We start from the raw sequence: 45278 nt of genomic DNA, 5'->3' as shown, positions 1-45278 counted from the left end.
GGCCCCGGCGACATGGTCGTCTTCCGGGGGCCCGAGCCCTACACCGTCAGCGGCGCGGCCTTCTCCGTATGCCCTGGTTACGGGGTCGGACAGGTGACGTGGGGCTCGATCTCGGCCGCGGCGTCGTCGCCGTAGGCGGCCGCGAACCGGTCGAGGAACGCGCGGCGGCCGAGCGTGTACTCCTGCGGCCCGGCGGCTTCGAGGGCGTGCGCGGCGATGGCGTTGCCGACCTGGGCGGCGCGTTCGAGCGGCAGCCCCCAGGCGGTCGCCGACAGGAAGCCGGCACGGAACGCGTCGCCGACGCCGGTCGGGTCGACGACCGAGTCGACCTGGACGCAGGGGACGTGCACGCCCTCCTCGCCCTGGCGGTCGATGACGACGCCCTTGGCGCCGAGGGTGGTGACGCGGACGCCGACGCGGGAGAGGATCTCCTCCCCCGACCAGCCCGTCTTCTCCTCGGCCAGGGCCTTCTCGTACTCGTTGCTGAACAGGTAGGCGGCGCCGTCGATGAGGCGGCGGACGTCGGCGCCGTCCATCCGGGCGAGCTGCTGGGAGGGGTCGGCGGCGAACGGGATGCCGCGGTCGCGGCACTCGTCGGTGTGCCGCAGCATCGCCTCCGGGTCGTTCGGGCTGACGACGACGAGGTCGAGGCCGCCGACGCGGTCGGCCACGGGCCGCAGCTCGATGGAGCGGGCCTCGCTCATCGCGCCGGCGTAGAACGTGGCGATCTGGTTCTGGTCCTGGTCGGTGGTGCACAGGAACCGCGCCGTGTGGTGGATCTCGGACACGTGCACCGAGGCGGTGTCGACCGTGTGCCGTTCGAGCCAGGAGCGGTAGTCGGCGAAGTCGTCGCCGACGGAGCCGACGAGGATGGACTCCTTGCCGAGGCTGCCCATGCCGAAGCAGATGTTGGCGGCGATGCCGCCGCGGCGGATCTCCAGCTCGTCCACCAGGAAGGACAGCGACACCCGGTCGAGCTGGTCGGGCAGGAGCTGGTCGGTGAACCTTCCGGGGAAGGTCATCAGATGGTCGGTCGCAATGGAACCGGTCACGGCGATGCGCACGGCGTCGCTCTCCTCGTCGTGGTCGTCCGGCTGTTTCACCGGCTGTTCGAACCCGTCAGGCTACTCACCATCGCACCACAGATCGCCGCCGCACGACACTTCGCCGCGATACCGCCGGGCAGCCTTGAGGGGCGGGCCGGACCCGTGGGTCCGGCCCGCCCCTCCGGGCCTTGCGCTCGACCGGCGCCGGCGTGCTCGCCGCGCATCAGTTGAAGGAGTCGCCGCAGGCGCAGGAACCCGACGCGTTCGGGTTGTCGATCGTGAAGCCCTGCTTCTCGATCGAGTCGACGAAGTCGATGGTGGCGCCCGTGAGGTAGGGCGCGCTCATCCGGTCGACGCGCACCGACAGGCCGTCGAAGTCCTGGATCTGGTCCCCGTCCATCTCCCGCTCGTCGAAGAAGAGCTGGTAGATCAGACCGGAGCAGCCGCCCGGCTGCACGGCGACACGCAGCGCAAGGTCATCGCGGCCCTCCTGCTCAAGCAGGCCCTTGGCCTTCTCGGCGGCGGCGTCGGTGAGGACGACGCCCTGCTGCGTGGTCTCCTGCGTGGTCTCGCCTGAAACCGTCATGTGTTCAGCTCCCGGGTCTCGCTGCGCCGCGCTAGCGGCGGACTGTCGCTTGTCCTCGAAGACGTCTATGCCTCTTCCCGTAGGACAACGTACCTCGCTACATGGCCATTCCGCTTATCGGCGGTCTTTAACGCCCCGGACGGGTGCGGTCTACGTCACACCGCCGATCCCCCGTTGGATATGCCATCATTAGTCGTCAAAGCGACGATAAGTCCCGTCGCGAAGGGAGACCGCCGTGACCACCCCAGTGCGCGACCTACCGCTGCTCCTGCTCGGCAGCGGCGCCGACCCCGCGAGCGAGCGCGGCGTGGACTGCCCCGGCGAACTGCCGGCGGCGTCCGACCCCGCCCTCGTCGAGCGTGCCCGCGCCGCCAAGGCGGCGCTCGGCGACCGCGTGTTCGTGCTCGGCCACCACTACCAGCGCGACGAGGTCATCCGGTTCGCGGACGTGACCGGCGACTCGTTCAAGCTGGCCCAGCAGGCCGCCGCCCGCCCCGAGGCGCCCTACATCGTGTTCTGCGGCGTCCACTTCATGGCCGAGTCGGCCGACATCCTCACCGCCGCCCACCAGCGGGTGATCCTCCCCGACCTCGGCGCGGGCTGCTCGATGGCCGACATGGCGACCTTCGACCAGGTCGAGGAGTGCTGGGACGTCCTGGAGGACGCCGGGATCGCCGACGACGTCGTCCCCGTCACCTACATGAACTCCTCGGCCGACATCAAGGGCTTCGTCGGGCGGCACGGCGGCGTGGTCTGCACCTCGTCCAACGCCAGGCGCGCCCTCGACTGGGCCTACGGCAAGGGCAAGAAGGTCCTGTTCCTGCCCGACCAGCACCTCGGCCGCAACACGGCCGTGCTGGAGATGGGCCTCTCGCTGGACGACTGCGTCGTCTACAGCCCGCACCGCCGCGAGGGCGGCCTCACGCACCGGCAGCTGCGGGACGCCAAGATGATCCTGTGGCGGGGCCACTGCTCGGTGCACGGCCGGTTCAGCAAGGAGTCGGTGGACGACGTCCGCGCTCGGGTGCCGGGGGTGAACGTCCTCGTCCACCCCGAGTGCCGGCACGAGGTCGTCACGGCCGCCGACCGGATCGGCTCGACCGAGTACATCATCAAGGCGATCGAGGCCGCCGAGCCCGGGTCGTCCTGGGCCGTCGGGACGGAGCTGAACCTCGTGCGGCGGCTGGCGAACGCCCACCCGGACAAGAACGTCATGTTCCTCGACAAGACCGTCTGCTACTGCTCGACGATGAACCGGATCGACCTGCCGCACCTGGTGCTGTCGCTGGAGACGCTGGCCGCCGGGAAGGTCGAGAACGTCATCGAGGTGGACGAGGAGACCGCGCACTACGCCCGCGTGGCCCTCGACCAGATGCTCGCCCTGCCCTGACCGGGCGCGGGCAGGCGCCGCAGGAGGGGATCAGAGGCCGGGGGCGCCCCAGACGGGGAACCACCGGCCGAGGTCCTGCTCGAACCGCAGGTCCGCGCCGATCGCCCCCCGCACCTGGAGTTCGAGCGCGTTGTCGCGCTTGTCTCCGGGGAGCGGGGCGAACGGGTAGAACGTTCCGCGCTTGTAGAGGTAGACGAGCGCGAGGGGGCGGCCGTCCGGCCCTCTGAAGCCGGCCAGAGAGCACAGCAGGTGCGGGCCGAACCCGCCCGCCTCCAGCGTCGCGTTCACCGCGTGCAGGTCGGTGACGAGGTCGGGCAGCTGGTCCGGCCGCTGCTCGGCGAGCAGCCACGTGTAGCCGTAGCCGTCGGTGCTGATCTGGACCTTGGGCCCCTCGTCGGCGTCCAGGAGTTCCTGGACGTCGCTCTGGAGCCGCGCGAACGCGCCGCCCTCGGCCGCGCGGAAGCACACCGAGCCGAGCCCGGTCGGGGTGAAGCCCGTCGCCGCCTCCAGGGTGACGGCCGCCGTCGACAGTCCGAAGATCTGGTCGAGGTCGGGTTTGGCCGGCTTGGACCGGCCGAGCAGGGTGTCCAGGAACCCCACGGATCACACTCCCCTGCTGAGCTGGTCGGAGATCTTCGACAGCTGCGCGAGCCGCCGGTCCAGCGACGGGTGGGTGGAGAACAGCGCGGAGACGCTGACCCCCCTGCCGAGCGCCGGGGTGAAGAAGAACGCGTTGAACGCCTGCGAGGACCGCAGGTCCTCGGTCGGGATCCGCGCGATCTCGCCGCTGACCTTCGTCAGCGCGCTGGCCAGGGCGGAGGGGCGGCCGGTCAGCAGCGCGGCGGCGCGGTCGGCCGACAGCTCGCGGTAGCGCGACAGGGCCCGGGTGAGCAGGAAGCTGACCGCGTAGGCGAGCGCGCTCGCCGCGACCACCGCCAGCAGGATCAGCCCGGTGTTCTGGTCGTTGCTGCGGCGCCCGAACCCGCCCCACAGACCCCACTGGAGCCCGAACCGGGTGATCAGGCCCGCGAGGATGCCGAGGAACGAGGCGATCGTCATGACCGCGACGTCCTTGTGCGCGACGTGCGCCATCTCGTGCGCGAGCACGCCCTCCAGTTCGACCGGGTCGAGCCGGCGCAGCAGGCCCGTGGTCACGCAGACGACGGCCTTCTTCTGGTTGCGGCCGGTGGCGAAGGCGTTCGGCACGTCGGTGTCGGCGATCGCGACCCGCGGCTTCGGCGCGTCCGACATCGCGCAGATGCGGTCGATGACGCCGTGCAGTTCGGGCGCCTCCTGCGGGGAGACGACCCGGCCGTGCATGGCGAACAGCGTCATCCGGTCGGAGAAGAAGTACTGGGCGATGAGGAACAGCACCGCGAAGACCAGCGCGACGCCGGCCCACTTCGGCACGAAGACGAAAAAAGCCCCCACGAAGACGACGTACACCAGCCCCAGCAGGAACATCGTCACGAGCATCCGCGATGTCAGCCCCCGGTCGGAGGCGTAACGCGTCCTGGCCATCCGGCCACCCCCAGTCCTTGCTCCTCTTCACTTGTACGAACGCACAGGCCACGGGTTTTGTGCCCGAATGTCCATAACGTGCACCGGGCCCCCGCGCGGCGCCCGGGGACGGCCCGAGGCCGCGCCGTCAGTCCGGGATGAGGCCCTCGTCCCCCAGCATGGAGCGCACCTCGTCGATGTGCGCGTCAGCCGGGGGCAGGATCAGCTCGGACGGCTCCAGGCTGTCGGCCGGCAGCGCCTTGCCCACCTTGCGGACGTTGTCCAGCAGGGCGTGCAGGGCGGCGCGGAACGCCGTCTCGTCGCCCGACTCGATCGCCGCCTCCAGCTCGGCGTCGAGCGCGTTGAGCGAGGACAGGTCCTCCTCTGCCACGTCCAGCTGGCCCTCGCCCATCAGGCGGACGATCACTGGGCACCCCCGGGGTTCTGCGGCCACGGGGCCTGCTGGGGGGTGTCCTGCTGCTGGTGCGGCGCGGCGGTCGGCGAGCCCTGGTTCAGCTCCTTGGGCGCGGGGCCCTGGCCGAGTTCGGCCTTGAGGCGCTCCAGCTCCATGTCGACGCCGGGGCCGGAGCCCATCCGGTCGAGCTCGGCCTGGATGTCGTCCTTGGGACCGGAGAAGTCCTCCAGGGCGCCGGAGGCCAGCAGCTCGTCGATCGCGCCGGCGCGGGCCTTCATCGTGTCGGTCTTCTCCTCGGCGCGCTGGATCGCCAGGCCGACGTCGCCCATCTCCTCGGAGATGCCGGAGAACGCCTCGTTGATCTTGGTCTGCGCCTCGGCGGCCGTGTAGGTCGCCTTGATCGTCTCCTTGCGGGTGCGGAAGGAGTCGACCTTGGCCTGCAGCCGCTGGGAGGCGAGCGTCAGCTTCTCCTCCTCGCCCTGCAACTGCTGGTACTGCCCACGGAGGTCGCCCAGCTGGCTCTCCAGGCCGGACCGCCGGGTCAGCGCCTCGCGAGCCAGATCCTCGCGGCCCACCTGCAGCGCCTTCTTGCCCTGGTCGGTCAGCTTGCTCTGCTGCTGTTCGAGCTGGTTGATCTGCAGCTCGAGACGCTTGCGCGAGGTGGCGACGTCGGCGACCCCGCGACGGACCTTCTGCAGCATCTCCAGCTGGCGCTGGTAGGAGTAATCGAGGGTCTCCCGAGGGTCTTCCATCCGGTCCAGGGCCTTGTTCGCCTTGGACTTGAAGATCATCGACATTCGCTTCATCACGCTCATCGCGCGGCGCCGGTCCCTTCGTGCTGTCGCCTCAGTCGTGAACTGGGCTCAATGACCACTGCTGGGGTTCTTATCACCCTACGCGTTAACGCGCGAGGCAGCCACGATGTTCGCAGCCGGTAGGCTGATCCCTGTGTTCAAGCGTCGTACCCCGGAGGCCCCGCCGGATCCTCCTCAGGTAGTAAAGCCCGGCGGCAAGGGCCGTCCCACGCCCAAGCGGAGCGAGGCCGAGAAGCGCCGCCGGCAGCCGATCACGGCTCCGGCGACCCGCAAGGAGGCCTACAAGAAGGTGCGGGAGCGGCAGGCCACCGAGCGTGCCAGGGCCCGCCAGGGCATGGCCAAGGGCGACGAGAAGCACCTGCTCAAGCGGGATCGGGGCCCGGTGCGCCGGATGGCCCGCGACTACGTCGACTCGCGCCGCACGGTCGGCTCCTACCTGATGTACGCGATGTTCGCGATCGTGCTGCTCAGCCTGCTGCCGATCCCGGCGGCCCGGCTGCTGGTCCTGTTCGCGCCGCCGGTGCTGCTCGTCGTGGTGTTCGCGGAGGGCTTCCTGCTGAGCCGCGGCATCAAGCGGCTGGCCGCCGAGCGCTTCCCCGGCGAGGACGCCAAGGGCGTCGGCATGTACGCCGCGATGCGCGCGATGCAGATCCGCCGGCTGCGGATCCCGAACCCGCAGGTTCGCCTCGGCGAGAAGGACAAGGTCTGAGAAGGACCGTGCCCCGAAGGGCCGGAGTCTGAGGGCCGTGCCCTGAGGCCCGTGTCGGTCGCGGTGTCCGGCGGGAGCGTCCGCCGCGCGTCGCACGATCGACGCGGGGCTAGGGTCGGGGCCATGGAGTTCCGAAACCTGGGCCGGAGCGGTCTGAAGATCAGCGAGATCGCGTACGGCAACTGGCTCACCCACGGTTCGCAGGTCGAGGAGGACGCGGCGCGCGCCTGCGTGCGGGCGGCCCTCGACGAGGGCGTGACCACGTTCGACACCGCCGACGTCTACGCCGGCACGCGCGCCGAGGAGGTCCTCGGGCGGGCGCTGAAGGGGCAGCGCCGCGAGGGGCTGGAGATCTTCACCAAGGTCTACTGGCCGACGGGTCCCGGGGTGAACGACCGGGGCCTGTCCCGCAAGCACGTCTTCGAGTCGATCCACGGCTCCCTGCGCCGCCTCGGGACCGACTACGTGGACCTCTACCAGGCCCACCGGTTCGACTACGAGACCCCGCTGGAGGAGACCCTGCGGGCCTTCGACGACCTCGTCCGGCAGGGCAAGGTCCTGTACGTCGGGGTGTCGGAGTGGCGGGCCGAGGAGATCGAGCGCGCCCTGAAGATCGCCGACGAGATGGGCTTCGACCGGATCGTCTCCAGCCAGCCGCAGTACTCGATGCTGTGGCGGGTCATCGAGGAGGAGGTCGTCCCGCTCTGCGAGCGCGAGGGCGTCGGCCAGATCGTCTGGTCGCCGATCGCGCAGGGCGTCCTGACCGGCAAGTACAAGCCGGGGCAGCCCCTGCCCGAGGGGTCGCGCGCCACCGACGACAAGGGCGGCGCCGACATGATCAAGCGCTACCTGGACGACGACCTGCTGACCCGCGTGCAGAACCTGCGGCCGGTCGCGGACGACCTCGGCCTGTCGATGGCGCAGCTCGCGATCGCCTGGACGCTGCAGAACCCGAACGTCTCGGCGGCGATCGTGGGCGCGTCCCGCCCCGAGCAGGTCGCCGACAACGTGAAGGCGGCCGGGGTGAAGCTGGACGCCGGCGTGATGGAGCGGATCGACGAGATCCTCGGCGGGACCGTCATCCGCGACCCGGCCAAGACCGTCAGCCCGCGCAGGCGCCCCTGAGCCCGGCGAGCGCCCGGGGGCCGCGGAGCTCGGCGCTTCGCGGCCCCCGCTCTCGCCGGCCGGTCACTCCGGGTCGTGCAGGCTCATCGCGTACACGACGGTGTCGCCGTCCAGCAGGGTCACCTTGTCGACGTCCTCGGTGCGCAGCCCCCGCCAGTTCTCCCCCAGCCAGCTCTCCGCGTCCGCCTGGGTGGAGAAGGTCTCCTCAGACATGCCGATCGTCCGCCCGTCGGCCTTCTCCAGCCGCCAGCTCCACGCCATAGCCCTCGACCTCCCTCGTCGCGGTGAGACTAGCCGGTCAGGCGGCGGCCTCTATCGCGCGGCGCAGCGCGTCGGGGCTCTCGGTGTCGGACTGGGTGAGCGTCCGCCCGTTGACCCGCACGCTCGGCGTCCCCTGGATCCCGGACGAAACGTAGCCCCGGCTGACGGTCTTCACGCTGGCGGCATGGCGCTGGCTCTTCACGCACGACGTGAAATCGTCGCTCGTGAGCCCCAGCGGCTCCGCGTAGGAGAGCAGGTCCCGGGTCACGTAGCCGGTGGCGCTCTCGTTCGCGGGCTGATGCGCGTAGAGGGCGTCCTGGTAGGACAGCCAGTGGGCGCCGTCGGTGACGCAGCGCAGCGCCGCCGCGGCCCGCAGCGAGTTGTCGTGGGCCGGCTGCGTGGCCTCACCGAAGATCAGCATCGGGTGGAAGACGACCTTGGCGCGGCCCTCGACGGCCAGCTGCTTGAGCATCGGGTCGTGCCTGCGGTCGAAGGCGCCGCAGGGCGGGCAGGCGAAGTCCTCGTAGATGTCGACGACCGGGGCGGTGACGCCCGGCCGGGCCATGGCGAGGCTCCCGTCCGCGAGGGGCGTGGCCTCCGCACCGCCGGCGATCTTGCCGACCGTCAGCCGCTGGGCGCCGCCGTCTCCCCCGTCGTCGCCTCCCCGGACCAGGAGGACGACGACCGCGGCCACCACCAGCACCAGGACGAGCCCGCCCCCGACCAGCGCGATCACCATGCCGCCGCCGCGGCGCCCGGGCGGGGGCGCCGGGGGCATGCCGTGCGGCGGCCCCGGCCGCCATCCGGGGCCCGGAGGCGGACCCGGTGCGGGCCCGCCCGGCGGGACGGGGGGCGGGCCGTAGGGCGGCTGCTGCCCGCCCCGGCCCGGTTGCGGGGGCCAGGGCGCGTTCGGGGGGTTGCCCACCGGAACTCCTCCAGAAGGGGCGTCGTGATCCTTCCAGCCGAGGGTAACCGTAGAGTTCGCGGCGGGATGGACATCGAGCTTCGCGGCGTCGCCGCCGCACAGGGCTGGCCCGCTCCGGGGTGCCGGTGCGCGTCGTGCGGCCGGCTGCGCGCGGCCGGAGTGCGGCACGAGCCGTTCGCCGCAGCGATCGACGGCGTCGCGCTGGAGGACCTGCCGCGCACGGACGTCCCCGGCGGGTACGAGGTCCTCGCGCCCGGCGGAGGGCGCGCGCTGGTGGCGGCGGGCCCGGGGGCCAGGCCCGAGCCGTCCGCGGGCGTCGAGTACGAGGCCGTGCTGCTGGACATGGCCGGGTCCCCGGACCATCTGGGATACCTGCGCCACACCGGTTCCGTGACGCCGCTGACGCAGGTCGTGGCCGTTCACCTCGACCACCGCTTGCCCTCGCCGTCCGAGCTGGAGCGGCGCACGGGCTTCTGGAAGCGCTCCGAGCAGGGCCCGTTCCGGACGCTGCTCCTCGGCGGGAGCAGGTCGGGCAAGTCGGCCGAGGCCGAGCTGCGCCTGGCCGCGTGCTCGGACGTCCTCTACATCGCGACGGGCCCCGTCCGGGACGACGACCCCGAATGGGCGGAACGCGTCGCCGCGCACCGGCTGCGCCGTCCGGCATGGTGGCGCACCACCGAGACGACCGAGCTCGCCGGCGCGCTCGCTTCGGCCAGCGGCCCGGTGCTGGTGGACGGCGTCGGCACCTGGCTCGCGGCCGCGATGTCCGAGACGGACGCCTGGGAGGAGCCGTCGCGGGTGCTGCCGCTCGTGGACGGCCTCGTCGCCGCCTGGCGGGGCACGGCGGCGCGGGTGGTCGCGGTGAGCGACGAGGTCGGGCTGTCGCTGGTGCCGGCCACCGTGTCCGGGCGCGCGTTCCGCGACGTCCTCGGCCAGGTCAACCAGCGGCTCGCGGCCGAGTCGGAGGAGGCGGCGCTGGTGGTCGCGGGCCGCGTCGTGGAACTCCGGTGACCGTCAGGAACGTCCCGATGCCCGACGGCCTGCGGCTGGCGGTCACGCTGCTCACCGTCGTCCCGCTGGGCACCGGCCCGGTCGACCGGGGCACCGCGCGCTCGGCGATGCTGCTCGCCCCCGCCGCCGGCCTGATCCCGGGCGGGGCCGCCGCGCTGGTCCTGCTGGCGGGCGGCCCGCTCGGCCTGTCCGGCCTGCTCGCGGCGGCGCTCGCGGTGGCCGCCTCGGCCGCGGTCACCCGCGCCCTGCATCTGGACGGTCTCGCCGACCTCGCCGACGGCCTCGGGAGCGGGCGCCCCGCCGCCGGGGCCCTGGAGATCATGAAGCGGTCCGACATCGGGCCGTTCGGCGTCGTCACGCTGCTGCTGACGCTGCTGGTCCAGGTGGCCGCCCTGGCGTCGGCGCCGCATCCCGCCCTCGCCGCGATCACCGCCGCGGTCACCGGCCGGCTGGCGCTCGCCTGGGCCTGCCGCGCGGGCGTGCCGTCCGCGCGGCCCGGCGGCCTCGGCGCGCTGGTCGCGGGCACCGTGCCGGCGCGCGCGGCGGTCGCCGCCACGGCCGCCGTCCTGGCCGCCGCGGCGGCCGCGGGCCTGGCCGCCGGCGGCCCCGGCGGCGCCCTGCACGGCGCGGCGGCGGTGGCCGCCGGGACCGCCGCGGCCCTGGCGGTGCTCCGCCGCGCCGTCCGCCGCCTCGGCGGCGTGACCGGCGACGTGTTCGGCGCCCTCGTCGAGGTCGCCGCGACGGCCGCGCTGATCGCCCTCGCGGCGCTGCCCTGAGGGCGCGGCGGCCGCCGGGAGGGCAATGCTTGATCCAAAAGGGCGAAAGCGGTCACCAGGAGGACTAACATCGGGCTACGTGACGAGCATCAGCCTTGACAGCGCAGACCTGGCCGGCCTCGACGTCGACGCGATCGTGATCGGCGTCGCCCCCGCCGGGGCGGGTGCCGCACCGGCCGACGGCGCGGAGGCGATCGACCGCGCCATGGACGGCAGGCTCGCGGACGCGCTGGGCGCGCTCGGCGCCACCGGCAAGGCCGGCGAGGTGACCCGGCTGCCCTCGCTCGGCGCCGTCCCCGCCAAGGTCATCGTGGCCGCCGGGCTCGGCGAGGACCCCTCCGCCGAGGACCTGCGCCGCGCCGCCGGGGCCGCCGTCCGCTCCCTCGCGGGCACCGCCCGGATCGCGGTCGCGCTCCCCGCCTCCGGCGCCGAGGGCGTCGAGGCCGTCGCGCTGGGCTCGCTGCTCGGCGCCTACTCCTTCGACGCCTTCCGCACCGGCGACGGCCACAAGAGCCCCGTCGAGGAGATCCGCCTGATCGCGCCCGCGTCCGAGGAGGCCGCCCTCGGGCGCGCCCGCACCCTCGCCGCGTCGGTCACGCTCGTCCGCGACCTGGTGAACACCCCGCCCTCCCACCTGTCCCCCGAGGACTTCGCCGGCGAGGCCGAGCGGGTCGCCGCCGAGACCGGCCTCGCCATCGAGGTGCTGGACGAGAAGGCCCTCGTCGAGGGCGGGTACGGCGGCATCGCGGGCGTCGGGCAGGGGTCGGTGAACCCGCCGCGGCTCGTCCGGCTCGCCTACACCCACCCGGAGGCCGGCAGGACGCTCGCCCTCGTCGGCAAGGGCATCACGTTCGACTCCGGCGGCCTGTCCCTCAAGCCGACCGACGCGATGGACTGGATGAAGTCCGACATGGGCGGCGCGGCCGCGGTGCTCGGCGCGCTCGCCGCCATCGCCGAGCTGCGCCCCGCGGTCAACGTCGTCGGCTACCTCGCCCTCGCCGAGAACATGCCGAGCGGCACCGCGCAGCGCCCGTCCGACGTGCTGCGCATCTACGGCGGCAAGACCGTGGAGGTCCTCAACACCGACGCCGAGGGCCGGCTCGTCATGGCCGACGCCCTCGTCCGCGCGGGCGAGGACTCCCCCGACCTCATCGTGGACGTCGCCACCCTGACCGGCGCGCAGCTCGTCGCGCTCGGCACCCGGACCACCGGCGTCATGGCCAACGACGACGACGTGCGCGAGAAGGTGGTCGCGGCCGCCGGGCGCGCGGGCGAGCCCTCCTGGGGCATGCCGCTGCCCCCGGAGCTGCGCAAGGGCCTCGACTCGGCGGTCGCCGACATCGCCAACATCAGCGGCGAGCGCTGGGGCGGCATGCTGGTCGCCGGGACGTTCCTCAAGGAGTTCGTGCCGGACGGCGTCAAGTGGGCGCACCTCGACATCGCGGGCCCCGCCTTCCACAAGGGCGAGCCGTACGGGTACACGCCGAAGGGCGGCACCGGCGCCGCCGCGCGCACCCTGGTCCAGATCGCCGAGGACGTCGCCGCGGGCGTCCTCTAGGAGGACACCGGGGCCCCGCCCGCTGTGAGCGGGCGGAGAACAGAATAGGTTTTCTTGTGGCGGTGGGGGCCCGGTCTGCCGGTGCGCCCCGCCCCGCCCAGGGCGCCGCGATCCACGCGGCGCCACAACCGGGGAAAGGGAGCGTCCAGTGGCCAACAACGGCCCCTTCGACATCGTCGTCCTGGGTGCCGGCAGCGGCGGCTATGCGTGCGCGCTGCGCGCCGCCGAGCTCGGCATGTCGGTCGCGCTCATCGAGCGGGACGAGTCGCTCGGCGGAACGTGCCTCAACCGCGGCTGCATCCCCACCAAGGCGCTGCTGCACGCGGCCGAGGTGGCGGACCAGTCCCGCGAGGCGGCGAAGTTCGGCGTGCGGGCCACCTTCGAGGGCATCGACGTCGCCGGAGTGAACGCCTACAAGGACAAGGTCGTCTCGACGACCGTCAAGGGCCTCACCGGGCTGATCAAGTCCCGGGGCATCGAGGTCGTGCACGGCACCGGGCGGCTGGCCGGCCCCACCGCGGTCGAGGTCGAGACCGCCGAGGGCACCCGCCGCATCGAGGGCGGGCACATCGTGCTCGGCACCGGGTCGGCGCCGAAGTCGCTGCCCGGCCTGGACATCGACGGCGAGCGGGTCATCTCCAGCGACCACGCGCTGCGGCTGGAGCACGTCCCCGGCTCGGTCGTCATCCTCGGCGGCGGCGTCATCGGCGTGGAGTTCGCCAGCGTGTGGCGCTCGTTCGGCGCCGAGGTCACGATCGTCGAGGCGCTGCCGCACCTGCTCCCGCTGGAGGAGGAGACCAGCTCCAAGCGGCTGGAGCGCGCCTTCCGCAAGCGCGGCATCAAGTTCGAGCTCGGCACCCGGTTCCAGAGCGCCAAGACGACGCAGGGCGGCGTCTCGGTCACCCTGGAGGACGGCAAGACCATCGACGCGGAGCTGCTGCTCGTGGCGGTGGGCCGCGGACCGGTCTCCGACGGCATCGGCCTGGCCGAGGCCGGCGTCGAGACCGAGCGCGGGTTCGTCAAGGTCGACGAGTACTGCCGGACGAGCGTCCCCACGATCTCCGCGGTCGGCGACCTCGTCCCCACCCCCCAGCTGGCCCACGTCGGCTTCGCCGAGGGCATCCTCGTCGCCGAGCGGCTGAGCGGGCTGACCCCGCCGCCGATCGACTACGACGGCGTCCCTCGCATCACCTACTCCGACCCCGAGGTGGCCTCGGTCGGCATCACGTCCGCCGTGGCCCGTGAGCGCGGGTACGAGATCAAGGAGGTCACCTACGACCTGGCCGGCAACCCCAAGAGCAAGATCCTGGGGACGCAGGGCGAGGTCAAGGTGATCGCGGCCGTGGACGGCCCCGTCCTCGGCCTCCACATGGTCGGCGCACGCGTCGGCGAGCTCATCGCGGAGGGGCAGCTCATCTACAACTGGGAGGCCCTGCCCGGCGAGGTCGCCCAGCTGATCCACCCCCACCCGACCCAGTCCGAGGCGGTCGGCGAGGCGCACCTCGCCCTCGCCGGCAAACCATTGCACGTGCACGGCTGAGAAGCCGCACAAGTATTCCGAAGGAGTGCGCTGAGACATGCCGGTCTCCGTCACCATGCCCCAGCTCGGCGAGAGCGTCACCGAGGGCACCGTCACCCGCTGGCTCAAGAAGGAGGGCGAGCGCGTCGAGACCGACGAGCCGCTCCTGGAGGTGTCGACCGACAAGGTCGACACCGAGATCCCCTCCCCCGCCTCGGGCATCCTCACCAGCATCACCGTCGCCGAGGACGAGACCGTCGAGGTCGGCGCCGAGCTGGCCGTCATCGGCGATGAGGGCGAGGCTCCGTCCGGCGGCGCCCCGGCCGCCGAGGAGCAGGAGCCCGAGCCGCAGCCGAAGGCGGAGCCCCAGCAGGAGGCCCCGCAGCAGGCGCAGCCCCAGGCGCAGCAGGCACCGCCGCCCGCCGCGTGGCCGCCGCCCGCGCAGCAGCAGCCCGCCGCCCCGCCGTCCCCGGCGCCGGCGGCGCAGCCGCAGGCCCAGCAGCAGCCCGCGCCGGCCCCGGCGGCCCAGCCCGCCCAGCAGCCTTCGGAGCCGGGCGAGGGCCCGTACGTCACGCCGCTGGTCCGCAAGCTGGCCGCCGAGCACAGCGTCGACCTCGGCACGGTCAAGGGCACCGGCGTCGGCGGCCGCATCCGCAAGCAGGACGTCCTGGAGGCGGCCCGCGCCGCCCAGCAGCAGGCCGCCCAGCAGCAGGCCGCGCCCGCCGCCCCGCCCGCGCCCGCACCGGCCCCGGCCCAGGCCCCCGCCGGACGGCACGCCGCCCCGGCGCCCGCCGGCGCCCCCGCCGAGCAGATGGCGCTGCGCGGCCGGACCGAGAAGATGTCGCGCATGCGGCAGACGATCGCCCGCCGCATGGTCGAGTCGCTGCAGGTGTCCGCGCAGCTCACCACCGTGGTCGAGGTGGACATCACCAAGATCGCGCGGCTGCGGGAGCAGGCCAAGGCCGACTTCCAGGCCCGCGAGGGCGTCAAGCTGTCGTTCATGCCGTTCTTCGCGATGGCGACGGTCGAGGCCCTCAAGGCCCACCCGAAGCTGAACGCGGTCATCAACGGCGAGACCAACGAGGTCACCTACCACGAGGTCGAGAACCTCTCCATCGCGGTGGACGTGCCCGAGCGCGGCCTGATGGTCCCGGTCGTGCACAACGCGGGGCAGCTCAACCTCGGCGGCCTCGCGCAGCGGATCGCCGACATCGCCGAGCGCACCCGCACCAACAAGGTGAGCCCGGACGAGCTGGCCGGCGGCACGTTCACGCTGACCAACACCGGCAGCCGCGGCGCCCTGTTCGACACGCCGATCCTCAACCAGCCGCAGGTCGGCATGCTCGGCACCGGCGCCGTCGTCAAGCGCCCGGCCGTCATCGACGACCCGGAGCTGGGCGAGGTCATCGCGGTCCGGTCGATGGTCTACCTGGCGCTGACCTACGACCACCGCCTGATCGACGGCGCGGACGCGGCCCGCTTCCTCGCCACGGTCAAGCACCGCCTGGAGGAGGGCAACTTCGAGGCCGAGCTCGGCCTCTGACCCCTCCCGCACGTCCGCGGGACCCCGCCGCGCCCGCACGGGCGGCGGGGTCCCGCGCGTCCGGGGAAACGCGGGACCCGCCGGGGAGACCCGGCGTCCGGCGGCCCCGTCCCTCTACGCTGGGGATATGAGGATCACCGTCACGGGCTCGTCGGGCCTCATCGGCTCGGCGCTGGTGGAGTCGCTCCGGCGGGACGGCCACGACGTCGTCCGGCTGGTGCGCAGGGAGCCGTCCCGGCCCGACGAGGCGCGCTGGTCGCCGGCCGACGGCTGCGTCGACAAGCAGTCGCTGGAGGGCGCCGACGCCGTCGTGCACCTGGCGGGCGCCGGGGTCGGCGACCGGCCGTGGACCAAGGCGTACAAGCAGAAGATCCGCGACAGCCGCCTGGTCGGCACCCGCACGCTCGCCGAGGCGATCGCGGCGGCCTCGCCCCGGCCCCGCGTGCTGGTCTGCGGGTCGGCGATCGGCTACTACGGCGACACCGGCGACCGGGAGGTCGACGAGGACTCCCCCGCCGGGGAGGGCTTCCTCGCCGACGTCGTCCGCGATTGGGAGGCCGCGGCCGCGCCCGCGCGCGAGGCCGGGGTCCGGGTCGTGCACCCGCGGACGGGCGTCGTGCTGGCCCGCGAGGGCGGCGTCCTCGGGCGCACCCTCCCGCTGTTCAGGTTCGGCGTCGGCGGCGACCTCGGCGACGGCCGGCAGTGGACGAGCTGGATCTCCCTCCCCGACGAGATCGCGGCACTGCGGTTCCTCGTCGAGACCGAGATCGCCGGGCCGGTCAACCTGACCGCCCCGAACCCGGTGACCAACGACGCCTACACCAAGGCGGTCGGCCGCGCCCTGCACCGCCCGGCGCGGCTGTCGGTCCCGAAGTTCGCGCTGCGCGCCGCGCTCGGCGGCTTCGCCGACGAGGGGCCGCTGGTCAGCCAGCGGGTCCTGCCCAGGCGGCTACTGGACGCGGGGTTCCGGTTCGCGCACGAGGACGTCGACTCGGCCATCGCCGCCGTCCTCTGAGTCCCAAGAATCGTCAAAGTCCCACCCGATCCCGTTCGGTAGTCATACGGTGACAATGAGACAGATGGCCTACGAGGGGGATGCATGAGCACCGACGGACAGCCGCACATCCTCGCGATCGGCGGAGGCACCTTCGTGCCGGACGGCCGGGAGGGGCTCGCCCCGAGCCCGCTGCTGCGCTACGCGTTCGATCTGACGGGCCAGGACCGCCCCCGGGTGTGCTTCCTGACGACGGCGGTCGGCGACGGCGCCGAGTACATCGCGCGCTCCTACGCCGCGTTCTCCTCGATGGACGCCGAGGTCAGCCATCTCGCGCTGTTCCCGATGCCGAACGTCGCCGACGTCCGGGCGCACCTGCTCGGCCAGGACCTGCTGTACGTGTCCGGCGGCAGCGTCGCGAACCTGCTGGCGCTGTGGCGGCTGCACGGCCTCGACGAGATCATGCGCGAGGCGTGGCAGGAGGGCGTCGTGCTGTCCGGGCAGAGCGCGGGCGCGCTGTGCTGGCACTCCGGCGGCAACACCGACTCGTTCGGGCCGCAGCTGCGGCCGCTGACCGACGGCCTCGGTCTCCTGCCGTACTCGTGCGGCGTCCACTACGACAGCGACCCGCAGCGGCGCCCGCTGCTCCAGCAGCTCGTCGGCGAGGGGACCCTGCCGGGCGGCTACGCGGCCGACGAGGCGGTGGGCCTGCACTACGTCGGCACCGAGTTCGTGCAGGCGGTCTCCTACCGGCGGGAGGCGGGCGCCTACCGGATCGAGCCGGACGGACCGGGGACGGCCAAGGAGTACCGGCTGGAGCCCCGGCTGCTCGCCGCGTTCTGAGGAGCGGTCCGGGCGATCACGGCATAAGCTGGCCCGTGTGAGCGATGTGGACGTACGCGAGCTGGTGGTGGTGCACGCGGGGTTCGGCACGGCTGCCGTCCCCTACGAGGACGGATGGGAGCTGCAGAAGCGCACCCACGCGCTACGGGTGGACGACGCGATCCCCGACACCGTCCTCCTGCTGGAGCACCAGCCGGTCTACACGGCGGGCAAGCGGACGGAGGCGCTCGACCGCCCGTTCGGCGACCCCGGCGCCCCGGTCGTGGACGTCGACCGCGGCGGGAAGATCACCTGGCACGGCCCGGGGCAGCTGACCGGCTACCCGATCGTCCGGCTGCCCGACCCGGTGGACGTCGTCGGCTACGTGCGGCTGCTGGAGCAGATGATGATGGACGTCTGCGCCGACCTCGGGCTGGAGACGCAGACGGTGGAGGGGCGCAGCGGGCTGTGGGTCCGCGGGACCCCGGACCGCAAGATCGGCTCGATCGGGATCCGGGTGGCGCGCGGCGTCACGATGCACGGCTTCATGCTCAACTGCGACAACGACATGGGCTGGTTCGACAAGATCGTCGCCTGCGGGATCCGCGACGTCGGGTCGACCAACCTCACCCGTGAGCTGGGCCGTGAGGTGACGGTCGCCGAGATCGTCCCGCTCGTCGAGCGGCGCCTGGCGGCGGCGCTGGGCGCGGCGGAGACGCTCCACCGCACCACGGCGCAGCTCGGGGTCCTCGGTCAGGCCATCACCTTGTAGACGGCCTGGCCGTCGGTCGCGGCGAGCCGGAAGAACTCGGCCAGCCCCGCGTAGGCGGGCTGGAACACCCTCTCGCGGGCGGCGTCGTCCAGCCGCCCGGCGTCCTGGACGCCGGCCCGGACCATCGCGGGCGGGTCGTAGCGTCCGGCTATCGCGGCGAACGGCGTCGCGGCCAGATGGTCGGCGGCGGGCTTGACCCGCTCGGGGGCGAGGTAGATGACGTCCATGCCGAGCTCGTCGGCGCCGTCCTCGGTGAGCAGCCGCCCGCCGCACACGACGTCGGCCTCGGGCTGGCGGCCCTCCCACGGGTCGCCGGTGACGAGGTAGTGCATCGCCTGCCACGCCCGGCCGATCTCGAACAGCGCGCCCGCGCCGCGCCGCCGCCAGTTGGCGTCGCCGAAGACGTGGCGCGCTATCCGGCCGGGGTCGGGCTCTCCCTCCAGCACGGGCGGCACCCTGAGGTACGACATTGCCAGACCCACGGTGGTCCTCCTGCTGACGCTGTTGCGTGACGACAGGGAGTCACCCTAGAGAGATCCATTGCCGGAGATGGCCGAAACACGCGAATCGGCTGCACCGGCGGAGTACCGTCATACGTTCGAGATCGGTCCGATACGGCTTCGATGCTGCTCGCGCCGCCGGACCGCCGGTGTGCCGGTACCGCTGATCGCGACGTACCCTGGGACCCGTGACGACGGTGACACCTGAGGGACGCAAGCTCCTGCGCGTCGAGGCGCGCAACAGCCAGACCCCGATCGAGCGCAAGCCCGAGTGGATCAAGACCCGGATGAAGATGGGCCCGCAGTACCGCGAGCTCACCGGGCTGGTGAAGTCCGAGGGCCTGCACACGGTGTGCCAGGAGGCCGGCTGTCCCAACATCTTCGAATGCTGGGAGGACCGCGAGGCCACGTTCCTCATCGGCGGCGACCAGTGCACCCGGCGCTGCGACTTCTGCCAGATCGACACCGGGAAGCCCGCCGCGCTGGACCGCGACGAGCCGCGCCGCGTCGCCGAGTCCGTCGCCACGATGGGGCTGAAGTACGCGACCATCACCGGCGTCGCCCGCGACGACCTGGAGGACGGCGGCGCCTGGCTGTACGCCGAGACCGTCCGGCGGATCCACGCGGCGGTCCCGGGCTGCGGCGTCGAGCTGCTGATCCCCGACTTCAACGCCGTCCCCGAGCAGCTCGCCGAGGTGTTCTCGTCCCGGCCGGAGGTGCTCGCGCACAACGTGGAGACCGTCCCGCGGATCTTCAAGCGGATCCGGCCCGGGTTCCGCTACGAGCGGTCCCTGGAGGTCATCACCCGGGCGCGCGAGGACGGCCTGGTCACCAAGTCGAACCTGATCCTCGGCATGGGCGAGACGCGCGAGGAGGTCTCCCAGGCGCTGCGCGACCTGCACGAGGCCGGCTGCGAGCTCATCACGATCACCCAGTACCTGCGGCCGAGCCCCCGCCACCACCCGGTGGAGCGCTGGGTCAAGCCGGAGGAGTTCGTGGAGCTGTCGGCCGAGGCCGAGGAGATCGGCTTCGCGGGCGTGATGTCCGGGCCGCTGGTGCGCTCCAGCTACCGCGCCGGGCGCCTCTACAAGCAGGCCGTCTCCGCGCGCGGCTGACGACCGGGCTGTCGGGACGGCGGCCCGGCCGGACTATCCTTGGTTTCATGTCGAAAAAGCCCACGGACGGGGCCCAGGAGAGTCCAGGGCGCCTCAAGCAGATCCGCATGGTCGCTCAGGTGCTCCGGCAGGCCGACCCGAAGGCCCTGCCGATCGTGTTCGCCTCCGCGATCGGGACGCTGGTCGTCGTCATCCTCATCGGGCTGCTCATCGGCCAGCTGTGGTTCTTCATCCCGCTGGGCATCCTCGCCGCGTTCGCCGTCGGCATGATCGTCTTCGGGCAGCTGGCGCAGCGCGCGCAGTACAAGGTGATCGCCGGGCAGCCCGGCGCCGCCGCCGCGATCCTGAAGAACATGCGCGGGAACTGGTCGGTGACCGAGGCGGTCAGCGGCAACCGCAACCTCGACATGGTGCACCGCGCCGTGGGCCGCGCCGGCGTGGTGCTGGTCTCGGAGGGCCCGCGCAGCCGCGTCGGCCCGCTGCTCGGCGCGGAGAAGAAGCGCATCTCCCGCGCCGCCCAGCAGGTGCCGATCTATGACGTGCAGGTCGGCGACGACGAGGGCCAGATCCCGGTCGACAAGCTGCAGCGGCACCTGATGAAGCTGCCCCGCAACCTCACCAAGGGGCAGGTCGCCGAGCTGAACGACCGGCTCCAGGCGCTCCCCCGCTCGATGCAGATGCCGAAGGGCCCAATGCCCAGGGGCGCGAAGATGCCGAAGGGCCCCAAGCCCAAACTGCGCTGACGTCCCAAGGAAAAAGCGCCCCTACGGGGGCGCTTTCTCGTTTCCGGCCGGCTTTCCCGTCCAGCTAAACGGAGACGACGACCGTGTTGCCGGCCCGGTCGTGCATGCCCCGGTGGTCGCGGTCCCAGATCAGGGCGGGAATGACCAGGAGCAGCAGCAGCGTCCGGGCGAGGCTCCAGCCGAGGCCGACGGGGCGGCCGTCCAGCCGGGCGACCCTGATGCCGCACAGCCGCTTGCCGATCGTCGTGCCGAGGAACGCGGTGAGCACCCACGCCTGGAGGCCGAAGATCAGCAGCGTCCACGTGCTGCGCTCGGCGGGCTCCCACCCGAACGAGCGCGCGAGCAGGCTCGCCACCAGCATCGACAGGCCCCAGTCGATGAACAGGGCGAGGAGCCGGCGGCCGTAGGGGGCGACGGAGCCGCTGCCGCTCTCGGGCAGGCCGATCCGCTCCCCGGGCTCGCCGAGGTCGGCCCCGGCCGAGCGCGCCCCGCCGAGCCACGTCTGCGTCCACCGCGGCCCGGCCGCCTTACCACCGCTCATGGCCCCTACGCTATCCCGTCCCTCCGGAGGTTCGGACGCGGCTCCCAGGGGGAGGCCCGAAGTGACCCGTAACACACTGGAAACACATGAGACATGGTCGGGAAACGGCGTGGACATAACGTCGGGAAGCCGAGAACCGCCCTGAGGAGGCTGGATGTTCAGCAGCGCCGAAGAGGTCCTGAGCTACATCAGGAACGAAGGTGTGAGATTCGTCGACTGCCGGTTCGTGGACCTGCCTGGCAAGATGCAGCACTTCACGTTCCCCGTCGAGAGCTTCGGCGAGAACGTCTTCACCGACGGGCTGATGTTCGACGGGTCCTCGGTCCGCGGCTTCCAGGAGATCCACGAGTCCGACATGCTCCTGCTGCCGGACCCGGCCACCGCCGTCCTGGACCCCTTCCGGCAGCACAAGACGCTGATCCTGAACTTCTTCGTGCACGACCCGCTGACCGGCGAGCCCTACAGCCGCGACCCGCGCAACATCGCCCGCAAGGCCCAGGACTACCTGCGCGGCACCGGCATCGCCGACACCTGCTACTTCGGCCCCGAGGCCGAGTTCTACATCTTCGACGACGTCCGCTTCGAGACCAAGCAGAACGCCGGCTACTACTACCTCGACTCCGTCGAGGGCGCCTGGAACACCGGCCGCGAGGAGCCCGGCGGCAACCTCGGCGCCAAGCCCCCCTACAAGGGCGGCTACTTCCCCGTCCCGCCGATGGACCACTTCACCGACCTGCGCTCGGAGATGGTGGCCCAGCTCCTCGAGTCGGGCATCCACGTCGAGATGCAGCACCACGAGGTCGGCACCGCCGGCCAGGCCGAGATCGACTTCCGCTTCGACACGCTGCTGAAGACGGCCGACAACCTGATGCTCTACAAGTACATCGTGAAGAACGTGGCGCGCGCCGCGGGCAAGACCGTCACGTTCATGCCGAAGCCGATCTTCGGTGACAACGGGTCGGGCATGCACTGCCACCAGTCCCTCTGGAAGGACGGCTCGCCGCTGTTCTACGACGAGGTCGGCTACGCGGGCCTGTCCGACAACGCCCGCTACTACATCGGGGGCCTGCTCAAGCACGCCGCGTCCCTGCTGGCCTTCAGCAACCCCACGGTGAACAGCTACCACCGCCTCGTCCCCGGTTACGAGGCCCCGGTGAACCTGGTCTACTCCCAGCGCAACCGCTCGGCCTGCATCCGCGTCCCGATCACCGGCTCGAACCCGAAGGCCAAGCGCATCGAGTTCCGCGTCCCGGACCCGGCCTGCAACCCCTACCTGGCCTTCTCCGCCATGCTGATGGCCGGCCTGGACGGCATCAAGAACAAGATCGAGCCCGCGGAGCCGGTCGACAAGGACCTCTACGAACTGCCGCCCGAGGAGGCCCGCGCCATCCCGCAGGTGCCCGGCAGCCTCCCCGAGGTCCTCGCCGCCCTGGAGGCCGACCACGACTACCTGCTGGAAGGCGGCGTCTTCACCCCGGACCTCATCGAGACCTACATCACGATGAAGAACGAGTTCGAGATCGACCCCATCCGCCTGCGCCCCCACCCCCACGAGTTCGAGCTCTACTACGACATATAGCCCGGACGGGCCCGCTGACGTGGCGATTCGTCAGCGGGCCCGCTCTTGGTTCTGCGTCAGTTCTGCGCGAGCGACGAGAACCGTCTCCACGGCCGCCCAGGCCGGCTCGCTGTGGCCCCGGGCGGCCGTCGGCGTCACCGCCTCCTCATGGCCGGACCGTCAGCAGCCCGGCGAGCCCGACCTCCGCACCGGTGATGGCCCCCAGACCTCAGCCCCCTGCGGTCCCATGGCGGGAAGTTATCGCAACCTGTCGGTTGTGATAGCTTTTATGGCAACCGATCAGTTGCCATAGGGGGTGCCGTGCCCGTTCCGGATCGCATCGAGCGGACGCTCGAACTCGCCCACCCGCCCGCGCGGGTTTGGGCTGCGTTGACCACCGCCGAAGGGCTCGGCGGCTGGTTCGGCTCCCATGCGGAGATCGACGACCTGCGCCCCGGTGGCGAGGCCCGGGTGCGGTGGGACGGCCAGGGCGAGTTCACCCTCTGGATCCAGGTCGTCGAGCCGCCCCGCCGGTTCGCCTACACGTGGGCGATCGAGGGGCTGCCGGCGGACGATCCGCGGCGCACCTACGTGGAGTTCACGCTGGAGCCGACCGGCACGGGCACCCGGGTGACGGTCGTGGAGAGCGGCTTCGCCCAGCTGCCGGACGAACTGGCCGGCGCCTACGAGGGCAACGCCAACGGGTGGCGGACGGAGCTGGCCGAGCTGGCCGGGTACCTCGATGCCGCACTCTGACCAGGCCGAACCCGTCGCCCAGGCGGTCTTCGCCGCGCTGGCCGACCCGACCCGGCGCGGCATCCTCGCCGAGCTCGCCGCGCGCGGCCCGGCGACCGCGACCGACCTGGCCGCCCGGCTCCCCATCTCGCGCCAGGCGATCGCCAAGCACCTCGACCTGCTGTCCGATGCCGGACTGGTCCGGGGGGAGCCCGGGGAGCGGCGACGGATCCGCTACCGGCTGCAGACCGGACCGGTGGCCGTGGCCCAGTCGTTCCTCGCCGCGCTGGCGCGCGACTGGGACGGCCACCTGAGCGCACTACGCGACCATCTCGACCACAACGGGGAGAACGAAGCATGAGCCCGACATTCCGCGGCGGCCACAACATCGCCATGAAGCTGCCCAAGGCGCAGTTCGATCGCACCGTCGCCTTCTACCGCGACGTCCTGGGCATGGAGGTCACCGACGAGAGCAGCGGAGGCGTCGTGGACCAGTGCGCCAAGGTGCAGCTCGGCCCGGTGACGCTGTGGTTCGACCGCGTCGACAACTACGCGCGGGCCGACCTGTGGCTCGAGCTGTTCACCGATGACGTGGACGCCGCGGCCAGGCACCTGGCCGCGCACGGTGTCCCCGTCCAGGACGAGCTGGAGCCGTTCCCCGCCGGCATGGACGCCCACTGGATCAGCAACCCGGTCGGCATCCCGCACATCGTCCGCCTTGCCGACGAGGACAAAAGTCCCTCCTGACCTGGCCGGGCGCGGGGCCCGGCTCATGCGCGGGCCAGCAGCCCGACGAGCGCGACCTCCGCGCCGGTGATGTCGTCGGCCTGGGCGAGCGGGTCGCCCCAGTGCGTCCAGAACCAGTCGCGGTCGTCGTCCTTCGGCCGGGGCTCACACGTGATCCGCACGGCGCGGGGCGTGCCGCCGTCCGCGGTCGCCACGGTGACCTCATGGGCGCCGATGTCGACCTTGTAGCCGCGCACGCCCATGCGCCGGGCGAGCGCCGCGAGCTGCGGGTGGAGCTCCAGGCCGAGGAGCCCCTTGCCCAGCGCGAGAAGGGCGCGCTCGCAGTCGGCCTCGTCCTGCTTGGACAACAGCCCCCAGAGCCCGTGGCAGGTACCGGCGACGAGGACGAGTGCCTTGTCGCCGCCGCCCTCCCGGACCGCGCGGTAAGGGAGGGACGGCATGTCGCCGTACTCGATCGTCCAGCCGGGGAACTCTGCTCGTAACGCGGCAAGGCCGCCCTCGTGGTCCTCGACGCCTAGTGATTCTGAGTGACATCACACAAGTCTTTGACGTGGTGACTGTGTCAGAGTATCGTCGTACTATGCTTTATCCGACGCCGGGCCTGACTTCAGAGGACGCCCGCGTACTCGACGAGATCGACCAGATGCGCGGGCTCCTGCGGCATCAGGTGCACGGCTCGCCCTCCAGGTGGACGCAGGGTCTGCGGAAGTTCCTCACGGCCGACGCCGTCGCGGCGTCCAACTCCATCGAAGGCTTCAAAGTGGCCACGGTGGACGTCGAAGACCTCATGGAAGGCGAGCGGGACGTCGAGGTCTCAGAGGAGAACCGTGAGGAGACCCTCGCCTACCAGCGGATGATGACGTACATCCAGACCCTTCACGACGTGGAGGACTTCACCTACGGCAAGGGCTTGCTCAACGCCCTGCACTGGATGCTCCAAGGTCATCGCCACAGCCCCCGCAAGCCCGCCGGGCAGTGGCGCAGGGGCCCCGTCTACGTCACCGATCCCCGGGACCCGAGCATCGCCGCGTATACGGGCCCTGACGCAGACCAGGTCCCCTCGCTCATGGAGGAACTGGTCGACTGGCTCAACACCTGCGACGCCCACCCGCTGATCAGGGCGGCGATGGCGCACCTCCACCTGGTCTCCATCCATCCCTGGGCCGACGGGAACGGCCGGATGTCACGTTCCTTGCAGACCCTGCTGATCGCCCGGGAGGGTGTCCTCGCCCCTGAGTTCTCGTCCATCGAAGCCTGGCTCGGACGGCCGGGCAACACCTGGGACTACTACCGCCAGTTGGCTGACCGCGGCTCGCACTACGTCCCCGACCAGGACGTCTCCGCCTGGATCCGGTTCAATCTCACCGCGTACCACCAGCAGGCGCAGACGGTGCAAGGCCGCATCCAGCGCGCGGGGAGGATCTGGCAGGCTTTGACATCGTTCGCGGACAGTACTGGCCGCGACGAGCGCATCGTCACCGCCCTGCATGATGTCGCCATGACCGGACGGGTGCGCCGCCTGCGGTACGAGCGCTCTGAGGCACTCAGCCTTCAGCAGGCCCAGCGCGACCTCCGTGATCTCGTCGCCGCCGAGGTGCTGGCACCCGTCGGGCGCACCCGGGCCCGCTACTACACGGAAGGCCCGCGTTTCCCCGAGGACGCCCTGGAGATCGCGCGCACTCCCATGACTCTCGTCGACCCCTACGCGCCCTGAAGCCCGCCGTCATCGCCCGGCGTTGTCGGTGGGGCGGCCTACCGTGGAGGGCTTGATAGGTCGGATCGTGACGGGCGGGCGCCGGGATGAGGCGACCGGGGCATCCGGGCGCGGGTGGCATCATGTGGGCCGAGCGCGCGGGTGGGGAGCGGGAATGGCACATGAGGCCAAGGATGTCCTGAGGGGCGGGTACTCGCTGCTGGAGGCCGCGCGGGACCTGGTCGCCGACCATCGGCGGGCACTGGCCGACGTGCACGCGGCGCTGGCGCCGCTGCGGGCGGAGGCGGCGCGGGAGCAGCTGAAGTCGATCCCGCTGGCCCGGCTGAAGGACGTCACGGACGGGCGGCTGCGGCTCGGGCCGCTGGAGGAGGCCGGGTTCACCAGCGTCGTGGACGTGCTGGACTCGACCCCGTACAGGCTCCAGCTGCTGCCCGGGATCGGGCCCCAGACGGCGCAGCAGCTCCACGCGGCCGCCGGGAGCCTGGCGGAGGCGGCGGAGGCCTCGACGACGGTGCGGATCGACGTCGACCGGCGGGACGAGGCGATGACGCCCGCCGTCGTCGCGCTGCACCGGCTGGTGAACGCGGGTCCGGAGCTGCCGCGGGCCCGCGCGGCCGCCGACGAGGTGGACGAGCGCGTCGCCCCGCTGGTGCGGGACGCGCGGCCCGCCGGGTCGTGGTGGCGCAGGCTCCTCACGCCGCCGGCGCGGCGCGAGCGGGCGCGGGAGGCGGTCGGCGAGCTGGCCGAGGCGCTCGCCGGCGAGGAGGCGCGCGGCACCCGGCTGCTGATCTCCCAGGCGTCGGTGGACCTGCTGCGGCCGCACGTGCCGGCGGACGAGGCGTGGATCGACTTCGAGCTGCGGGCGGCCGACTACCAGACCCTCCTGGCCGAGCTCGCCGCGGCGGACCCGGAGCGGGAGGCCGCCGAGGGGTTCCTGCCGGGCGACCTCGCGGCGCGGGTCAAGGCCCAGCCGCTCGACGACGGGTTCCGCCGGGTGTCGCTGCGCGGGTACCAGGCGTTCGGGGCGCGGTTCGCGCTCGTCCAGAAGCGGGTGATCCTGGGCGACGAGATGGGGCTCGGGAAGACGGTCCAGGCGATCGCGGCGATGGCCCATCTGCGGGCGCGGGGCGCGACGCACTTCCTGGTGGCGTGCCCGGCGAGCGTCCTGATCAACTGGGTCCGGGAGATCGAGACCCGCAGCGCGATCGCCGCGCACCCGCTGCACGGGTCCGGGCGCGCGGCGGCGCTGCGCAAGTGGGCGGGCGACGGCGGCATCGCCGTGACGACGCTCGCCACGCTGCACTCCCTGAACGTCCCGGAGGACGTCGAGATCGGCATGTTCGTGGTGGACGAGGCCCACTACGCCAAGAACCACGAGACGCGCCGCGCCCAGGCCGTCGCGCGGTGGTGCCGCAGGACGGAGCACGTGCTGTTCCTCACCGGGACGCCGATGGAGAACCGGGTCGAGGAGTTCCGGAGTCTCGTGGCCCACCTGCGGCCCGACGTGGCCGGACGGGTCCGCCCGCACGACGCGGCGATGGGGGCGCGGGCGTTCCGGTCGGCCGTCGCGCCGGTGTACCTGCGGCGCAACCAGCGGGACGTCCTCGTCGAGCTGCCCGAGGTCGTGCACGTGGACGAACTGGAGGAGTTCAGCCGGGCCGACGCGGCCGCGTACCGCAAGGCCGTGGCGGCGGGGAACTTCATGGCGATGCGCCGGGCCGCCTACGCCGTCCCGAAGCGGTCGGCCAAACTCGACCGGCTGAAGGAGCTGGTGGTCGAGGCCGCCGAGAACGATCTGAAGGTCGTGGTGTTCTCCTATTTCCGCGACGTGCTGGCCGCCGTCGGGGAGGCGCTCGGGCCGCGGGCCCGCGGGCCGATCTCCGGCGAGACGCCCCCGGCGCGGCGGCAGGAGATCGTGGACGCGTTCACCGCCGAGCCGGGGCACGCCGTGCTGCTCGCGCAGATCCAGGCCGGCGGGGTCGGGCTCAACCTGCAGGCGGCGTCGGTGGTGATCCTCTGCGAGCCGCAGGTGAAGCCGACCATGGAGACGCAGGCGGTCGCGCGGGCGCACCGGATGGGGCAGGTGCGGACCGTCCAGGTGCACCGGCTGCTGACGCCCCGCAGCGTCGACGAGCGGATGCTGGAGATCCTGCACGTCAAGACCATGCTCTTCGACGAGTACGCGCGGCGCAGCGACCTGGCGGAGCAGACTCCCGACGCGGTCGACATCTCCGAGCGCGACCTCGCCCGGCAGATCGTGGCGCAGGAGCAGGAGAGACTCGGGACGTAGGGAAGAACGCCGGGGGCGTCCGCGTTCACCGGGGGCGGAGACCGGCCGATCGAAAGGGATGTCATGGCGGAGGTCAGGGTGGAGCGCACCGAGGACGGCTTCCGGGCCGTCAACGGCCGGGGCGCGGCGGTCGCGATCGGGGACGGCGAGACCGAGGGCGTCTTCACTCCGGTCGAGCTGCTGCTGGCGGCGCTCGGCGGCTGCGAGCTGGTCACCGTCGAGCCGCTGACGGCCAAGCGGGGGCACCGGATGGCGCGGCTCGCCGCGACCGTCCAGGCCGACAAGGTCGCCACCAGCACGCTCGGAACGATCACGGTCACCTACGACGTCGAGCTGCCCGAAGGGGACGACGAGGCCGAGGACGTCCTGAAGGCCGTGGCCGCGCGCGTCCACGAGAAGTACTGCACCGTCGGCAACGCGCTGCGGGAGCCGATGAAGGTCGATCAGGTGGTGTAGCGGGCCCGGGTGCGCCGGGGGCGGCGCACCCGGTCCGCCCGTCAGTAGCGCAGGCCGTGCCCGTAGGGGTACAGGCCCTTGATCGTGACCGGCAGGCGCCCGCCGGGCTGCGCGCCGAAGACGACGCGGGCGGCGGCCCTGTGCATGGTCAGGTCGACGCGCTGGGTCCGCGCGGTCGTCCCGTAGGTCGCCAGGTAGGCGCGGACGGACGGGTACGAGGCGATGTCGTACGGCAGGCCGGTCGCCACGGCCGCGACCGGCCTGCCCGTCGCCTGGAGGGCCCGGACGAGCCGCGCCTGCCCCGCGGGGAGCGTCCCGGACGAGAAGGTGGCGACGAGGACGCGGTCGGCGGAGCGGGCGCGGCGGACGGCCTCGGCGATCTCGGCGTCGGTGGGGTCGGCGGTCGCGGCCTGCCAGGTTGTCACCGGGCCGCGCGCGAGCGCGGCCACCTCGGTCGCGAACTCCCCGGTCTGCACGACGCCCGCGACCAGGGTCCGCGCGTCCGAGCCGGGGTCGAACGGGAGCACCCGGCCCTCGTTGCGCACCAGTGTCGTGGCGGCGATGCCCGCCGACAGGGCCTGCCGCAGGAAGGCGGGGTTTCCGGAGATCCGCTCGGCGGCCGCGGGGCTGACGTAGCGATGGTCGAAGGCCCGGTACCGGCATTTCAGCGCGAGGACGCGCCGGACGGACGCGTCGACCCGCTCCCGGGTCAGCGTCCCGTCGCGCAGGGCGCCGGCCAGGGCGTCCACGGCCTGCGCGTGGGCCGCGTGGTCGCCGGTCGACATGATCACGTCGGCGCCCGCGCGGACCGCCATCACGGTGGCCTCGCGGGTGCCCCAGTTCGCGTCGATCGCGTCCATGTCCATGGCGTCGGTGACGATGACGCCGTCGAATCCCAGGTCCCGCCGCAGCAGGCCGGTCAGCACCTTGGGCGACAGCGTGGCGGGCAGGTCGGGGTCGACGGCCTTCACCACCACGTGCGCCGTCATGATCGCGTCGGCGCCGGCCGCGATCGCCCGGCGGAACGGGGGCAGGTGGACGCGGTCGAGCGTGGCGCGGTCGTAGGTCACCGACGGCAGGCCGAGGTGGCTGTCGGTCTCGGTGTCGCCGTGCCCCGGGAAGTGCTTGGGCGTCGCGATCATCCCGGCCCGCCGGTAGGCGCGGACCTGCGTCTCGACGAGCCCGCCGACCAGGTCGGCGCGCTCCCCGAAGGACCGGACGCCGATGATCGGGTTGGCGGGGTTGGTGTTGACGTCGGCGACGGGCGCGTAGTTCCAGTGGAACCCCATCGCGCGGGCCTCGGCGGCCGTGACGGCCGCCGCCGCGCGGGCCCGCGCCGGGTCGCGGGCGGCGCCGAGCCCCATCGCGTTCGGCAGCGGCGTGGTGCCTTCGCGGACGTTGTGGGTCGTCCCGAACTCGAAGTCGCCGGAGACGAGCAGCGGCAGGCCGGACGGGGTGTCCTGCGCCCAGCGCTGGAGCCGGTTGGCGTAGCGGGCGGCGAGGCCCGGTGTGCGCGGCTCGGAGGTGATGACCGAGCCGATCTTCAGTTCCTGGACGGCGCGGCGGGTCCGCTCGGACGGCATCCCGTCCGGGCCGTCCTCGGTGACCGCCATGACCAGCTGGCCGACCTTCTCGGCGTCCGTCATCCGCGCGAGGATCGCGCCGGGGTCGCAGCCGCGGCCCGGCGGCGCCTGCGCCCGGGCGCGGGCGGGCGGGGCCAGGGCGAGCCCGAGGGCCGCGATCGCGACGATGGACGTGATGGTTCGGCCGCCGTTCATCCAGCCTCCTCGATAGACCTCGCGGTCTAGACCAGTCCGAACCAGCGGCCGGTTCAAGGGGCAGATGTTGACAGGATCGGCGCGGCCCGGTGGGCTCGGCGACCGCTAGCCGCAGGTCGCGCCCGCGGCGGGCACCGTGCCGCGCAGGAGGTAGGCGTGCACGGCCTCGCGGACGCAGGGGTCGCCGGTGTCGTAGGAGCCGTGGCCCTCTCCCCTGAGCGTGAGGAGGGTGGCCCGGCCGCCGAGCGCCTCCGTCAGCGCGGACGCCCACGCGTACGGGGTGGCCGGGTCGCCGGTGTTGCCGACGACGAGGATCGGCGCGGCGGACGGGGCGGACACCTCGCGCCCGGCGGGGTCGCCCTGCACCGGCCAGCCCGTGCACTGCAGCAGGCCCCACGCCAGCGACGTCCCGAAGATCGGTGAGGCCTCGCGGAACCGCGGCAGCAGCCGCCGCACGTCGCTCACGGTGGGCCGGTCGGCGCCGTCGGCGCAGGTGATGGCGGTGTTGGCGGCGGAGAGGTTGCTGTAGGTGCCGTCCTGGCGCCGCCCGTTCTGAACGTCGGCGAGCATCAGCAGCAGCGACCCGTCGCGGCGCTTCACAGCGTCGACGAGGCCCTGCGCGAGGTACGGCCAGGCGTCCCGGGAGTACAGCGCGCCGGCGACGCCGGTCGTGCCGAGGCTCTGGGTGAGCCTGCGCCCGGACGAGGTGCGGAGCGCAGCACGGTCGAGACCGTCCAGGAACCGGCCGACGGACGCCACGACCGACGGGCCGTCGGTTCCGAGGGGGCACCCCTTCTTCCCGAGGCGCGCGCAGGCGGCGCCGAAGCCGCCGAGGGCGCGCTGGAACGCGGCCGCCTGCTGGAGGGCGAGGTCGGCACGGCCGAGCCTGGTGTCGACGGCCCCGTCCAGGACGGCACGTCCCACCCTGGCGGGGAACTGGTGCGCGTAGTTGCCGCCGAGCCAGGTGCCGTAGGAGATGCCGAAGTAGTGCAGCCGCTCGTCGCCGACGGCGGCGCGGACCATGTCAAGGTCGCGGGCCGCGTCGGCGGTGCCGACGTGCGGCAGCAGCCGCCCCGACCGGGCCTCGCACTGGCGCACGTAGTCGGCGCGGCCGGCCGCGTATGCCCGCTCCTCGGCGGCGGTGTCGGGGCTGTCGTCCATGGCGGCGATCGCGTCCATGCGGCGGTCGTCCACGCAGGCCACCGGGCTGCTCCGGCCGACGCCGCGGGGGTCGAAGCCGATCAGGTCGTAGCGGGCGCGCAGGTCGGCGTACTGGCCGGCGGACTGCGCGAGCGTGTCGACGCCCTCCCCGCCGGGGCCGCCGAAGTTGAACACCAGCGAGCCGATGCGCCGACGCGGGTCGGTCGCCGGCACCTTGATCAGGGCGAGTTCGATCTTCTCGCCGGACGGCCGGGCGTGGTCGAGCGGCACCGGGAGCGCAGCGCAGCGCAGCCCGCGAGGCGGCTTGCTCTTGGGCGGCGGGGACGGCAGTCCGGTGCAGCGCCCCCACGTCAGCCGCGGGGCCGTCCCGGGCGGGGTGTCGATCGCCGCGGACGGGGTATCGCCCGCCACGGACGCGGTACCGGCAGCCGCCGGTGGGGTTCCGGTCGCCGCGCGGAGCCCGCCGGGCGACGTGCGCGCGGAACCCGTCACTCCCGCGAGTGAGAGGAGTGTTAAGGCGGCCAGGGTCGTCGCGCCCGCCGGCACCACGCCTGATGTCCCCCGATACCTGGCCATTCGTCCCTCCGATCGCATCGCCTGAAGCGATCGGGACCTACCCATGGCCCTCTATGCTGACTCCTGATCAACTCGATGGGCTCGATCGGAGGAGCGGGCGGCGCGGGGATCCCCCGAGCGTCCCTGAGGCCCTCCCCCGAAAGTCCGGATACCGCATCAGGGTCGTACTACTCAGGTCTGAGATGAAGACCATTCGTCGCGGTGATCTCATACGAGGCCCCGGCGGCAAAGATAGGTAGCATGGCTCAATCCGCCCCCCCAGCGGCCCGCAGAAGCGAGGCCGGCGCCACCGGAATGCGGCGCCGGATCATCACCGCGCCCCCGGTATGGCGCGAGCTCCTGCTGGTCGTCCTGTTCTACACCGGCTATACGCTGACGCGGATCGTCCTGGTTCAGGACGGCACCGGGCCCGCGTTCGCGCACGCCGACGAGATCCTGCGCGCCGAGCGCTTCCTGGGGCTGGACTTCGAGCTGCACCTCAACCAGACGCTGCTGACCGTGCCCTGGCTGGCGCGGACCGCGAACGTCTTCTACGCCACGATGCACTTCATCGTGACGCTCGCCATCGTCGTCTGGCTGTACCGCTACCGGCCGCAGCACTACCGGTGGCTCCGCACGTCCATCATGATCGCGACCGGGGTGGCGCTGATCGGCTTCTGGCTGTACCCGCTGGCGCCGCCGAGGTTCCTGCACAGCGAGGGCTTCGTCGACCCGGTGACCGCGCTGCACTCGCTCGGCCTGTACGCCAGCGACGCGTCCGGGAGCCTGACCAACCAGTACGCGGCCATGCCGTCCATGCACGCCGGATGGTCGCTGTGGTGCGGGCTGGTGCTGGTCAGGCTGGCGTCGCAGAACTGGGCCAAGCTCCTCGGCGCGCTCTACCCCGCGACCACCGTGATCGTGATCCTGTCGACCGCCAACCACTACGTGCTGGACGCGGTGGCGGGCATGGCGCTCATCGGCGGCGCGCTGTGGGTCTCGTGGATCCTCTACACGCGCTGCCCCGCACCGCTCCTGCTGGCCAGGGCCCGCGTGATGCACCGGCTCCACCAGCGGGCCGGGCGGCGGACGGACCGTTCCGGGGCTCACTCGGCTCCGTAGAACACGCGGTCCACGACGGCGCGGGCGCGGCGCGCGTGCCGGCGGTAGTCCTCCAGGAGGTCGCCCGTCCCGGGATAGTCGAGGACGCGGGCGACCGAGCTGCGCTCCCGGTGGTGGTCGGTCGGCAGCAGGTCGGACGCGCGGCCCCGCACCAGCATGAGCGAGCCCCGGATCCGGGTGGCCATGCACCACGCCTCGGCCAGGATCTCCGCGTCCTCGGCGTCCAGGAGGCGCGCCCCGACCGCCGCGTCCAGCGCGTCCAGCGTGCGAGTGGTGCGCAGCGCCGGGACCTCGTGGGCGTACCGGAGCTGGAGCAGCTGCGCGACCCACTCCACGTCGGCGAGCCCGCCCGGCCCGAGCTTGGTGTGCAGGCGCCGCTCGACGCCGCGCGGGAGCCGCTCGGACTCCATCCGCGCCTTCAGCCGCCGGATCTGCCGGACGGCGTCCTCGTCGATGCCGTCCTCCGGCCAGCGGACGGGGTCGATCAGCGCGCGGAACCGCTCGCACAGCCCCGGGTCGCCGATCATCGGGTCGGCGCGCAGCAGCGCCTGCGCCTCCCAGGGCTCCGACCAGCGCGCGTAGTAGGCGGCGTAGGACGCGAGCGTGCGCACGAGCGGCCCCTGCCGCCCCTCCGGGCGCAGGTTCGGGTCGATCACCAGCGGCGGGTCGGGGGCGGGCAGGGCGAGGAGGCGGCGCAGCTCCTCGGCGACGGCGTGCGCGGCGCGCCCGGCGGCGCGCTCGTCGGCGCCGGGCAGCGGGTCGTGGACGAACATGACGTCGGCGTCGCTGCCGTAGCCGAGCTCGTGCCCGCCGAACCGGCCCATCGCGACGACCGCCATCCGGGTCGGCAGCGGCCCGCGCGACTCCATCTCGATCTTGTTGACGGCGATCTGGAGGGCGGCCTCGAGGGTGACGGCGGAGATGCCGGTGAGGGCCTCCCCCACCTCCCGGACGTCCACGAGGCCGAGCAGGTCGGCGACGGCCACGCGGAACAGCTCGCGGCGCCGCAGCGCCCGCACCACCCCGGCGGCCTCCTCGGCGGGGCGGCCGCCGGCCCCCTCCCGGTGGCGGCGGGCGGCGGCGAGCGCCTCCGCGCGCAGCGCCTCGTGCGGGCGCGGCGCGAGGCCGGTGTCGCTGCCCAGCAGGGCGACCGCCTCGGGGGCGCGCAGCAGCAGGTCGGTGGCGTACCGGCTGGAGCCGAGCACCCACGCCATCCGCTCGGCGACGGTCACCTCGTCGCGCAGCAGCCGCAGGTACCACGGCGTGGTCCCGAGGGCGTCGCTGACCTGCCGGAACCCGAGCAGGCCCGCGTCGGGGTCGGGCGCGTCGGCGAACCAGCCGAGCATGACCGGCAGCAGCGTCCGCTGGATCGCGGCCCGCCGCGACACGCCCGAGGTGAGCGCCTCGATGTGCCGCAGCGCGCCGGCCGGGTCGGCGTACCCGAGCGCCTCCAGCCGGATCCGGGCCGCCTGCGGGGTGAGCCGGGCCTCCTCGCCGGGCAGCCGCGCGACGGCCCGCAGCAGCGGCCGGTAGAACAGCTTCTCGTGGATGCGGCGGACCTCCCGGGCGTGCCGCCGCCACAGCGCGGTGAACTCCCCCACCGGGTCGGTGCGCAGGCCGAGGGCGCGGCCGAGGCGGCGCAGGCCGGCCTCGTCGTCGGGGACGAGGTGGGTGCGGCGCAGCCGGTGCAGCTGGACGAGGTGCTCCACGCGGCGCAGGAACCGGTAGGCCGACGCCAGCGCCGCCGCGTCGTCGCGCGCGACGTAGCCGCCCCGGGACAGGTCGGCCAGCGCGTCCAGCGTGGCCCGGCTGCGGAGCGTCTCGTCGGCGCGGCCGTGGACGAGCTGGAGCAGCTGCACCGCGAACTCGACGTCGCGCAGCCCGCCCGGCCCGAGCTTGAGCTGCCGCTCGGAGTCGGCGGTGCGCTGGTTCAGGTCGGCCTCGACGCGGCGCCGCATGTCCTGGACGTCCTCGACGAAGCTCTCGCCCTCGGCCGCCTTCCACACGATCGGGGTGATCGTGTCGAGGTAGCGGGCGCCGAGGTCGGCGTCGCCCGCGACGGGACGGGCCTTCAGCAGCGCCTGGAACTCCCACGTCTTGGCCCACCGCTCGTAGTAGGCGCGGTGGCTGGCGAGCGTCCGCACGAGCGGCCCGGACTTGCCCTCGGGGCGCAGCGCCGCGTCCACCTCCCAGAGCGCGCCCTCCTCGGTCGTGGCGGAGCAGGCCCGCATCATCGCCGACGCCAGCCGGGTCGCGGTGCGCAGCGCGGCGTCCTCGTCCGCGCCTTCGCCGTTCTCACCGGCGCCCCGCGCCTCCGCCACGAAGATCACGTCGACGTCGCTGACGTAGTTGAGCTCGCGGCCCCCGCACTTGCCCATGCCGATCACGGCGAGCCGGCACGTCTCGTGCCCGGGCACCTCGGCGCGGGCGATCGCGAGGCCGGCCTCCAGCGCGGCGGCGGCGAGGTCGGCCAGCTCGGCGGCGACCTCGGCGACGTCGGCCACGCCGATCAGGTCGCGGCCCGCCAGCGCCAGGACGCGGCGGCGGTAGGCGACGCGGAGCGCGACGAGCGCGTCCTCGCCGCGCGCCACCGGCTCGCTCGCCGCCGGGTCGGCGCCCACGGCGGCCAGCAGGTCGGTGCGGGGGCTTCCGACCGGGCCCGCGACGCCGTCGCGCAGCACCCGCCAGTGGTCGGGATGCCGCGCCAGGTGGTCGCCGAGCGCCGCGCTCACCCCGAGGACCGCGGTCAGCCGCTCCCGCGTGCCCGGCTCGGCGGCCAGCACCCCGCGCAGCTCGCCGCCGGCGGCGGGGAGCAGGCGCAGCAGGCCGTCCAGCGCGAGGTCGGGGTCGGCGGTGGCGCCGAGGGCGTCGAGCAGGGCGTCACCGGGTGCGGCGCCCTCCCGCTCGGCCTCCGCGATCAGGCGCTCCGCCCGCGCCGCGTGGGTGAACCCGAGCCGCGCCAGGCGTCCGGCGAGCGAGGGACGGCGGTCGGAAGTCCAGGACTCGGTCACAGGACCAACCGTATTCCGGTGCGGGCCTCAGAGGACGGCCAGGAGGCGCTTCCGTTCGAATTCGGTCACCTGGCGGCGGTAGTCCTCCCACTCCTGGCGCTTGTTGCGCAGGAAGAAGTCGAAGACGTGCTCGCCGAGGACGTCGGCCATCAGCTCGCTGCGCTCCATCGCGTGGATGGCCTCGTCCAGGTTCTGCGGCAGCGGCTCGATGCCGAGCGCGCGCCGCTCGGCCACGGTGAGGGCCCAGACGTCGTCCTCGGCGCCCGGCGGCAGCTCGTAGCCCTCCTCGATCCCCTTGAGCCCGGCGCCGAGGATCGCCGCGAACGCCAGGTAGGGGTTCGCGGCCGTGTCCAGCGACCGGAACTCGATGCGGGTCGAGTGGCCCTTGTGCGGCTTGTACATCGGGACGCGGATCAGCGCCGACCGGTTGTTGTGCCCCCAGCAGATGTAGGACGGGGCCTCTCCGCCCAGCCCCGCCGCGGAGCCGACGTTCCCCCACAGCCGCTTGTAGGAGTTGACCCACTGGTTGCACACTGCGGTGATCTCGGCGGAGTGCCGCAGCAGCCCGGCGATGAACGCCCGCCCCGCCTTGGACAGCTTGTACTCCGCGCCCGGCTCGTAGAAGGCGTTGCGGTCGCCCTCGAACAGCGACATGTGGGTGTGCATGCCCGAGCCGGGGTGCTCGGTGAACGGCTTCGGCATGAAGGACGCGTGCACGCCCTGCTCCAGCGCGACCTCCTTCATGACCAGCCGGAACGTCATGATGTTGTCGGCGGTGGTGAGCGCGTCGGCGTACCGCAGGTCGATCTCCTGCTGGCCGGGGGCGCCCTCGTGGTGGCTGTACTCCACCGAGATGCCCATCGCCTCCAGCATCGTGATGGCGTTGCGCCGGAAGTCGTGCGCGGCGCTGTGCGGGGTGTGGTCGAAGTAGCCGCCCGCGTCCGCCGGCTCGGGCTCGCGGCCGTCCTCCGGCTTGTCGTTGAAGAGGAAGAACTCGATCTCGGGGTGGGTGTAGAAGGTGAACCCGAGGTCGGCGGCCCGCGCCAGGGCGCGCTTGAGGACGTAGCGGGGGTCGGCGAAGCTCGGCGTCCCGTCCGGCATGAGGATGTCGCAGAACATGCGGCCGACGCCGGGGGACTCCGACCGCCAGGGCAGCACCTGGAAGGTGGACGGGTCCGGTTTGGCGATCATGTCGGCCTCGTAGACCCGGGCGAAGCCCTCGATGGCCGAGCCGTCGAAGCCGATGCCCTCGCCGAAGGCGCCTTCCAGTTCGGCGGGGGCGACGGCCACCGACTTCAGGAAACCGAGCACGTCGGTGAACCACAGCCGGATGAAGCGGATGTCGCGCTCCTCCAGCGTGCGGAGCACGAACTCCTGCTGACGGTCCAATGCCCTCTCCCTCGGTACTGCCCTGTCGGCGAGACTGCGTTGTCGACGACGCGGGCCCGGCATGCCGGCCGTCTGGAGCCGGTCCGGCTGTATCTGCAGTATGCCCGGACGCTGTTACCGCGACGTTACGCGTCCGGGGCCGGTGATCGGAACATATCCGACCGCGAACCGTCCTCGATCCGCGCCGCCGCCGGGTCGAGGACGCGCGAAAGGAAGGCCCGGGTCCGCTCGTGCGCGGGCTCGCCGATCACCTGGGCGGGCGGGCCCTCCTCCACGACCACGCCGCCGTCCATGAACACCACCCGGTCGGCCACCTCCCGGGCGAAGCTCATCTCGTGGGTGACGACGAGCATCGTCATCCCGGCCTCGGCGAGGCCGCGCATGACGCCGAGGACGTCCCCGACCAGCTCGGGGTCCAGCGCGGACGTCGGCTCGTCGAACAGCATCACCTCCGGGCCCATGGCGAGCGCGCGGGCGATGGCCACGCGCTGCTGCTGGCCGCCCGACAGCTGCGCCGGGTAGGCCTCGACCTTGTCGGCCAGCCCGACCCGCTCCAGGTTCTCCCGGGCGACGCGCTCGGCCTCCGCCCGGCCCCGTCTCAGCACCTTCCGCTGAGCGATCATGACGTTGCCGAGCGCGGTGAGGTGCGGGAAGAGGTTGAACGCCTGGAAGACCATGCCGATCCTGCGGCGGACGGCGTCGATGTCGACCTCGGGGCCGGTGACGTCGGCGCCGGCGACCCGGACCGTCCCGGCGGACGGCTCCTCCAGCAGGTTGACGCAGCGCAGCAGCGTCGACTTGCCCGAACCGGACGGGCCGATCACGCAGACGACCTCGCCCGCCGCCACATGGAAGTCGACGCCGCGCAGCACCTCGTTCGTGCCGAACGACTTGTACAGGCCGCTGATCTCGATGGCCGCCCGGCCATCGGCGTCCTTGACGAGGCTCGTCATCGCCGCCCCCTGCGCTGCCGCGCCTCCAGCCGCCGGGCCAGCAGGCTCAGCGGGATCGTGATGAGCAGATAGCAGATCCCCGCCACGATGATCGGGGTGGTGTTGCCCTGCTCGCCCGCGAGGTCGCGGCCGAACTTGGTGAGCTCCCGCTGCTGGAGCGTGATGCCGAGGAACAGCACCAGCGAGGAGTCCTTGCACAGCAGCACCAGCTCGTTGGTCAGCGGCGGGATGATGATGCGGAACGCCTGCGGGATGACGATCGAGCGCATCGCGCGGGTGTGCGACATGCCGAGCGACCGCGCCGCCTCCAGCTGCCCCTTCGGGACGGCCTCGATCCCGGCCCGGATCGTCTCGGCCATGTAGGCCGTGGCGGCGAGGCCGAGGGCCAGTCCCGCCTGCCCGGCGGCGCCGCCGGGGATGTTGGTGCCCGGGAAGGCCAGCGGCACGCCGACGCCCACGAAGATGAAGATCAGCAGCAGCGGCAGGCCGCGGAAGATCTCGATGTAGGAGGTGGCGAACCACCGGTACGGGGGCACCGACGACAGCCGCATCAGCGCGACGAGCAGCCCGCCGCCGAGGCCGATCCCGAACCCGACCGCGGTGTAGACGGCGGTGTTGCGCAGCCCGACCGTGATGATGTCGGGGAACAGGCTCTTGGCGACGTCCCAGTTGGCGAAGTTGAGCCGCAGGGTGCCCCAGTCGGCGAGCGCCAGCACCAGCACCACGACGACGACGAAGATCCCGTACTGGCCGCCGAGGGAGAGCTGCCGGCGGCGCCGGCGGGTCAGCCCGCCCGGCGCCGCCGCACCCTCGGCCGTCACGACCCGCCGCCGGCGGCGGCCGGCATTGGACCGATCCACTTCTCATAGATCCGCTTGTAGGAGCCGTCCGTCCTCGCCTGCGCGATCACCTGGTTCGTCATCTTCACCAGTTCGGGGTTGTGCCCCTTGCGCATCCAGAACCCGTACTGCTCGCCGGTGTTCAGGTTCGCGGCGATCTCGAAGCCGGCGTTCGCCGGGTCCTTCAGCCAGCCCTTGACGACCGGGTCGTCCTGCACGATCACGTCCACCTGGCCGGTGCGCAGCCCGTTCAGCTCGGCGTTGGAGTTGTCGAACGAGCGCGGGTCGAAGCCCTTGCCCTTGACGAAGTCCTCGCCGGTCGTGCTCGCCTGCGAACCGAGCTTGAGCTTCTTGCCCTTGACGTCGTCGAGCGAGGTGATCCCGCTGCCCTTCTTCGCCATCAGCGACTGCGTGGCGTCGAAGTAGGGGGCCGAGACGTCCATGAACTTCACCCGGTCGGGCTTGATCGTCATGCCGCCCATCTGGATGTCGCACTTGCCGGCGTTCAGCGCCGACCCCGTCTTCATCGTCTCGAACGGGGTGTCGACGATCTTCTGGGTGACGCCGAGCCGCTTGGCGACGAGGTCGATGAGCTCGACGTCGAAGCCCACGACCTTGCCCGACTTCTTGTCCTCCGACTGGAAGGGCGGGTAGGGCAGGTGCGTGCACGAGGTGAGCGCGCCCTTCTCGATGAGCTTCACGCCCTGCACCGTCGCGCCCTCGTCGCCACCGCACGCCGACGCCGTCAGCGCCAGGGCCGCGAGCCCCGCGCCGAAGGCCCGGAGCGTCGTCCGTCTCGACACGTTTCCTCCTGATCGTGCTGGCTTCCGATCACCGCACTATCGCACGTCCCCCGGGCGGGGGGCAGTGCCGGGCGGCTGACTCGCCCATGACCGTCCCCGGATATCCGTTTCCCGGAAATTGACGTGGCGATCATGGTCGTCCGGCAAGGTGATCGTTAGCGTGGATCGCGTCGTGGACATCTCACTTCTTCTCTCGATGACCGACCGGGTGACCGCGCTGGCCACACCGTCGGCCATGCACCCGGAGTCGTGGCAGCTGTGCGCGCAGGTGGAGGCCTGGGCACGCGGCCGCGGGCTGGTGCTCGGGGATCCGGACACCTCCCCGCTCGGCCGGGCGCGCTGCGAGCGGCTCGCCGCCCGCGTCCTGCCGTCCGCCGACCTGGCCGCCGTCGACCTGTTCGCCCGCTGGCTGACCTGGACGCTCGCGCTGGACGACACGCTGGACCACGCGCCGCTCGCCGACAGCGGCAGCGCCGTGCACGCGCTGTACGACGACCTGCTGCGCGCGATGCGGCGCGGCCACGCCCGGCCCGGCGCCCGCCCGCTGGAGGCGGCGCTCGTGGAGCTGTGGCAGGCCACGTCCAAGGACATGAGCCGCGACTGGCGCCGCCGGTTCATGCTGCACCTGGAGGCGCACCGCGACGGCTGCGCCGAGGAGGCCGTCAACCGGCGGATCAGCCACGTCCCGACCGAGCAGGAGTACCCGGCGCTGCGCCGCCGGGCGTCCGGGCCGTTCCTGTTCGACCTGATCGAGGCCGTGCTCGGCGTCGAACTGCCGGCGCGGCTACTGCGCACGCCCCGCTGGAAGACACTCGCCGACGGCGTCGCCGACGCGCTGGCCTGGGCCAACGACCTCGCCTCGCACGACCTGGAGGCCGCGCGCGGCGACGTGCACGACCTGCCCGCCGTCCTCGCCAGGGCGCACGGGGTGGACGAGGCGCGGGCGGCCCACCTGGTCGCCGACCGGATCGCCGACCGGCTGGAGGAGGCGTGGACGGCGGCGCGCAGGCTGCCGGAGATGCTCGACCGGCTGGACCTGACGGTCGCGCAGCGCGCCGCCGCCGCGCAGGTCGTCAAGGTCCTGCTGGACACGCCGCGCGCGCACATGGACTGGCTCGCCGAGTCCGGCCGCTACGGGCCGGGCGCCTCCCCCGCGCCGCCGCGCCTGGACGCGCTCGCGTCGCTGCGCTGAGCGCCGGCCAGGGCGTCCCCGGCCGGCGTGCGGACGTACAGGACGCGGCGCCCCATGCGGTGCCCGGTGACGAGGCCACAGGCGCGCAGGACGCCCAGATGCTGGCTGACGGCCCCCGCGGTCACACCCAGCCGCCGGGCCAGATCGGTGGTGGACGCGGGAGTGGCGAGCGCCGTCAGCAGCTCGGCGCGGCGGCGTCCCATCAGCGCGGCCAGAGCGCCGGCGCGCGGCTCGTCCGGCCGCCCCGTCTCCCAGAGCGTCGCCGCGCCACGCGGCGGGTAGCTGACCATCGGCTGGTAGGGCGGCACCATCACCGACACCTGCGGCCACACGAACGCGCTCGGGACGAGCAGGATCCCGCGCCCGGCGAGCTCGCCGCGGAAGTCCCAGTGGCGGTCGACGGAGAGCGTCCCGGCGCGCCATGAGACCGCCTCGTGCAGGTCACCGAACACGCCCGCGGCGCCCTCGGCGGCGAGCGCGGCGCTGCGGCGCAGGACCTCCCCCTCCAGAAGGTCGCGGACGCGCGGCCAGAACGGCTCCACGGCCACCTCCCAGTACCGTTCGAGGAGGTCGGCGAGCGTCGCGAGGGTGCCTTCGGGGTCGGCGGCCATGGCGCGGCGGGCGGGCCGGGGCGGGTTTCCGGGCGCGGTCCAGGTGAGCTCGGCGGCCACGACCTCGGGCGGGGTGGCGCGGACGGTCGCGAGCTCCGCGCCGAGGTCGGGCAGGGGCGTGCGCGGCGGCGGGGTGAGGAAGTCCGGGATGTACCCGGCGGGCAGGACGACGTCCAGCAGCGTCTCGAAGCCGAGGCCGCGCAGCCGCGGGCGGACCGTGCGCACCCACGGCAGGTGGAGCGCGTGGCCGGACGGGTCGGCGAGCACCCGCAGGCTGCGCACCATCTCCCACAGCGGCGAGAACGCGAACCGGACCCGCGCCACGTCGTCCGGCGCGAGCACGAACTCGATCATTTAGCCCAGGCTAAATGAATGTCTCGGAGCACGCGCCGCCCCCACCATCGTGAAAGTGACGACACTGGAAGAGACTCCTGTCGGTCCCTCTCCCGGCAGGTTCGCGGCGTTCCTCCGGCCCCGGGTCGGCGGTTTCCCCCGGCCCTTCTGGGTGCTGTGGGCGGGCACCCTGCTCAACCGCCTCGGGACCATGGTCGAGCCGTTCCTCGGCCTCTACCTGACGTCCATGCGCGGGCTGTCGCTGGCCCAGGCCGGCGTGACGATGGCCGTGCTGGGCGCGGGCTCGCTGGCCGGGCAACTCGCGGGCGGCCTGCTCGCCGACCGCCTCGGCCGCCGCGCGACCCTGACGCTGGCGACCGTCGGCACCGGCGCGGCCATGCTCGCGCTCGGCTACGCCCAGGGGCTCCCCGCGATCCTCGCGGCCGCGCTGGTGCTCGGCCTGCTCCTGGACATGTACCGGCCCGCCGCGCAGGCGATGGTGGCCGACATCATCTCCCCGGCCGAGCGCCCGCGCGCGTTCGGGCTGCTGTTCTGGGCGATCAACCTCGGCTGGGCCGTCGCCATGGTGCTCGGCGGGACGCTCGCGCAGCAGGGCTTCCTGTGGCTGTTCTGGATCGACGCCCTCACCTGCGCGGCGTTCGGCCTGCTCGTGTGGCGGGCCATCCCGGAGACGCGCACCCGCGACGCCCGCGCCGAGCGGACGGGCGGGTTCGGCCGCGTGCTGCGCGACCGGGTCATGGTCGGCTACGTGCTGGTCACCCTCATCTACACGTTCGTGCTCATGCAGGGCATGACGACCATGCCGCTCGCCATGAAGCAGGACGGGCTCGGCCCGCGGTCCTACGGCCTGGCGATCGCCGCGAACGGCGCGCTGATCATCATCGTCCAGCCGCTGGTGAACGCGTGGCTGGCGCGGCGCGACCACAGCCTGGTGCTGGTGGCGGGCTTCGCGCTCGTCGGCGTCGGCTACGGGCTCACCTCACTCGCCTCCTCGCTGGCCGCCTACACGGCGACGATCCTCGTGTGGACGCTCGGGGAGATCATCGCCGCGTCCGTCCTGCAGGCCGTCGTCGCCGACCTCGCGCCCGCCGGCCTGCGCGGCCGCTACGGCGGCCTCTACGGGATGGCGTGGTCGGGCGGCTTCCTGCTGGCGCCGCTCGGCGGCACCCAGCTGCTCGGCGCCGGAGGAGCGCCCGCACTGTGGCTGACCTGCGGGGGTCTCACCCTGGCCGCCGCCGCGGCGCAGCTCGCGCTCGGCCCCGCGATCCGGCGCCGCCGCGCCGCCGCGCTCGCCGCCGACTTCTCGTCAAAGTGACGAAACCGGGTCCGGCGTTCTACCCTTGGACCGTGGCACAACTCAGGCTCGCGCTCGCGCAGGTGAACTCGACCGTCGGCGACCTCGACGGCAACGCCGACCAGATCGTGACGTGGACGCGCCGCGCCGCCGAGGCGGGCGCGCACCTCGTCGCATTCCCGGAGATGATGCTGACCGGCTACCCCGTGGAGGACCTCGCGCTGCGCGCGTCCTTCGTGGACGCCTCCCGCGAGGCCCTCCAGCGGCTCGCCCGCCGGCTCGCCGACGAGGGGCTCGGTGACCTGCCCGTGGTCACCGGCCACCTCGACCGCCCGCCGGCCGGCGGGGCCCGCTCCGGCCGGCCCGGCGGCCTGCCGCTGAACGCCGCCGCGTGGCTGCACGGCGGCGAGGTGCTCGTCCGCTCCGCCAAGCACCACCTGCCCAACTACGGCGTGTTCGACGAGTACCGGATCTTCGCGCGCGGCGACCGGCTGCCGGTCGTCCGGCTGCACGGCGTGGACGTCGCCACCGCCATCTGCGAGGACCTCTGGCAGGACGGCGGCCCGGTCAGCGTCACGAGCGCCTCCGGCGCGGGGCTGCTCCTGGTGATCAACGCCTCCCCCTACGAGCGCAACAAGGACGACGCCCGGCTCGAACTGTGCGCGAGCCGCGCCCGCGAGGCCGGCTGCGCGCTCGCCTACGTCAACATGGTCGGCGGCCAGGACGAACTCGTCTTCGACGGCGACTCGGTCATCGTCGGCCCGGACGGCTCGCCGCTGTCCCGCGCCCCCCAGTTCGTGGAGCACCTCCTCGTCACCGACCTGGACCTGCCGGCCGCCGGCCCGGCCGCCGCGGAGGGCCCCGTCCGCGTCGACGCCCAGGACGGCACCACGATCACCATCGACCGGCACGTCCTGTCCACCGACCCGCTGCCCGCCTACCCCGCCGAGCCGCGGACGGTCGCGCCGCCCCTGGAGGACCTCGCCGAGGTGTACGCGGCGCTCGTCCTCGGCACCCGCGACTACGTCCGCAAGAACGGCTTCCGCTCCGTCGTGCTCGGTCTGTCCGGCGGCATCGACTCGGCACTCGTCGCCACCATCGCCTCCGACGCCATCGGCCCGGAGAACGTGCACGCCGTCCTGCTCCCGAGCCGCTACTCCTCTGAAGGCTCCGTCGTGGACGCCGAGGAACTCGTCAAGCGGCAGGGCGTCAACTCGCGCATCGTCCCCATCGCCGACATGGTCGAGGCGTTCGAGAAGCAGCTCGACCTGCACGGCCTCGCCGCCGAGAACCTCCAGGCCCGCATCCGCGCCAACGTGTGGATGGCCCTGTCCAACGAGGACGGCCACCTCGTCCTCACCGGCGGCAACAAGAGCGAGCTCGCGACCGGCTACTCCACCCTCTACGGCGACTCCGCGGGCGGCTTCGGCCCCATCAAGGACGTCTTCAAGCTCACCGTCTGGGACCTCGCCCGCTGGCGCAACGCCCAGGCCGGCAAGGACGCGCCGCTCCTGCACCCCTTCACGCAGGAGCCCATCCCCGAGGCCATCATCGTCAAGGAACCGTCCGCCGAGCTGCGCCCCGGCCAGCGCGACCGCGACAGCCTCCCCGACTACGCCCTCCTGGACCCGATCCTCACCGACTACGTCGAGCGCGACATGGGCCGCGACGCCCTCGTCGAGGCCGGCCACGACCCCGCCCTGGTCGAACGCGCCATCCGCCTCGTCGACATCGCCGAGTACAAGCGCCGCCAGTACCCGCCCGGCCCCAAGATCACGCCCAAGAACTTCGGCCGCGACCGCCGCCTCCCCATCACCAACCGCTGGCGCGAGCTAGCCCAGGGGGGCGACCCCCTGGAACCCCCGTCACGAGCCGGGCGATCCTCACGCCACGGCTGAGGCTTCTTGTGCCCGTGCGGGTTCGCGTCGTGTCGCTGCGGTCGCTGTGTCTTCCCTGGGGGGCGACCCCCTGGAACCCCCGTCACGAGCCGGGCGATCCTCACGCCACGGCTGAGGCTTCTTGTGCCCGTGCGGGTTCGCGTCGTGTCGCT

At 72.9% G+C, this 45278-nt stretch carries 43 protein-coding genes; 24 read left to right on the top strand and 19 right to left on the bottom strand.

From position 1 onward, the window contains the following. Positions 1 to 77: 77 nt before the first annotated feature. Both AB0C84_RS39685 and AB0C84_RS39680 read right to left on the bottom strand, forming a co-directional pair. On the bottom strand, positions 78 to 1064 hold the full coding sequence (locus tag AB0C84_RS39685; RefSeq protein ID WP_361076364.1) for a carbohydrate kinase family protein: 987 nt from the start codon (positions 1062 to 1064) through the stop codon (positions 78 to 80). A 205-nt stretch (positions 1065 to 1269) separates the two neighbouring features. Then, positions 1270 to 1632: an iron-sulfur cluster assembly accessory protein gene (locus AB0C84_RS39680; RefSeq protein ID WP_026405700.1), complete on the bottom strand. Its 363-nt coding sequence runs from the start codon at positions 1630 to 1632 to the stop codon at positions 1270 to 1272. 235 nt (positions 1633 to 1867) lie between these two features. Between AB0C84_RS39680 and nadA the strand changes: the two genes are divergently transcribed. Then, complete coding sequence (nadA, locus tag AB0C84_RS39675) at positions 1868 to 3022, top strand: quinolinate synthase NadA (RefSeq protein ID WP_179842944.1); 1155 nt, start codon at positions 1868 to 1870, stop codon at positions 3020 to 3022. Between the two features lie 30 nt (positions 3023 to 3052). Here the strand turns inward: nadA and AB0C84_RS39670 are convergent, their stop codons facing one another. From AB0C84_RS39670 to AB0C84_RS39655, 4 genes are all read right to left on the bottom strand, one after another. Then, entirely contained in the window at positions 3053 to 3622 is a 570-nt protein-coding gene (locus AB0C84_RS39670) for a hypothetical protein (protein ID WP_179842945.1), read from the bottom strand. 3 nt (positions 3623 to 3625) lie between these two features. Continuing rightward, positions 3626 to 4543 (bottom strand): zinc metalloprotease HtpX, encoded by a 918-nt coding sequence (gene htpX / locus AB0C84_RS39665; protein ID WP_179842946.1) that lies wholly within the window; start codon positions 4541 to 4543, stop codon positions 3626 to 3628. Between the two features lie 127 nt (positions 4544 to 4670). Next, the gene (locus AB0C84_RS39660; protein ID WP_179842947.1) at positions 4671 to 4949 is read right to left on the bottom strand and encodes a hypothetical protein; all 279 of its coding nucleotides are present in this window, start codon (positions 4947 to 4949) and stop codon (positions 4671 to 4673) included. Beyond that, the gene (locus AB0C84_RS39655) at positions 4946 to 5752 is read right to left on the bottom strand and encodes a PspA/IM30 family protein (protein ID WP_179842948.1); all 807 of its coding nucleotides are present in this window, start codon (positions 5750 to 5752) and stop codon (positions 4946 to 4948) included. Before AB0C84_RS39655 ends, AB0C84_RS39660 begins: the two co-directional genes overlap by 4 nt. Positions 5753 to 5885: 133 nt before the next feature. Here AB0C84_RS39655 and AB0C84_RS39650 point away from each other — a divergent pair, with 133 nt between their 5' ends. Continuing rightward, on the top strand, positions 5886 to 6461 hold the full coding sequence (locus tag AB0C84_RS39650) for a DUF3043 domain-containing protein (RefSeq protein WP_258938843.1): 576 nt from the start codon (positions 5886 to 5888) through the stop codon (positions 6459 to 6461). Positions 6462 to 6584: 123 nt separating this feature from the next. Continuing rightward, positions 6585 to 7586, top strand: a complete 1002-nt coding sequence (locus tag AB0C84_RS39645) for an aldo/keto reductase family protein (RefSeq protein ID WP_361076356.1) — start codon at positions 6585 to 6587, stop codon at positions 7584 to 7586. A gap of 63 nt (positions 7587 to 7649) precedes the next feature. Here AB0C84_RS39645 and AB0C84_RS39640 read toward each other — a convergent pair whose 3' ends face one another. Together AB0C84_RS39640 and AB0C84_RS39635 are read right to left on the bottom strand one after the other, a co-directional pair. After that, positions 7650 to 7847, bottom strand: a complete 198-nt coding sequence (locus tag AB0C84_RS39640; protein WP_179842951.1) for a hypothetical protein — start codon at positions 7845 to 7847, stop codon at positions 7650 to 7652. A gap of 37 nt (positions 7848 to 7884) precedes the next feature. Next, the gene (locus AB0C84_RS39635) at positions 7885 to 8772 is read right to left on the bottom strand and encodes a thioredoxin domain-containing protein (RefSeq protein WP_361076353.1); all 888 of its coding nucleotides are present in this window, start codon (positions 8770 to 8772) and stop codon (positions 7885 to 7887) included. Between the two features lie 66 nt (positions 8773 to 8838). Here AB0C84_RS39635 and AB0C84_RS39630 point away from each other — a divergent pair, with 66 nt between their 5' ends. From AB0C84_RS39630 to lipB, 8 genes are all read left to right on the top strand, one after another. Beyond that, positions 8839 to 9783: a bifunctional adenosylcobinamide kinase/adenosylcobinamide-phosphate guanylyltransferase gene (locus AB0C84_RS39630; protein WP_361076350.1), complete on the top strand. Its 945-nt coding sequence runs from the start codon at positions 8839 to 8841 to the stop codon at positions 9781 to 9783. Further along, positions 9780 to 10559 (top strand): adenosylcobinamide-GDP ribazoletransferase, encoded by a 780-nt coding sequence (locus AB0C84_RS39625; protein ID WP_361076347.1) that lies wholly within the window; start codon positions 9780 to 9782, stop codon positions 10557 to 10559. The genes AB0C84_RS39630 and AB0C84_RS39625 overlap by 4 nt, the downstream gene beginning before the upstream one ends. A 79-nt stretch (positions 10560 to 10638) precedes the next feature. After that, entirely contained in the window at positions 10639 to 12117 is a 1479-nt protein-coding gene (locus tag AB0C84_RS39620; protein ID WP_361076344.1) for a leucyl aminopeptidase, read from the top strand. Positions 12118 to 12265: 148 nt separating this feature from the next. After that, entirely contained in the window at positions 12266 to 13657 is a 1392-nt protein-coding gene (gene lpdA, locus AB0C84_RS39615) for a dihydrolipoyl dehydrogenase (RefSeq protein WP_258938838.1), read from the top strand. A 37-nt stretch (positions 13658 to 13694) separates the two neighbouring features. Next, positions 13695 to 15179, top strand: coding sequence for a 2-oxoglutarate dehydrogenase, E2 component, dihydrolipoamide succinyltransferase (sucB, locus tag AB0C84_RS39610; protein ID WP_361076341.1), 1485 nt, complete (start codon positions 13695 to 13697; stop codon positions 15177 to 15179). A 127-nt stretch (positions 15180 to 15306) separates the two neighbouring features. Further along, the gene (locus AB0C84_RS39605; RefSeq protein WP_258938836.1) at positions 15307 to 16194 is read left to right on the top strand and encodes a TIGR01777 family oxidoreductase; all 888 of its coding nucleotides are present in this window, start codon (positions 15307 to 15309) and stop codon (positions 16192 to 16194) included. 84 nt (positions 16195 to 16278) lie between these two features. Continuing rightward, positions 16279 to 17016 carry a peptidase E gene (locus AB0C84_RS39600; RefSeq protein ID WP_179842958.1) on the top strand — a complete coding sequence of 246 codons (738 nt, stop codon included), beginning with the start codon at positions 16279 to 16281 and terminating at the stop codon, positions 17014 to 17016. A 37-nt stretch (positions 17017 to 17053) separates the two neighbouring features. Then, the gene (lipB, locus tag AB0C84_RS39595) at positions 17054 to 17767 is read left to right on the top strand and encodes a lipoyl(octanoyl) transferase LipB (RefSeq protein WP_361076338.1); all 714 of its coding nucleotides are present in this window, start codon (positions 17054 to 17056) and stop codon (positions 17765 to 17767) included. Here lipB and AB0C84_RS39590 read toward each other — a convergent pair. After that, positions 17749 to 18249, bottom strand: coding sequence for a YfbM family protein (locus AB0C84_RS39590; protein ID WP_258938834.1), 501 nt, complete (start codon positions 18247 to 18249; stop codon positions 17749 to 17751). The two genes, lipB and AB0C84_RS39590, sit on opposite strands and share 19 nt — an antisense overlap. A 206-nt stretch (positions 18250 to 18455) precedes the next feature. On the opposite strand from AB0C84_RS39590, the gene lipA reads away from it, so the two are divergent. Both lipA and AB0C84_RS39580 read left to right on the top strand, forming a co-directional pair. After that, entirely contained in the window at positions 18456 to 19382 is a 927-nt protein-coding gene (lipA, locus tag AB0C84_RS39585) for a lipoyl synthase (protein ID WP_173392939.1), read from the top strand. Between the two features lie 47 nt (positions 19383 to 19429). Beyond that, entirely contained in the window at positions 19430 to 20125 is a 696-nt protein-coding gene (locus AB0C84_RS39580) for a DUF4191 domain-containing protein (protein ID WP_179842960.1), read from the top strand. 64 nt (positions 20126 to 20189) lie between these two features. On the opposite strand, the gene AB0C84_RS39575 is transcribed toward AB0C84_RS39580, so the two are convergent. Next, complete coding sequence (locus AB0C84_RS39575; RefSeq protein ID WP_361076333.1) at positions 20190 to 20666, bottom strand: RDD family protein; 477 nt, start codon at positions 20664 to 20666, stop codon at positions 20190 to 20192. 154 nt (positions 20667 to 20820) lie between these two features. Between AB0C84_RS39575 and glnA (AB0C84_RS39570) the strand changes: the two genes are divergently transcribed. The 4 genes from glnA (AB0C84_RS39570) to AB0C84_RS39555 all read left to right on the top strand — a co-directional run bounded on the left by glnA (AB0C84_RS39570) (position 20821) and on the right by AB0C84_RS39555 (position 23706). Further along, a complete protein-coding gene (gene glnA / locus AB0C84_RS39570; RefSeq protein WP_179842962.1) occupies positions 20821 to 22245 on the top strand; it encodes a type I glutamate--ammonia ligase in 1425 nt (474 codons plus the stop codon). Positions 22246 to 22545: 300 nt separating this feature from the next. Next, on the top strand, positions 22546 to 22980 hold the full coding sequence (locus tag AB0C84_RS39565; RefSeq protein WP_361076330.1) for an SRPBCC domain-containing protein: 435 nt from the start codon (positions 22546 to 22548) through the stop codon (positions 22978 to 22980). Beyond that, the gene (locus tag AB0C84_RS39560; protein WP_361076327.1) at positions 22967 to 23320 is read left to right on the top strand and encodes a metalloregulator ArsR/SmtB family transcription factor; all 354 of its coding nucleotides are present in this window, start codon (positions 22967 to 22969) and stop codon (positions 23318 to 23320) included. Before AB0C84_RS39565 ends, AB0C84_RS39560 begins: the two co-directional genes overlap by 14 nt. Further along, positions 23317 to 23706, top strand: coding sequence for a VOC family protein (locus AB0C84_RS39555; protein ID WP_361076324.1), 390 nt, complete (start codon positions 23317 to 23319; stop codon positions 23704 to 23706). Before AB0C84_RS39560 ends, AB0C84_RS39555 begins: the two co-directional genes overlap by 4 nt. A gap of 23 nt (positions 23707 to 23729) precedes the next feature. Here AB0C84_RS39555 and AB0C84_RS39550 read toward each other — a convergent pair whose 3' ends face one another. Then, complete coding sequence (locus AB0C84_RS39550) at positions 23730 to 24146, bottom strand: hypothetical protein (RefSeq protein WP_361076322.1); 417 nt, start codon at positions 24144 to 24146, stop codon at positions 23730 to 23732. Between the two features lie 140 nt (positions 24147 to 24286). Between AB0C84_RS39550 and AB0C84_RS39545 the strand changes: the two genes are divergently transcribed. The 3 genes from AB0C84_RS39545 to AB0C84_RS39535 all read left to right on the top strand — a co-directional run bounded on the left by AB0C84_RS39545 (position 24287) and on the right by AB0C84_RS39535 (position 28166). After that, the gene (locus tag AB0C84_RS39545) at positions 24287 to 25420 is read left to right on the top strand and encodes a Fic family protein (protein ID WP_361076320.1); all 1134 of its coding nucleotides are present in this window, start codon (positions 24287 to 24289) and stop codon (positions 25418 to 25420) included. 154 nt (positions 25421 to 25574) lie between these two features. Then, positions 25575 to 27710 carry a DEAD/DEAH box helicase gene (locus AB0C84_RS39540; RefSeq protein ID WP_361076317.1) on the top strand — a complete coding sequence of 712 codons (2136 nt, stop codon included), beginning with the start codon at positions 25575 to 25577 and terminating at the stop codon, positions 27708 to 27710. A gap of 63 nt (positions 27711 to 27773) precedes the next feature. Next, positions 27774 to 28166 (top strand): OsmC family protein, encoded by a 393-nt coding sequence (locus tag AB0C84_RS39535; RefSeq protein ID WP_361076314.1) that lies wholly within the window; start codon positions 27774 to 27776, stop codon positions 28164 to 28166. Positions 28167 to 28207: 41 nt separating this feature from the next. Here the strand turns inward: AB0C84_RS39535 and AB0C84_RS39530 are convergent, their stop codons facing one another. After that, positions 28208 to 29944 carry a glycoside hydrolase family 3 N-terminal domain-containing protein gene (locus tag AB0C84_RS39530; RefSeq protein ID WP_361076311.1) on the bottom strand — a complete coding sequence of 579 codons (1737 nt, stop codon included), beginning with the start codon at positions 29942 to 29944 and terminating at the stop codon, positions 28208 to 28210. Between the two features lie 105 nt (positions 29945 to 30049). Further along, positions 30050 to 31597 (bottom strand): alpha/beta hydrolase, encoded by a 1548-nt coding sequence (locus tag AB0C84_RS39525; RefSeq protein WP_361076308.1) that lies wholly within the window; start codon positions 31595 to 31597, stop codon positions 30050 to 30052. A gap of 324 nt (positions 31598 to 31921) precedes the next feature. On the opposite strand from AB0C84_RS39525, the gene AB0C84_RS39520 reads away from it, so the two are divergent. Continuing rightward, entirely contained in the window at positions 31922 to 32782 is an 861-nt protein-coding gene (locus AB0C84_RS39520; protein WP_338742077.1) for a phosphatase PAP2 family protein, read from the top strand. Here the strand turns inward: AB0C84_RS39520 and AB0C84_RS39515 are convergent. The 5 genes from AB0C84_RS39515 to AB0C84_RS39495 form a co-directional block, all read right to left on the bottom strand. Then, on the bottom strand, positions 32767 to 35793 hold the full coding sequence (locus tag AB0C84_RS39515) for a bifunctional [glutamine synthetase] adenylyltransferase/[glutamine synthetase]-adenylyl-L-tyrosine phosphorylase (RefSeq protein ID WP_361076306.1): 3027 nt from the start codon (positions 35791 to 35793) through the stop codon (positions 32767 to 32769). The genes AB0C84_RS39520 and AB0C84_RS39515 overlap by 16 nt on opposite strands. A gap of 27 nt (positions 35794 to 35820) precedes the next feature. Next, a complete protein-coding gene (gene glnA, locus AB0C84_RS39510; RefSeq protein WP_179842996.1) occupies positions 35821 to 37182 on the bottom strand; it encodes a type I glutamate--ammonia ligase in 1362 nt (453 codons plus the stop codon). 125 nt (positions 37183 to 37307) lie between these two features. Next, on the bottom strand, positions 37308 to 38135 hold the full coding sequence (locus tag AB0C84_RS39505) for an amino acid ABC transporter ATP-binding protein (protein ID WP_361076303.1): 828 nt from the start codon (positions 38133 to 38135) through the stop codon (positions 37308 to 37310). Further along, on the bottom strand, positions 38132 to 38995 hold the full coding sequence (locus AB0C84_RS39500; RefSeq protein ID WP_361076299.1) for an amino acid ABC transporter permease: 864 nt from the start codon (positions 38993 to 38995) through the stop codon (positions 38132 to 38134). Before AB0C84_RS39500 ends, AB0C84_RS39505 begins: the two co-directional genes overlap by 4 nt. Next, complete coding sequence (locus AB0C84_RS39495; protein WP_338742070.1) at positions 38953 to 39777, bottom strand: transporter substrate-binding domain-containing protein; 825 nt, start codon at positions 39775 to 39777, stop codon at positions 38953 to 38955. Before AB0C84_RS39495 ends, AB0C84_RS39500 begins: the two co-directional genes overlap by 43 nt. 160 nt (positions 39778 to 39937) lie before the next feature. Between AB0C84_RS39495 and AB0C84_RS39490 the strand changes: the two genes are divergently transcribed. After that, on the top strand, positions 39938 to 40969 hold the full coding sequence (locus AB0C84_RS39490) for a terpene synthase family protein (protein WP_361076296.1): 1032 nt from the start codon (positions 39938 to 39940) through the stop codon (positions 40967 to 40969). On the opposite strand, the gene AB0C84_RS39485 is transcribed toward AB0C84_RS39490, so the two are convergent. After that, on the bottom strand, positions 40909 to 41934 hold the full coding sequence (locus AB0C84_RS39485; protein WP_361076293.1) for a DUF5937 family protein: 1026 nt from the start codon (positions 41932 to 41934) through the stop codon (positions 40909 to 40911). The genes AB0C84_RS39490 and AB0C84_RS39485 overlap by 61 nt on opposite strands. 55 nt (positions 41935 to 41989) lie before the next feature. Between AB0C84_RS39485 and AB0C84_RS39480 the strand changes: the two genes are divergently transcribed. Then, positions 41990 to 43249, top strand: coding sequence for an MFS transporter (locus AB0C84_RS39480; protein ID WP_361076290.1), 1260 nt, complete (start codon positions 41990 to 41992; stop codon positions 43247 to 43249). A gap of 32 nt (positions 43250 to 43281) precedes the next feature. Next, positions 43282 to 45126 carry an NAD+ synthase gene (locus AB0C84_RS39475; RefSeq protein WP_361076287.1) on the top strand — a complete coding sequence of 615 codons (1845 nt, stop codon included), beginning with the start codon at positions 43282 to 43284 and terminating at the stop codon, positions 45124 to 45126. Positions 45127 to 45278: the final 152 nt, after the last annotated feature.

Origin of the sequence: Actinomadura sp. NPDC048955, assembly GCF_040649435.1 — a bacterium.
Lineage (GTDB): Bacteria > Actinomycetota > Actinomycetes > Streptosporangiales > Streptosporangiaceae > Spirillospora > Spirillospora luteofluorescens.
The sequence above is the reverse complement of the archived record's forward strand: the minus strand, read 5'-3'. Positions and strand labels throughout refer to the sequence as shown.

Bases quoted from the DNA above. Each gene is read 5' to 3' on its own strand.
- AB0C84_RS39555 (WP_361076324.1), top strand. From the start codon at position 23,317: ATGAGCCCGACATTCCGCGGCGGCCACAACATCGCCATGAAGCTGCCC.
- AB0C84_RS39520 (WP_338742077.1), top strand. From the start codon at position 31,922: ATGGCTCAATCCGCCCCCCCAGCGGCCCGCAGAAGCGAGGCCGGCGCC.
- AB0C84_RS39630 (WP_361076350.1), top strand. From the start codon at position 8,839: ATGGACATCGAGCTTCGCGGCGTCGCCGCCGCACAGGGCTGGCCCGCT.
- AB0C84_RS39600 (WP_179842958.1), top strand. From the start codon at position 16,279: ATGAGCACCGACGGACAGCCGCACATCCTCGCGATCGGCGGAGGCACC.
- AB0C84_RS39560 (WP_361076327.1), top strand. From the start codon at position 22,967: ATGCCGCACTCTGACCAGGCCGAACCCGTCGCCCAGGCGGTCTTCGCC.
- AB0C84_RS39545 (WP_361076320.1), top strand. From the start codon at position 24,287: ATGCTTTATCCGACGCCGGGCCTGACTTCAGAGGACGCCCGCGTACTC.
- AB0C84_RS39535 (WP_361076314.1), top strand. From the start codon at position 27,774: ATGGCGGAGGTCAGGGTGGAGCGCACCGAGGACGGCTTCCGGGCCGTC.
- AB0C84_RS39645 (WP_361076356.1), top strand. From the start codon at position 6,585: ATGGAGTTCCGAAACCTGGGCCGGAGCGGTCTGAAGATCAGCGAGATC.
- AB0C84_RS39485 (WP_361076293.1), bottom strand. From the start codon at position 41,934: ATGATCGAGTTCGTGCTCGCGCCGGACGACGTGGCGCGGGTCCGGTTC.
- AB0C84_RS39640 (WP_179842951.1), bottom strand. From the start codon at position 7,847: ATGGCGTGGAGCTGGCGGCTGGAGAAGGCCGACGGGCGGACGATCGGC.
- glnA (WP_179842962.1), top strand. From the start codon at position 20,821: ATGTTCAGCAGCGCCGAAGAGGTCCTGAGCTACATCAGGAACGAAGGT.
- sucB (WP_361076341.1), top strand. From the start codon at position 13,695: ATGCCGGTCTCCGTCACCATGCCCCAGCTCGGCGAGAGCGTCACCGAG.
- AB0C84_RS39540 (WP_361076317.1), top strand. From the start codon at position 25,575: ATGGCACATGAGGCCAAGGATGTCCTGAGGGGCGGGTACTCGCTGCTG.
- AB0C84_RS39550 (WP_361076322.1), bottom strand. From the start codon at position 24,146: ATGCCGTCCCTCCCTTACCGCGCGGTCCGGGAGGGCGGCGGCGACAAG.
- AB0C84_RS39505 (WP_361076303.1), bottom strand. From the start codon at position 38,135: ATGACGAGCCTCGTCAAGGACGCCGATGGCCGGGCGGCCATCGAGATC.
- AB0C84_RS39530 (WP_361076311.1), bottom strand. From the start codon at position 29,944: ATGAACGGCGGCCGAACCATCACGTCCATCGTCGCGATCGCGGCCCTC.
- AB0C84_RS39655 (WP_179842948.1), bottom strand. From the start codon at position 5,752: ATGAGCGTGATGAAGCGAATGTCGATGATCTTCAAGTCCAAGGCGAAC.
- htpX (WP_179842946.1), bottom strand. From the start codon at position 4,543: ATGGCCAGGACGCGTTACGCCTCCGACCGGGGGCTGACATCGCGGATG.
- AB0C84_RS39680 (WP_026405700.1), bottom strand. From the start codon at position 1,632: ATGACGGTTTCAGGCGAGACCACGCAGGAGACCACGCAGCAGGGCGTC.
- AB0C84_RS39605 (WP_258938836.1), top strand. From the start codon at position 15,307: ATGAGGATCACCGTCACGGGCTCGTCGGGCCTCATCGGCTCGGCGCTG.
- AB0C84_RS39580 (WP_179842960.1), top strand. From the start codon at position 19,430: ATGTCGAAAAAGCCCACGGACGGGGCCCAGGAGAGTCCAGGGCGCCTC.
- AB0C84_RS39575 (WP_361076333.1), bottom strand. From the start codon at position 20,666: ATGAGCGGTGGTAAGGCGGCCGGGCCGCGGTGGACGCAGACGTGGCTC.